The organism is Mycobacterium sp. NGS34, from assembly GCF_059812845.1.
Map to the genome: position 1 here is coordinate 726,393 of NZ_JCALDM010000002.1, position 56,011 is coordinate 782,403.

Genomic DNA, 56,011 nt, shown 5'->3' on the forward strand with positions numbered 1-56,011 from the left:
CTACGGTGCGCTGGCCATCCGCGACCCGGACGGCACCCTGCTCAGGTTCATCCACGAGGGCATGGACCCCGACACCGTCGAACGCATCGGGCCGCTGCCGGTGGGAAAGGGCCTGCTGAGCCTGTCGCTGCTCGACACGCCGGCCCTGCGCGTGGACGACATGAGCACCCACCCGGCCGCCGCCGGGTTCCCCGCGCACCACCCGCCGATGCGGGCCTTCCTCGCGGTGCCCATCACCATCCGCGGGAATGTCTTCGGCAACATCTACCTGACCCACGTCGACCCGGCGCGGGTGTTCTCCGAGTCCGACGAGGTGGCCGCCCGCGCGCTCGCGTTCGCTGCCGCGGCCAGCATCGACAACGCCCAACTCTTCGAGCGCGAGCGGCTGTCGGTCAAATGGATGGAGGCGAGCCGCGAGATCACGACCGCGCTGCTGTCCACCACCGAGCCGCACCGCCGCCCGCTGCAGTTGATCGCCGAGAGCGCGCGCAGGCTTACCGACGCCGAACAGGCGATCGTGCTCGTCCCGGCCGACGCGGACCTGTCGTATGACGAGACCGACACGCTGGTGGTGTCCGCCGCGGTGGGGCTGCACGCCGACGACGTGATGGGCCGCCAGGTCCCGGTGGACGGTTCCTCCAGCGGCGAGGTCTTCCGAACCGGCCAACCGATGATCACCGAGTCGTTGCGCTACCCGATCCAGGCCTTCACCGATGTCGGGCAGCGTCCCGCGATCCTGATGCCGCTGCGCACCGACGACGAAGTCGCCGGCGTGATCGCGATCGCCCGTGGCGCGGAGGCGGCACCGTTCGACGAGAGCTACCTCGACCTGGTCAGCGACTTCGCCACCCACGCCGCGATCGCCCTGGTCCTGGCGGCGGCGCGGGACGACTCGCGCCAGCTGACCATCGTCGCCGAGCGCGAGCGCATCGCCCACGACCTGCACGACCATGTCATCCAGCGGCTGTTCGCCACCGGCATGGACCTGCAGGGCACGCTCGCACGGGCCCGTTCCCCGGAGGTGGCCGAGCGGCTGAACCGCACCCTCGACGATCTGCAGACCATCATCGAGGAGATCCGAACGACGATCTTCCAGCTCAAGTCGCCGTTGGGAAAGGGCGCCGACTTCCGGCACCGGATCCAACAGGTGGTTGCCGACCTCACCGAAAATCGGGAGATCGTCACCACGATGCGCCTGCACGGGCCCATGACCGCGGTCGGCGGCGAACTCGCGGAGCACGCCGAGGCGGTCGCCACGGAGGCGGTCAGCAACGCCCTTCGCCACTCGGGGGCGTCTCGGCTCACGGTCGAGGTCGACGTCGCCGACATGTTCATCCTCGACGTCAGCGACAACGGCTGCGGCATCCCCGCCGACAACGTGCGCAGCAGCGGGCTGGCCAATATGAAATATCGCGCTGAACAACTCGGCGGCACCTGCGAGGTCACCAATCCGCCGGAGGGCGGCGCGCGCGTCCACTGGATCGCCCCGCTGACCGACGGCTAACGTGGTGGGGTCTAACGGCCCTGCCGAGCGGCGCCAGATCCGAATAGCGTCATGGGTCATGAGCGATCGGGCGGTGGAAGCCGCGGGTACGGTCCAACTGCTCGACGGACGCGTCGTGTCGTTGCGGCCGCTTGTTGCCGGCGACGCGGAGGCCGTCCTGGATCTGCATCAACACCTCAGCGATCACGACCGCTACTACCGCTTCTTCACGCTCCAGCCGGTCCAGCTCGACGAGGTCGTCGACGAGCTGACCAAACCCGCCCCGGGCCGGTACGCGCTCGGGGCGTTCGACGCGGGCCGGCTGATTGGGGTGGCCAACTACACCGTCGTGCGCGAGCACCCGAAGGCAGCCGAGTTCGCGATTGTGGTCGCGCACGAAGATCATTCGCTCGGCGTGGGAACGGCCCTGCTTAAACACCTGGCCCGGATCGCGCGGGCCCGGCGAATCGGGCACTTCGTCGCCGACGTGCTGAGCGAGAACCACCTGATGCTGATGGTCGTGTTCGACCTCGGCTGGCGGTGCGAGCCGGCGGAGTACGGATCCGTCCGGCACCTCGAGATCGAGCTGCCCGACTTCGACGACGAGGATGCGAAATGTCCGGCGTGACACACAAATTCGGGGTCTTGGTCTCCGTCGACGGCTCGCCGGCATCCGACGCCGCCGTCGCCTGGGGGGCGCGTGAGGCCATCATGCGCAAGCTGCCGCTCACGTTGATGCACGCGGTGGCGCCGGTGGTGGTCGGCTGGCCGGTGGGCCAGCTGTACGACGAGATGCCGGAGTGGCAGCGAGACGACGCGCGGCACGTCATCGAGCAGGCCCGCAAGACGCTGAGCGCGGCCCTGGCGGGCGCACCGCCACCCGAAACACGCATCGAGACGGTCTATTCCGGCGTTGTGCCGGCGTTGATCGAGGCGTCCAAGGACGCGTGGATGATCGTCGCCGGCAGCCAGGGCCTGGGCGCGATGGGGCGCCTGCTGTTGGGCTCGGTCACGACGGGACTGCTGCACTACGCCCACTGTCCGGTCGCGGTGATCCACTCCGACGCCGCGGTCGACGCCGACGCGCCGGTGCTGCTGGGCATCGACGGATCGCCCGCGTCGGAAGCGGCGACCGCCCTGGCCTTCGATGAGGCCTCGCGCCGCGGCGTCGGGCTGCGCGCGCTGCACGTCTGGAGCGACGTCGCGGTATTTCCGGTGCTGGGAATGGACTGGCACGAACGCGAGCGCGAGGGCCGGGAGATCCTCGCCGAACGCCTGGCCGGCTGGCAGGAACGGTATCCGGATGTCCATGTCGAGCGATTGCTCTTCTGCGACAAGCCATCCCACTGGCTGCTCGAGGAGTCCGAACGGGCCCAGCTGGTGGTGGTCGGCGGCCGCGGCCGCGGCGGGTTCCCCGGGATGCTGCTCGGGTCGGTGGGCTCGGCCGTGGCGCAATCGGCGAAGGTTCCCGTGATTGTTGTCCGTGAGGAGAATCGATGATCGAACAGCTGCAGGACATGCCGGAAGGGGTGACCGGCATCCGCGTGTCGGGCCGGCTGCGTGGTAACGAGCTGCGCCACTTCAAGCCCGAGATGGAAAAGATGCTGCAAAACGGCGAGATCCGGATCGTGGAGGTCATCGCGCCCGACTACGAGGGCTTCGGGCCCGGCGGGTTCGCCGAGGACCTCAAGCTCGGGTTCGGCATGCTTTTCACGCACTACTCGGACTTCAAGCGGATAGCCGTGGTGTCCGACAAGGACTGGGTCGGCCACGTCATGCACGCGGTGGCGTGGATGATGCCCGGCGAGCTCGCCGTGTTCGGGCTCGACGAGCTTGACCGCGCCAAGGAATGGGCCGCCGGATCTTCGTAGATCCCTTGTGCCACTTTAGTTTCAGTGGTCACAATTCGGGGTTTCTTGTCGGTGGGTGTTCCTAGTCTTGGGGTATGGGTTCGGGCAGTCGTGAGGAGATCGTCGAGGTATTCGACGATCTCAAGGGGAACCTGAAACGGCTGCGCGATTTGTCGTTTGACGTGTTGACCACTCCGGAAGGACTGTGGGCCCTCGAACAGTTGGAAACCGCGGCGCGCGGGCTGCGCGCCCCGCAGCACACGCTGATCAATCAGGTCGGCGCGCAGGCCAGCGCCGAAGAACTGGGCGGGACGCTGCGTGGTGCGCTGGCCGATCGGCTGCGCATCACCAAAGCCGAGGCGGGCCGGCGCATCGCGGACGCCGAAGACCTCGGCGAGCGCCGGGCGCTGACCGGCGAGGCGTTGGCCCCGCAGCTGGCCGCGACCGCGACCGCCCAACGCGAGGGGTTGATCGGCGACGGGCACGTGCGTGTGATGCGTAGCTTTTTCGCCCACCTGCCTGCCGATATCGACCTTGGCACCCGGGAGGCCGCCGAGGCCGACCTGGCCGACAAGGCCCGCCACTACCGCCCCGACGAGCTCGCCACATACGCCCAGCGGATCATGGACTGGCTCAACCCCGACGGCGAATTCAGCGACCAACAACGAGCGCGCAGGCGCGGACTGACCCTCGGCGCCCAGCAATTCGACGGCATGTCGCGGATCAGCGGGCTGGTGACTCCCGAATTGCGGGCGGCCATCGAGGCGATGTTGGCCAAGTTGGCCGCTCCAGGGGCGTGCAACCCCGAGGACGACACCCCCGTCGTCGATGAGACACCCGACGAAGACGCGGTGCGCCGCGACACCCGAACCGGCGCCCAGCGCAACCACGACGCCATGCTGGCCGCCATGCGCGGGCTGTTCGCGTCGGGAAAGCTAGGCACGCACAACGGATTACCGGTATCGATCATCGCGACCACCACCCTGCAGGATTTGGAGGCGGCCACCGGCAAGGCCCTGACCGCCGGCGGCACCCTGGTGCCGATGTCCGATGTCATCCGCTGGGCCGGCCACGCCCACCATTACCTCGCCATCTTCGACCGGGCCAAGCCGCTGGCGCTCTACCACACCAAACGCCTGGCCTCACCCGCCCAGCGGATCATGCTCTATGCCCGCGATCGCGGCTGCACCAAACCAGGCTGCGACGCCCCGGCCTATCACAGCCAGGTCCACCACGTCACCGGCTGGAAAACCACCCGCCGCACCGACATCGACGACCTCACCCTGGCCTGCGGACCCGACAACCGCCTCGCCGAACACGGCTGGACCACCCGCACCAACACCCGCGGCGAAACAGAATGGATTCCCCCGCCCCACCTCGACCGCGGCCAACCCCGCACCAACAACTTCCACCACCCCGAACGATTCCTGCGCGACACCGACGACGACAAACCCGTTTGACGTCAGGACGGTCAGTCACGCACCACCAGCACCGAGCATCCTTCAAGGCCGGATTGCCCCGGCGGCCCGACCATCTGCGCCACCTTGTCGGCGTCCTCGCCGCCCACCACCGCCAGCTGGACGGATTCCTGCGTGTGGGCGAGGAATTCGGCGGGTCCGCGCCTCGCGGCGGCCGGCATGACGTGCACTTCGGGATAGCGGGACACCCATTGGCCAAGCCGCTGCTCGAGCTGACGGTAGGGGATCTCGCCCAGGCCCCACCGCCACACCCCGAGCGCCAGGATCGGTGCTTTGCGCAGGCGCGCCTCGTGGAAGCCGAGCTCGAGCACCGCGTCGTTGGCCGGCGAATCGTCGACGACGACGGCGACCCATCCGGCGGCCGATTCCTGGCCGTCGGCCCGAACGATCGCGACGGGGCATTGGGCCTTACGGGCGACGGCATCGACGGTCGAGCCCAGCAGCTTGCGGGCGACGCGCCCGATTCCCACGGAACCCGCGCAAACCATTGCAGCGCTTCGCGATTCGTCGATCAGGACGCCCTCCGGCGACCCGCGCACGATGTCGCATTCGACCGTGACCGGCTTGCCCATGGCCTGCAGCGCCGCATCGGCGTCGCGCAGCGACCCTTGCGCGTACTGGACCTCCATGCTTGGCGAATCGCCGGATCGATCGGGCACGGCTTGGACCAGCCGTAGCGCGATGTTGCGGCCGATCGCCTCCGTCAGCGCCCATTTCGCGGCGTTGATGGCCGCCTCTGAGCCGTCGATGCCTACCACGATCTTCGCCGGCGCTTGCGTCTGGTCCATGATTCCTCCCGATCTGGCGGCGGGGCCGCCATCCGCCGAGGTTATTGCGCGACCTGCCGTTTCGGCAGGGTCGTTCGACCCACATTGCGGGGCATTAGGGCTTCACGCGACCTCGATGCTCTGCCCGGGCAGGAGATGCTGCACGCGGCCGCGGCATTCGACCATGATCGGTCCGGCGTTGCCGGCCTCGGAGGTCAGATCCCCGGTCCGTCCGGTGATCCGTAGGTGCAGCCGGTGGCCGCGGTACACGAACGGGAACTCGATGGCGCCGAGCGCCTCGGGCCAGTGCGGGCCGAGCACCAGACGGTCGTCGCGCGTTTCCAGCCCGGTGAAACACCGCTGCACCAGATCGAAGCTGCCGGCCATGGCGGCCAAATGGATCCCCTCCGCGGTGGTGCCGCCCTGGATGTCGGCGACGTCGGACCCCAGCACCTGGACGAAGTACCGCATGGCGTGGTGGCGATTGGCGCGGGTGAGCACCCAGGCGTGCACGATCGCGCTGAGCGTCGAGCCGTCCGAGGTACGCGACAGGTAGTACTCGATGGTCTTCGGGATCTGCTCGGGCTCGAAGCGGTAGCCGAGCCGGCCGAACAGGGCCAGCAGCTCCTCCGACGACAACAGGTAAAACAGCATCAGCGCGTCGGCCTGCTTGGACGCCTTGTAGTTGTTCACGCTGTCGTCCTCGGCTTCGAGGATGCGGTCCAGCCGCTGGATGTTCCCGTATCGCTTCCGGTAGCTGTCCCAATCCAGTTCGGCCAGTTCGGAATAGCCCTCGAACTGGCTGATCACGTCGTCGTGGAAGGGGACGAACATGCGCCGTGTCACGTGATCCCACCGGTCGAGCTCCTCGGCCGTCAGGTCGACCTTCCCGACCAGATCGAGCCGGTCGCGCAGCGGCAGCAGGTCCAGCGCGTCCATCGCGCGCATGATCACCCAGACCGCCATCACGTTGGTGTACGCGTTGTTGTCGACCCCGTCGTATTCCTTGCCCGGATAACCCGAATGGAACTCGTCGGGGCCGATGATTCCCCGGATGGTGTAGCGGTCCCGCGTGTCGTCGAAGGTCGCCAGGCCCACCCAGAAGCGCGCGATCTCGACCAGCATCTCGGCGCCGTAGTCGATGAGGAATTGGCGGTCACCGGTCACCTGGTAGTGCTGCCAGGCGTTGTAGGCGACGGCCAGGCCGACGTGGTGCGCGCGGGCGCTGGCGTCCGGATTCCAGTGGCCGGATTCCGGATTCAGGTGCACCTCCTGGCTCACCTCACGGCCGTCGCTGCCCGATTGCCACGGGTACATCGCGCCCAGATAGCCGGCCCGCCGCGCGGCGCGGCGCGCCTCGGGGAGGCGCCGGTAGCGGTACAGCAGCAGCGACCGTGACACGTTTGGCAGGCGCAGGCTCAGGACGGGGGAGACGAACAGCGAGTCCCAGAAGACGTGGCCGCGGTAGGCCTCGCCGTGCAGCCCGCGCGCCGGCACTCCGGCGTCCAGTTCGGCGGTGTGCGGCGAAAGGGTCTGCAGCAGGTGCACCAAATGCAGCCGCAGCACCCGCAATGCGGGCGTGCTGTCCGAGAGGCCGACGTCGCATTGCTCCCACAGCCGCGCCCACGCCCGGCTGTGCTGTTGGTGAAGGTCGGCGTAGCGGCCGGCGGCGCCGAGGTATTGCTGTGCGGCGCTGGCCGGTTCGGATATGGCGGTGTCCCGGCCGGTGAAGATCGTCGCCACCTTCTCGCACGTGACCGACTGCCCCTCGGTGAGCTCGACCCGCACGTCGTGACCGCCGCGGTCGCCGTCGGCGACGAAGGCGTAGTGGGCGTCGGCGCGGCCGTCCCCGACCTCTTCGTGCCACACGGTCGTGCGGGCAGCGACCGCGATCGCGATGCGCGACTGCGACGTTTCGGTACGCAACAGCACCGAATCGGGCGCCATCTCGTCGATCGCCGTCGCGGTGAGGTGCGCGCCCGACAGCGACCGATAGCGCTCGACCATCGTGTTTTGCACGCCCCCGTCCAGCAGCGACCTGAATTCAGCCGCGCCGGACCAGTTCTCGGCGTGCAGCGTGGTGCGCATGGCCAGCAGGTGGGGCTGGTGCATGGACGCGAACCGCTGCTGGGTCAGCGAGGTGATCCGGCCCGCGCCGTCGCGGAATCGCAGGCTGCGGCTCAGTGTCGCGTTACGCAGGTCGAATGTCTGCCGGTAGGAAAGTATTTCGGCTTCATCGACATGGAACCACGGACCGCCGTCGATCCGGAACGTCAGCGAGAGCCAGTTGGGCAGGTTGACCAGGCTCTCGTTCTCGATTATCCGGCCCGCGACCCGGTCGGCCAGCGTGTTGTACACCCCGGTGGCATAGGTGCCCGGGTAATGGGCCTCGGCGTCGGCCGCCTCCGGCGCGCAACCCCGGGTGGCCACGTAGCCGTTGCCGACGGTGCACAGCGCCTCGCGCAGCCGCTCGTACTTCGGGTCGTAGCCCTCGTAGACGAGTTCCCACGCGTCGCCCGGCGTCGCCGCCGTCTGTTCCAGGTCCAGGGCCAGCCGGCGGACGAATTCGACCACCGCGGTGGGGTTTTCGAGGCTGAACGGCGCGGCGGACGGGCGGTCGCCGTCCTCGTCGTGGCGCACCACGATTCCCACGCCGTCGAATTGGACGGCGTCGAAGGCGTCCTCGTCGGTAATGTCGTCGCCGATGTAGATCGGCAACACGGTGCCCGGGTCGGCGTCGCTGCCCAGGATGCGCTGCAGTAGCCAACCGAGCGTCGTGCCCTTGTCGCCGTCCATGCTCGGGCGCAGCTGGATGACCTTGCGGCCGGGGGTGATCCGGAGGCCCTCGGTGCGGGCGAGCTCACGGACAGCCGCGATCGCCCGGTCGGCGTCGCGGGGGTCGGCAGTGCGGTAGTGAACGGCCACCGCAAAGCGCTTGTGCTCCACCGTTATTGCGGAGACATCCCGCAGCGTCTCCGCCAATCGGCCGGCGGCCCGCGCCACGGTGTCGGCGACCTCGGCGGCGGCGTTCTCCAGCGCGGTGCCGTCCGGCGCGAACACCTCATAGCCGTGCCCGCCCGCATACCACACGCCGTCGACCTTGACCCGGTCGCGGACGTCGGCGACGTCGCGGCCGCTGATCACCACAACGGGACACTGCGCGGCCAGCGCGCGCAACGCCGCGTCGGCGCCCCCGACGGGCTTCGCCGATTCCGGGTGATCGACGATGTCGGACAGCGTGCCGTCGAAGTCGAGGAAGACCACCGGCCGCCGGTTCGCCACCAGCTCCGTGACCTGGCCGTAGGCCCGCAGCGCGTCGGCGATCCGCGACATGGCCGTGCCGCCGCGGCGCACCGTGATCCCGGCCAGGTCGGCGACCACGGCGTCGGCGCCACACGACAACAGCGCGGCGGCGTGCCCGTTGCGCTGGACCCCGATCACGAGGCCGAAGCCCCCGTCTCCGGCGGCCTTGACCCCGGCCTCGTCGCGGTCGATCACCGCGCACCGGACGGGGCGCACCCCGAGGCGCCCGGCGGTTTCAGTCGGCGACGACCCGTCGACAGCGAGGGCGACGAGGTCGCCGATCCCCGCCGCGCGCAGCGCTCCGAAGCAATCACGGCCGGCCGAGTAGACGGCCGCCGTGACGCCGGCGTCCCGCAGCCGCCGCAGCAGGGGGACGGCCGAATCGCGCGCCTCGACGACACCGGGCGCCGGCTCGGTGATCACGCTGTCCAGCCCGAGGATCACTGCATCGTGGTAGCGCCGGTCGACGGTGGCAGCCCATTCGGTCACGCCTGTGACGATGCCACTTCGCGGCCCCGGTCAACGGGGCCTGATGACCATGGGTTTGGGGACTAAAGCCTCATGCTCGACCTCCATTCGGCCAATAGCGTTTTCACTCAAGTAGGAGGAATGGGAGGAATGATGTCCACATCCACGAACCGCCACGGCATCGTCGTCGGAGTCGACGGGTCGGGCGCCTCCAACGCCGCCGTCTGCTGGGCGGCCCGCGACGCGGCGATGCGGAACGTGCCGCTGAAGCTCGTCCACATGTACAGCGCCTACGTGCCGACGTTTCCCCAGATACCGCTGCCGGCCGGCGTCACGGTGTGGCAGGAGGAGGACGGACAGCAGGTCCTCGAGCAGGCGGTCAAGATCGCCGAGGACGCCGTCAAGGGCGACCAGCAGCTCGCGATATCCAGTGAACTGAAGTGCTCGCCGCCGGTGCCGACGCTGATCGACCTGTCCGAAGGGGCCGAGATGATCGTCGTCGGCAGTAACGGGCGCGGGGCTTTGGGCCGGGCGTTGCTGGGTTCGGTAAGTTCCGGCGTCGTCCGGCACGCGAAGTGCCCGGTCGCCGTCGTCCGGGACGAAGATCTGTTGATGCCGCACCCGCAGCAGGCGCCCGTGCTGTTGGGCATCGACGGCTCGCCCGCCTCCGAGCTCGCGACGGCCATCGCGTTCGACGAGGCATCCCGCCGGGGGGTCGACCTGAACGCGCTGTACGCGTGGAGCGACGTTCAGGTGCTCGAGCTGCCCGGATTCGATTGGGAGGTGGTGAAGGCGGAAGCCGAGCGCAGCCTCGCCGAACGGCTCGCCGGATGGCAGGAACGCTATCCGGACGTCACCGTGCACCGGCTTCTGGTGTGCGATCAGCCGGCCCGCCAGTTGATCGAGAAATCCGAGGCGGCGCAACTGGTCGTCGTCGGCAGTCACGGCCGTGGCGGCATCGCCCGGACGCTGCTGGGTTCGGTCAGCAACGCCGTGGTGCACTCGGTCCGGATGCCGGTGATCGTGGCGCGGCCGAACGCTTGACACAATAATTCGGTGCCCTCCGCGCCCGACGTGCCTTACGTGCCCTATGTCGCTGTGCACGAAACCCACACGGGCGTGGTGGTGCTCGCCGGCGACCGGGCGTTCAAGGCCAAGAAGCCGCTGCTGACCGACTTTCTCGACTTTCGCACCCCGGAGCGGCGCGAGCACGCGTGCCGCCGCGAGGTCGAGCTGAACCGCCGCCTGTCACCCGACAGCTATCTCGGGGTCGCCCACCTGTCCGACCCGGGCGGCGGCCCGGCCGAACCGATCGTCGTGATGCGCCGCTACCGCGACGAGGACCGGCTGGCGTCCATCGTCGGCCGCGACGCGGACGGCTCGGTGCGCTCGCTGCTGGACACCATCGCGGCCGTGCTGGCCCGCTTTCACGAGCGCGCCGAGCGCGGCCCGGCGATCGACGCGCAGGGCGAGGCCGGCGCGATCGAGAAACGCTGGAGCGACAACCTGGTGGAACTCGACCGCTACGCGGGCACCCTGCCCACCGAGACGCTGTCGCGAATCCGAAGGCTCGTCACCGAATTCATCGCCGGCCGCGGACCGCTGTTCCGGCGCCGCATCGAGGACGGGCTCGTCGTAGACGGCCACGGCGATCTGCTCGCCGACGACATCTTCTGCGGCCAGGACGAACCGGCGCTGCTGGATTGCCTGGAGTTCGACGACAACCTTCGCTACGTCGACTGCGTCGACGACGCCGCGTTCCTCGCCATGGACCTCGAGTTCCTCGGCCGCAAGGACCTCGGCGAGCACTTCCTGCGAAGCTACGCGGCGCACTCGGCGCGGACGGCGCCGCCGGCGCTCGCACACTTCTACGTGGCCTATCGCGCCGGAGTTCGGGCGAAGACCGACTGCGTGCGGCTGTCGCAGGGCAAGCCGCAGGCCGCCGCCGACGCCGCCCGGCACCTCGCGATCGCCGACGAACACCTGCGCGACGGTGCCGTGCGCCTGGCCCTGGTCGGCGGAAACCCCGGCACCGGCAAGTCCACCGTCGCGCGCGCGCTCGCCGAACGGACTGGGGCCCAGGTCATCTCGACCGACGACGTCCGCCGGGAACTGCGGGACTCCGGCGCGATCGCCGGCGACGCCGGCGTCCTGGATCAGGGACTGTACAGCCCGGACAACGTCGCGGCGGTGTACGAGGCCGCGCTGCGGCGGGCGCGTCCGCTGCTGGGCGACGGGCAGTCGGTGATCCTCGACGGCACCTGGCGGGATCCCGCGACGCGCGCGCGGGCCCGTGACCTCGCCTCCGAAACGCATTCGGCGACGGTCGAACTCATGTGCGCGTCGACCGCCGACACGGCGGCCGGCCGAATCACCACCCGGCGGCCGGGCAATTCGGAGGTGACCCCCGAGATCGCCGCGGCGATGGCCGCCGAACGCGCCGGCTGGGACACGGCCCACCGGATCGACACCTCGGGGGCGGTCGAGGACTCGGCGCGCGCAGCCCTCGACGCCTGGTGCCGGGCGATTTAGGCCCCGCTCCCAGGTGTCGAACGCCCCGGTCGTAGGGGACCAACGGCCCTGTCAGCACGGCGAACCAGCTCCTTATGGTCAGTTCGAGACACGTGAGTGGAGTGGTTGAGATGCTGTTGAAAGCGCCGGAATCCGAAGTCATCCGCGACGCCGTGATGCTGGCGAGCCGGGCCCCGTCGCTGCACAACAGCCAGCCGTGGCGGTGGGTGGTTGAGGGCGCGCGGTTGCAGCTGTGGGCCGACCCCCGCCGGCTGATGTACGCCACCGACCGCTCCGGCCGCGAACTGACGCTGAGCTGCGGCGCGGTCCTCGATCATCTTCGGGTCGCCATGGAAGCCGCCGGCTGGGACAGCTCCACCGAGCGCCTCCCGGATCCCGTCGAGCCGGACCACCTGGCCACCCTCGAGTTCCGGCCCGCCGACACCGTGACGGAGGCGCAGCGGCTGCGCGCCGCCGCGATCCATAACCGGCGCACCGACCGGCTGCCGTTCGCCGCTCCCGCCGGCTGGCCGGTGGTGGAGGCGCAGCTGCGCCTCGCGGTCCATCCACACGACGTGCTGCTCGATGTGGTCGCCGACAATGACCGGCCGACCCTGGCGGAGGCGTCCGCGGTAACCGAGCAGCTGCGGCGTAACGACTCGGCCTACCTGTCCGAATTACGCTGGTGGACTTCACCGTTTGAGTCGGATGCCACCCACGTGCCGGAAAGCTCGCTGGTGTCGAGTGCGGAGGCCGCCCAGGTCGACGTGGCCCGGACCTTCCCGCCGGCGGGCGGCGGCCACCGAGGGGCCGCCCTCGATCGCGACCACTCGAAGATCGTCGTGCTGTCAACCCACCACGAGGACGACCGGCTGGACGTCCTGCGCTGCGGCGAGGCGCTGTCGGCGGTGCTGCTCGAGTGCACGGTGGCCGGGCTGGTCACCTGCACGCTGACCCACATGACCGAAATGGCGATGAGCCGCCACATCATCGCGCAGATCACCGGGACCGCCGGGCAGCCGCAGCTGCTGATCCGGGTCGGCAAGTCCGCGACGAACGGCCACCACGTCGAGCCCACCGCCCGGCGGCTGGTGACGGAGGTCCTGAAGTTTCGCCGATGAAGTTTCGCCGATGAAGTTTCGCCGATGAAGGAGGTGGCGCCGATGGCTCGGCACTGGCTCGTGATGGAGACCGCCGGGGAGGGCGTCCCGGCCCCGTTCGTCGCCCGGCTGGCCGGCGCCGGCCGGCAGCTGCCCGAAACCCGGCTCACCACGGACGAATTGATGGCGACCACGCGTCACCACACGCACATCGACCTGGAGCGGCTCACCGGGATCCGCGAGCGCCGCGTGTCGGTGGGCGACGAGGACTCCTACAGCCTCGCCACCTCGGCGGCGCTGAACTGCCTGGCCACCGCGCAACAGGACCCCGCCGCGCTTGACGTGGTGATCAGCTGCAGCATCACGAAATTCCGCGGCGGGCTCACCCAATGGCTTGAGCCGACGATGAGCAGCGCGGTGGCCCGCGCGATCGGTGCGCCGCAGGCGATGACCTTCGACGTGTCCAACGCGTGCGCCGGGATGCTCACCGGGGTCACGATTTTGAACAACTGGATCCGGCAGGGCATCGTCGAACGCGGGCTCGTCGTCAGCGGCGAATACATCTCGCAGCTGAGCCACAACGCCGCCCGCCACATCCGCAACATCATGAGCAAGGAACTCGCCTGCCTGACCCTCGGTGACGCCGGCGCGGCGCTGCTGCTCGAGCGGGCCCCCGCGGGATCCGCCGGGATCGGCCTGGCCGGGTTCACCACCGTCGCCGACTACAGCCGGCTCTGCCTGGCCTATCCCGAGGGCCACGACCCGGGCGCGCGGATGTTCACCAACTCTCGCGCCATTCAGAAGGCCGCGATCTCCAACACCCCGCTGTTGTTGAGCGAAGTGCTTGACGCGGTGGGCCTTTCGATCCACGACATCGACCACGTCATCACCCACCAGACCTCGGCGCGGGCGATCCGCAAGGGCATGGCGCGCATGTCGGAGACGTTCGGCGACAGCCCGCGCCACGACGCGGTGATCACCGTCGACCGCTACGGCAACACGGCGTCGACGACCCACACGGTGGCCCTGGTCGAGGAGCTCGAGGCCGGGAACATCCGGCCCGGGGAACGGGTCGCCCTGCTCGCGCTGGCCTCCGGCCTGGAGATCGGCGTTGTCCTGTTGACCCTGGATGAGGATTTGGTGAAGCGCTATGGGCACGGTGATTGATCGAGTCGACGTCGCGCACCCGCGGTTGCGGGGCCGGCACAGCGCGCTGCATCTTGCGGTAACCGCCGCCAAGGACTGCCTGCACCGGGCCGGGTGTGACCCCGACGACCTGGATCTGGTTGTCAACGCCGGGATTTACCGCGACCGCAACCTGGGGGAGCCGGCGCTGGCCGCGCTCATTCAGGACGACATCGGGGCCAACCCGGAGGATCCGCACGCCGGCGCGCATGGCACCTTTTCGTTCGACATCGCCAACGGGGCGTGCGGGGTCTTGACCGGGCTGCAGATCGTCGACGGGTTCTTGCGGTCACGCAGCATCAACCGCGCGCTCGTCGTGGCCAGCGACGCCGATCCGGGCCACGGGATGAGCGAGCACTTCGCGTTCTCGGCCGCCGGCGCGGCCCTGCTGTGCGGCTGGACCGACGACGACTCCGGCCTGAGCCGGGTGTCCTGGGTGAACACCGACGACACCGAGGCGTTCTCGGCGACGGTCGGATTCGCCGACGCGCGAAACGTGTTGCGATTCAATCGCTCGGCCGACATGGACGAGCGGTTCGCCGCGGCGGCCGCCGAGGCCGCGCGCGCGTGCCTGCAGGCGCAATCCGTGAGCCTGGAAGACGTCGACGTGATCGTCGCCGCCCCGGCCCGGCCCGAGTACCGGGCGGCGCTGAGCCGCCTGCTCGGGGTGCCGGTCGAAAAGGTCTGCGTCGCAGCCGATCACCGCATGCACACGGCCGCCCTGGCGGCGGCGTTCCAGCCGGCGGCCGAGAACTTCCCGACGGGCGCCCGCGTGCTGTTCGTCGCGGCCGGCGCGGGCATCACCGCAGGTGCGGCCCTGTATCGCAAGCCGTAGCCGCCGAGATCCGAGCTAGCGTGACGCTCGAGTTCGAGCGCCACGCCAGCGTGACGCTCGGCCCAGCGACCGGCCCCGTTACTGCAGCGGCACCGCCTGGCGCTCCAGCTCGAGGATCTGCCGGGTGGTCTTCACCACCACGTCGGGGTTCAGGCTGATCGAGTCGATGCCGGCGCGGACCAGGAACTCGGCCATGTCCGGGTAGTCCGAGGGCGCCTGGCCACACAGCCCCGAGTGAATCCCGTTGCGGCGGCAGCCCTCCACGGCGAGGCGGATCATCTCCTTGACGCCCTCGTCGCGCTCGTCGTAGTCGAAGGCCACGATCTCGCTGTCGCGGTCGACGCCGAGGGTGAGCTGGGTCAGGTCGTTCGAGCCGATGGAGAAGCCGTCGAAGCGTTTGGCGAACTGATCGAGCAGGATCACGTTGTTCGGGATCTCGCACATCGCGTACACCTCGAGCCCGTTCTGGCCGCGCTGCAGGCCGAGCTCGGCCATGGTCGCCAGGACCAGGTCCGCCTCGGTCACCCGGCGCACGAACGGCAGCATGATGACGACGTTGGTCAGGCCCATCTCCTCGCGGACCCGTTTCATCGCACGGCATTCCAGCGCGAAGCCCTCGGCGTAGGCCGGGTGCGCGTAGCGCGAGGCGCCGCGGAACCCGATCATCGGATTGCTCTCAACCGGCTCGAACGCGCTGCCCCCGATCAAACTGGCGTATTCGTTCGTCTTGAAGTCCGACATCCGGACCACGACGGGCTTCGGCCAGAAGGCGGCGGCGATCGTGCCGATTCCCTCGGAGAGGCGCTCGACGAAGAAGGCGCCGCCGTCGGGGTAGCCGCGGGTGAGCCGTTCGATGGTGCGCAGAGCCTCGGCGTCGCCGACCTTTTCCGGGTGCAGCAGGGCCATCGGGTGGACCTTGATGTATTCGCTGACGATGAACTCCATCCGGGCGAGTCCCACACCGTCATTCGGCAAGAACGACGTCTTGAACGCGAGGTCGGGATTGCCGAGGTTGACCATGATCTGGGTCCGCGGCCGGGCCAGGCCGGCCACTTCGGTGCGATCCACGTGGAAGCCCAACTCGCCGCGGTACACGCGCCCGCTGTCGCCCTCGACGCAGGAGACGGTGACGGACTCGCCGTTCGGGACGCTGGTGGTGGCGTCGCCCGCGCCGACCACGGCCGGGATGCCCAGTTCGCGCGCGATGATCGCCGCGTGGCAGGTGCGCCCGCCGCGGTTGGTGACGATCGCGGCGGCGATCTTCATCACCGGCTCCCAGTCCGGCGTGGTGGTGTCGGCGACCAGCACCTGGCCGGGCTGGAAGTCCGAGAGGTGCTCCAGATGGTCTATCCGCTTCGCCACGCCGGACGCAATCTTCTCGCCGACCGACCGGCCCTCGGTGAGTATCTCGCCGCGACCCTCGAGCACGTACGTCTCCACCGTGCTCGGGCTGCGTTGGGAGGCAACCGTTTCGGGGCGCGCCTGGACGATGTACAGCCGGCCGTCCAGACCGTCCTTGGCCCACTCGATGTCCATCGGTCGCCCGTAGTGCTGCTCGATGGTGCACGCGTAGCCGGCCAGCTCGAGGACGTCGTCGTCGGTGATGCAGAACCGGGCGCGGTCGGCCTTTGGCGTGGGGATGTTTCGGACCGTGTTCTTGGTACCGCCCTCGACGAAGACCATCTTCACCGCCTTGTCGCCGACCAGGCGGCGCAGGACGGCGCGGTGGCCGGCCTGATACGTCGGCTTGTGGACGTAGAACTCGTCGGGGTCGACGGCGCCCTGAACCACGTTCTCGCCAAGGCCATAGGCACCGGTAATGAAAACGACGTCGTTGAAGCCGGATTCGGTGTCGATGGTGAACATCACCCCCGACGACGCAAGGTCGGAGCGCACCATCTTCATGACGCCGATCGACAGCGAGACCTTGAAATGGTCGAAGCCCTGATCGACGCGGTAGTGGATGGCCCGGTCGGTGAACAGGCTGGCGAAGCAGCGGCGGCACGCGTCGAGCAGGCTCTCCGGGCCCTTGATGTTGAGGAAGGTCTCCTGCTGGCCGGCGAAGCTGGCCGTCGGCAGGTCCTCGGCGGTCGCCGAGCTGCGGACCGCGAGGCTGACCTCCTCGCCGTACTCCTCCTGCAGCATGCGGTAGGCGGACACGATCTCGGCGGCCAGGTCGTCGGGAAGCCCCGCGCCGTAGACGATCTCGCGGGCGCGTTTGCCCCTCCGCGCCAGCGCGGCGACGTCGTCCGGGTCGAGGTCGTCGAGTTCGGCGTGCAGCGCGTCCCAGGCGCCGGCGCTGTCCAGGATGTGCCGGTACGCCTGGGCCGTGGTGGCGAACCCGTGCGGGACGCGGATGCCCTGCCCGGACAGCTTTTGGTACATCTCGCCGAGCGAGGCGTTCTTGCCGCCGACCACCGGCACGTCGTCGATGCCAATTTCCTCGAAGAAACGAATGTAGTTGAACCCGCTCATGGGCCTCACCATATGGCCCGACGGTGCCGCCGCGCTGCCGTCATTAGGCCCCGAAAGTTGGGGACTTCTGACTCTGACCGCGGGGCCGTCCCGGGGCGGAAAGTGGCGAGATGGAGCAATTGACCGCCCTCGATGCCACCTTCCTCGAAGTCGAGGACTCCGACCCGCACGTGAGCCTGGCGGTCGGCGGCGTATCGATCATGGAGGGTCCCGCTCCCGCCTACGACGAGTTCGTCGCCGCCTTCGCCAAACGCGCGCCGACCATCCCGCGGTGCACGCAGATCCTGCGGACGCACCCGCTGGATCTCGGCGCACCCGAATGGGTGGACGACCCGCACTTCGACATCGCACGGCACGTGCACCGGCTCGCGCTGCCGCACCCGGGCGGCGACGCCGAGCTGTTCGAGACGATCGCGGCCGTGATGGAGCGTCGGCTCGACCGCGAGCGCCCGCTGTGGGAGTGCTACATCATCGAGGGGCTGAGCGACGACCGGTGGGCCGTGCTGACCAAGATCCACCACTGCATCGCCGACGGCATCGCGACGACGCAGATGTTGGCCAGGTTCAGCGACGACCGCGACGAACACGGCGAGCCCGACACGTTCGCCACCCAGATCCGCGCCGCCAAGGAGCCCGCGACGCCCGGGCTGGGCCTGCCCAAGTTCAGCCTCAACCCGCTGAGCTGGGTGAGTGGGATCGTGCGAAGCACGCTCGCCGCGGCGGCGACGGCCGAACAGGTCGCGGTGGGCGCCGCCGAACTGACGGCCAGCCTGTTCAGCCCCACCCCGGAATCCTCGCTGAACGGTCCGGTCACGGCGATGCGCCGGTTCAGCGTGGCCCGGGTGCGCCTGGCCGATCTGCAGGAGGTCGCGTCGGCGTTCGGCGTGACCCTCAACGACGTGGCGCTGGCGGCCATCACCGACAGCTACCGCGCGATGCTGATCGATCGCGGCGAACAGCCGGCGCGCAACTCGTTGCGCACGCTCGTCCCGGTCTCGGTCCGCCCGACCAACAACTTCGACGTGACAGACAACCAGGTCTCGGCGATGCTGCCGCTGTTGCCGGTCGACGAGGGCGACCCGATCGAGCAGCTGCGGCTGGTGCACGGCCGGCTCACCCGGGCGAAGGCCAGCGGCCAGCGCGAGGGCGGCAGTGCGCTGATCTCGGCGGCCAAGAACGTGCCGTTCGCGTTCTCCGCGTGGGCGATTCGCCTGTTGGCGCGGCTTCCCCAGCGGGCGGTGGTCGCCCTGGCGACGAACGTTCCCGGTCCACGCAAGCAACAGAAACTGATGGGCCGGCGCGTGCTGGAGATCTTTCCGATCCCGCCGATCGCCCTGCAATTGCGCACCGGCATCGCCATGCTCAGCTACGCCGACACGTTCATCTTCGGGATCACCGCCGACTACGACACCGCACCCGACATCGAGGCGCTCGCCGCCGGGATCGAGAAGGGCGTCGCCCAGCTGGTGGCCGCCGCCCGCGATTCCGTCAGCTCTTGACCGGCCGATCGTCGGAGCGGCTGATGCGCTGGTGCGCGGTCAGCAGCAGGTGGTCGAATTCCTGCGAGTTGAGCGGCAGGCCGGCGCCGAGGAAGTCTTCGGCGATCTGCTCGGCCAGCAGGCGCAGCTTGACGTTCGCTTCCTGGGATAACCATTTGAGCAGGTTGAACGCGGCCTCGTCGCTGATCCGGTAGGCGAGCATCAGCATGCCCTTGGCTTGTTCGATGCTGGCGCGGTTCTCCTTGATCTCCGCCAGCCGCGCGGTGACCAGGTCCTCCTGCGCGCGTTCCCGCGACGGCGAGACGTCGACGTAGAACCCGTACGTTCCGATCACGTCACCGTGATCGTCGAAGAGCTGATCGCCGACGACGACGATGTGGCGCACGGTGCCGGCGGTGTCGATGATGCGGTGACGGGTGCTGAACGCCTGGCGGGTGTTCAGGATCTGGTCGATCGTGGCCGCGACCTGTCCGCGGTCGTCGGGGTGCTTGTGCGCGAGCACCAGCTCGGTGGTCGGCGTGACGCTGCCCGGCTCGTAGCCGTGCATCCGCTGCACCTGGTCGGACCACTCCCAGCGCTGGTCGGCGAAGAGGAACCGGAACCAGCCGACGCCCTGCGGAACGCCGCCCGCCAGCGTCTCTTCGATGTCGGGCGTTTGCCCGTTCACATGCCATTCCATCGTGGGACCTCGCCGCACCGGGCATCGGTGGGGCGGCGAGCGCCGCCCCACCCGTCGGTCGTCAGGCGTCGATCACCTCCCTCTTGGCGTCGTCGTTGATGGCCTTGTGCCCGTTGCCGCGCGCGACGGAGATCTTGCGCGGCTTGGCCTTCTCGGCCACCGGGATGCGCAGGCGCAGGACGCCCTCGGAGTAGGACGCGTCGATCCTGTCGGTGTCCAGGTTTTCGCCGAGCACGAGCTGGCGGCTGAACACCCCGCGCGGCCGTTCGGTGGCCAGCATCTCCCGGTTGGGATCGACGCCGGGGCGCTCGGCGCGCACTGTCACGACATTGCGCTCGATGTCGATGTCGAGCGTGTCGGCGTCGATGCCCGGCAGGTCGAACTCGACGACGAACTGCTCTCCCTCGCGCCAGGCGTCCATCGGCATCACCGCCGGGCGGGCGGCCGTGCCCAGCACCTGTTGGGCGAATCGGTCGAGGTCACGGAAGGGGTCGGAACGCATCAGCATGGCGGTCACCTTTCACTCCAATCTGCGGCTGTGAAGCGGCTGTTACCTATGTCCAATTACATAGATTTCTTATAGCACTGTCGACATATGATGTGCAAGTGTGATAAACAGATTTCTTGAATGAACCACTGGGGAGATGTCCGATGACCGAGAGCACTGGCGACACCGGCGCGCCGGCGTCGGATCGCGGCGTGTACGGAATCTCGGTGGCCGCCGAACTTTCCGGAATCCCGGTACAGTCGCTGCGCCTTTACGAGCGGCACGGGCTCTTGAGTCCCGCTCGCAGCGATGGGGGGACGCGGCGCTACAGCGCCGACGATCTGGCCCGGCTGCAGCGCATCAGCGCCCTGGTCGACGCCGGGGTCAACCTCGCCGGCATCGCGCGCATCCTGAGCCTGGAGGACCACAATGCCGAGCTCTCGGCGGTCAACACCGATCTGCGCTCAACCAATCGCACTTTGCGGAACGCCGCCAAGGGCACGAGTCCGGTAAAGAACTCAATCCAACGCGAAAGCCGTTGACCACCAAGGATGTTATCGAGCCGCTCGGCGACCGGCGCGGGGCGCCTTCCGGGGGAGTTCGTTTCCCCTGTTTGTACTTCGTTGTTTGGCCCGTAGGCTTCGTTTTATGGGTCGACGCGTTGGATCCGTCACCGCGGCGCTCCCGGCCGGAAAGCCCTTGAGGGGGTGACGAGATGCCGGTCGACAGGAACACGGTCGTCGCCCAGCTGACGGACCTGATGACAAGCCTTGACCGCCAGGGCACGGAGACGGCGGCCGGGCTGCGCGAACTCATCGAGAGCGGCGTCCGGCACGTGCCGGGCTGCCAGTACGCGGGGATAACCCTCGCCGAACGGGGCAACACCGTCACCAGCGTGGTCGCCACCCACCGCTACGCCGCGGTTCTGGACACCATCCAGGACCGGCGTCAGGAGGGGCCATGCCTGGCCGCGGCGTGGCGGCACCACATGATGTACGTCGACGACCTGAACGTCGACCAACGCTGGCCGAATTATCAACGCGACGCGCTCGAGGCGACCCCGATCCGCTCGATCGCGTCGTACGAGCTGTTCGACGACGACAAAAGCATGGCCGCGCTCAACTTCTATGCCGACCATCCCCACGCGTTCGGCGACGAATCACTGGAAATCGGAGGCATTTTCGCCACCCACGTGGCCCTGGCGTGGTCGATGATGCGCCGGCAAGACCAGTTCCGCAGCGCGCTGGCGTCCCGGGACACCATCGGTCAGGCCAAGGGCGTCATCATGGAGCGCTTCAACCTCGATGCCGTCGAGGCGTTCGAACTGCTCACCCGGCTGTCCCAGCAGTCCAACACCAAGCTGATCGACATCGCCAAAGCGCTGATCGACAGCGAACATCCGCTCAAGCCACGCCACCGCGGCCCCCACCCGTAGCCGCGCGCCTGCGACGGTCGGTGGCGTTTCGGCGGGCGCGGTGCGGGTATGTGCCATGCACATGAAAGCCGTCACCTGGCAGGGCAAGCGCGACGTTCGCGTGGAGTCGGTGCCCGATCCCAAGATCGAGCAGCCGACCGACGCCATCGTCGAAGTCACCTCGACCAACATCTGCGGGTCGGACCTGCACCTCTACGAAATCCTCGGAGCGTTCATGAATCCGGGCGACATCCTCGGGCACGAGCCGATGGGGGTCGTCCGCGAGGTCGGTGGCCAGACGGGCGACCTGCGCGTCGGCGACCGCGTCGTCGTCCCGTTCCAGATCTCTTGCGGCCGTTGCCACATGTGCGACATGCGGCTCTACACCCAGTGCGAGACCACCCAGGTGCGCGACCAGGGGATGGGCGCGGCGCTGTTCGGCTATTCGGAGCTCTACGGCGAAATCCCCGGCGGGCAGGCCGAACTGCTGCGCGTCCCGCAGGCGCAGTTCACGCACATCAAAGTCCCTGTGGGACCGCCGGATTCGCGCTTCGTCTACCTGTCGGACGTGTTGCCGACCGCCTGGCAGGCGGTGGCCTACGCCGACATCCCGGACGGTGGCTCGGTGGCGGTGCTCGGCCTGGGCCCCATCGGGGACATGGCCGCGCGCATCGCCGATCATCTCGGCTACCGGGTCATCGCCGTCGACCTGGTGCCCGAACGCCTGGCCCGGGCCGCGGGGCGGGGCATCCACACGATCGACCTGAGCCGGCTCGATTCGTCCCTCGGCGACGCGATCCGCGACCTGACGGACGGCCGGGGCACCGACTCGGTGATCGACGCCGTGGGCATGGAGTCGCACGGATCCCCCGCCGCCCGGCTGGCCCAGCAGGCCAGCGGGATGCTGCCCGACGTGCTGGCCAAGCGGGTCATGCAGACCGCCGGCGTGGACCGGCTCAATGCGCTGTACTCCGCGATCGACATCGTGCGGCGCGGCGGAACCATCTCGCTGATCGGGGTCTACGGGGGGATGGCCGACCCCCTGCCGATGCTGACCCTCTTCGACAAGCAGGTGACCCTGCGGATGGGGCAGGCCAACGTGAAGAGGTGGGTCGACGACATCATGCCGCTGCTGAGCGATGACGACCCGCTGGGTGTCGACACGTTCGCCACCCACGTGTTGCCGCTCGACGAGGCCCCGCACGCCTACGAGATCTTCCAGAAGAAGCAGGACGGGGCCGTCAAGGTCATGCTGAAGCCCTAAGCACCTTGTAAGACAGGCGATTTCGAACGAGTGTTTGACCTCGGCGTGGGCGGGGTATCAAGTGCGCCATGACCGGCCCTGGACTCCACGCGCCCACCCCCACCGGAGAAGTCTGGCCGGGCAAGGCCTACCCGCTCGGCGCGACGTACGACGGCGCGGGCACCAACTTCGCGGTGTTCAGCGAGGTGGCCGAGCGCGTCGAGCTGTGCCTGTTCGACGCCGACGGCACCGAGAGCCGGATCGCCCTGCCCGAGGTCGACGGGTTCGTCTGGCACGCCTACATCCCCAGCATCGAACCCGGCCAGCGCTACGGCTACCGCGTGCACGGGCCGTACGAGCCGGAGCACGGCCTGCGGTGCAACCCGAACAAGCTGCTGGTGGATCCGTATTCGAAGGCCATCGACGGCAGCTTCGAATGGAACCAGTCCCTGTTCGGTTACAACTTCGGCGACCCGGACAGCCGCAACGACGAGGACTCGGCCCCGAGCATGCCGAAGTCGGTGGTCATCAGCCCCTACTTCGACTGGGGCAACGACCGGCCACCGGACCACCAGTACGCCGACACCGTCATCTACGAGGCGCACGTCAAGGGCCTCACGCAGACCCATCCCGACATCCCCGAGCAGATCCGCGGAACCTACGCGGCCGTGGCGCACCCCGTGATCATCGAGCACCTCAAAAGCATCGGCGTGACCGCGATCGAGTTGATGCCGGTGCATCACTTCGCCAACGACTCGACCCTCGTCGACAAGGGCCTGTCAAATTACTGGGGCTACAACACAATCGGGTTCCTCGCGCCCGACTTCAAGTACTCCAGCGCCACGTCCCCCGGCGGCCAGGTGCAGGAGTTCAAGGCGATGGTGCGCGCACTGCACGAGGCCGACATCGAGGTCATCCTCGACGTGGTCTACAACCACACGGCCGAGGGCAACCACCTTGGCCCGACGCTGTGCATGCGCGGGATCGACAACGCCGCGTACTACCGGCTGGTCGACGACGACAAGCAGTACTACATGGACTACACCGGCACGGGCAACAGCCTCAATGCCGGGCACCCGCACGCGCTGCAGCTGATCATGGACTCGCTGCGGTACTGGGTGACCGAGATGCACGTCGACGGCTTCCGCTTCGACCTGGCCTCGACGCTGGCCCGCGAGTTCTACGACGTCGATCGGCTGGCCACGTTTTTCGAACTCGTGCAACAGGATCCGACGGTCAGCCAGGTCAAGCTGATCGCCGAACCGTGGGACGTCGGCCCCGGCGGTTACCAGGTGGGCAACTTCCCGCCGCAGTGGACCGAGTGGAACGGCAAGTACCGCGACACGGTCCGGGACTTCTGGCGCGGCGAGCCCGCGACGCTCGACGAGTTCGCCTACCGGCTCTCCGGATCGGCCGACCTCTACGAACACACCTCGCGACGGCCGGTGGCCTCGATCAACTTCGTCACCGCCCACGACGGGTTCACGCTGCGTGACCTGGTCTCCTACAACGAGAAGCACAACGAGGCCAACGGCGAGGACAACAACGACGGCGAGAGCCACAACCGGTCCTGGAACTGCGGCGCCGAGGGGCCGACCGACGATGCGGACGTCAACACACTGCGCGCCCGTCAGCAGCGCAACTTCCTCACCACCCTGCTGCTGTCCCAGGGCGTGCCGATGATCTGCCACGGCGACGAGCTCGGCCGCACCCAGGACGGCAACAACAACGGCTACTGCCAGGACAACGAGCTCACCTGGATCGATTGGGCCCACGCCGACGCGGGCCTGCTGGAGTTCACCCGCATGGTCTCGGCGCTGCGGGCCCAGCACCCGGTGTTCCGCCGGCGCCGGTTCTTCTCCGGCAAGCCGCTGGGCCGGCGCGGCCCGGAGGGGCTGCCCGACATCGCCTGGTTCACCCCCGAGGGCACGGAGATGACCGACGAGGACTGGGGCGCGGGATTCTCCAAGTCCCTCGCGGTGTTCCTCAACGGCCACGGCATCCCCGACAGCGACGCGCGGGGGCAGCGGGTGCTCGACGACTCGTTCCTGTTGTGCTTCAACGCCCACTACGAGCCGATCGAATTCACCCTTCCGCCAAAGGAATTCGGCGCCTCCTGGACCCTGGTGGTGTTCACCGGGCCCGAGGAGGAGACGCCCGCCGAGGAGGTGCCCGGCGGGGGCACGCTCACGGTGGACGCGCACACCGCCGTGGTGCTTCGGGCCCCCGACGGGGCCTGACCAGCCCGGACGACCCCTGGGTCACGCACCGGTGACCTTCGCCCCGGGATTTATTACCTTTTCCCCCAGACATGGGTTAGCTGCCCGCTCACAATCTCGGTTGTGCCGCTGCGAAGGAAAAGGCAGCCGACGGACAGGCCGGAACCCGACGCATGCCTGAATGATGTGGCCTGGTGCCGACGGCTTGCCCTGCTGGTCGGGTTCACCCTCGCCGCCGCGACGTGGGTGGGGTGGGCGACCGGTGTCGACCGGCTGACCCGGCTCGATCCGAGCTGGCCGCAGATGATGCCGTGGACCGCGTTGTGGCTGGCGGCGCTGAGTGCGGCGATCCTGGCACAGTCGGGCCACCCGTCGCGGGGTCGCGTCTGGGCTGGCCGCGGGTTCGCCCTGGTGGTCGGTGCCCTCGCCGCCATCATCCTTGCGGAGTACGCGGCGGGTGGGTCGTCGTCGGCTCTGGACCAGGTGTGGTTCGGCGACGCCGTGCGCGCGTCGCAACAGACCTGGCCAGGTCGCCCGAGCCCGCAGACGGCGACATCGGCCCTGCTCCTGTCGCCCGCTGCGGCGCTGATCCGAGCGGATCGGTGGACCCGCGTGATCCGGCCCGCCTGTATGGCGGCGGGTGCGGCCGTCCCGCTGGTCACGGTCGGGCGTACCTGTTCGGCGCTTTGGCGCTGGTGGGCTACACGCCTTCGACCGGCCAGGCGTTCATGACGGCGTTGGCGCTGCTGCTGCTCGCCGCCGCGACGTCGCTGGCCCGCCCCGACCGATTTCCGGTCGCCTGGCTGCTCGCCCGGCCCGACCGGACGTCGCTGCTCAGGTTGGCGGGTATCCTCGCCGGTTTCCCGGTCGTCGTCGCACTGTCGCGGCCGGTCTTCCTGGGGCTCGGGCTAGGCGAGCACGCGGAGTGGACCTTTTCGGTACTGCTGGGGACCCTCGTCGTCGGTGCGGTGACGTTCTACCTGAGCCAGCGCGAGCAGAAGCTGCTTATAGAGAAGGAACTGGTCAGCAAGGAACGCGCCGACGCCGAGAGGCGCTATCGCATCCTCGCCGAGAACGCGGTGGACATCATCGTGCACCTGCGCGGGCGCGAGGTCGCGTGGATCTCGCCGTCCGTGGAGGCCGCGCTGGGCCGGCCACCGCAAGCCTGGACCGGCTCGGACTTCGACCGCCACGTCCATCCGCGGGACCAGGAGGCGGTCATCACCGCCCTGCGGCGGGTCGCGGCCGGCGAATCGGTCGTGCAACGGTTCCGGGTCCGCTCCCACGACGGCAATTACCACTGGGTCGAGGCGCACGGAAAGCCGTACGTCGACGCCGAGGGCAACACCGACGGCCTAATCGCCGCGGTGCGCATCGTCGACGATCAGGTCGAGGCGGAACAGCGGCTCGAACGGTTGGCGCGGATCGACACCCTCACCGGTCTGGTGAACCGGGCGGAGGCCATGGACCGGCTCGCCTCCGCGCTGAAACAGATTCGACCTTCCGGAACGCACGTCGGGGTGTTGTTCTGCGACGTGGACCATTTCAAAGACATCAACGACACCTGGGGACACGGCATCGGCGACTTCGTGCTCGCAACCCTGGCAGAACGGATTCGAGCGAGCGTTCGCCGCGGGGATACCGTCGGCCGCACGGGCGGGGACGAGATCCTCGTCCTGCTGCCCGGCGTCGGCAGCGTCGACGAGCTCGCCCAGATCGCGGAGAAGATTCGCTGTCGTGCCGCCGAACCCATCCACGTATCCGGCAAGACCTTCTCCGCGACCCTGAGCATCGGCGCCACGCTTGCCCTTCCCGGGGACTCCGAGGACACGATCACGGCCCGCGCGGACGCGGCCATGTACCGGGCCAAATTGGGGCACCGGAACACCGTCGTAAGCAACTAATCAGCCGAGCTCTCGCCATGCGACGGGCGATATCCGGTAGGTTTTGGCCGACGGCAGCTCGTTACAGGAGAGGGCAAATATGTCAAGGACAGTGGTGGTGGGCGCCTCGAGCGGACTCGGGCGCTGCATCGGCGTCGGCCTGGCGCAGCGCGGCGATCAGGTGGCGCTGCTCGCCCGGCGCCGCGAACGCATCGAGGCCGCGGCGAAGGAGGCGGGGCCGGATGCGATCGCCATCGAATGCGACGTCACCGACGAGGGGTCCTGCCGGTCGGCGATCGCCGGTGTGGCCGACGCGTTCGGCGGCATCGACAACCTCGTCTACACCCCGGCCATCGGCCCGCTCGCGCGCCTGGTGGAAACCGACGCCGACACCTGGCGGCGCGTCTTCGACACCAACGTGATCGGAGCGGCGCTGGTCACCGCGGCCGCGGTGCCGCACCTGACCGAGTCGGCGGGCAAGGTGGTCTACCTCGCCTCCGACGCCGGTACCTTCGGGCCACCCTGGCCGGGCCTCGGGGCCTACGGCGTCAGCAAGGCGGCCCTGGAGCGGCTCGTCGAGGCATGGCGGGCCGAACATCCCGACATCGGCTTCACCAACCTGATCGTGGGGGAGTGCGGGGGCGGCGAGGGCGACGCGGCTACCGGGATGACCACCGGCTGGGACATGGACCTCGCGATGAAGGCCGCCCCGCTGTGGGCGGCGCGCGGCTGCATGCCCGGCAAGCTGATGCCGGTCGAGGACCTGATCGACGTGGTCCACACGATCCTGCGCACCAATGCGTCGACGTCGATGCCGCTGGTAGTGGCGCGCGGCGCCCCCGCCAGCCCCCCGGCGTTCGCGGAGACGGCGCAGTCCTAAACCCCCCCCCAGCAGTCCTAAACCCCCAGCTGTTCGCGCACCTTGTCGACCAGGAATCGCCCGTTCGACACCGGCCGGAACGCGCGCGCCGCGTCGGTGAGGGCGTCGCGGGACTCCGGGGGCAGCTCGATGTCGGCGGCGGCGACGTTGAACTCGAGCTGCTCGAGGCTGGACGCGCCGGGGATGGCCACCACGCCCGGCAGGCTGATCAGCCAGGCCAGGGCCACCTGCGCGGGCTTGGCGCCGACCTGCGCCGCGACGTCGCGCAGCGTCTGCAGCAGCGGCTCGATGCGGCGCAGGTTTTCGGTGCCGAAGTAGCGGTTCACCGCGCGGATGCCGCCGGGACGGTTGTCCACGCCGTACTTGCCGCCCAGCAGCCCCTGCTCGAGCGGGCTCCAGGCGATCACGATGCGGTTCTCGCGCTCGGCGAAGGGGACCAGGTCCTCCAGCGCGCCGGCGTGGGCGAGCGAGAAATGCACCTGGTTGCTGATCACCGGCCGCCCGAGCGCGGCGTCGGCCTTGCGCCACCGCGCCAGCGAGTAGTTGGAGACGCCGGCCGCGCCGATCTTGCCGTCGTCGAGCAGGTCACGCATGCCCGGCATGATCACCGAGTCGGGGACCACCGGGTTGGGCTGGTGGATTTGGTAGAGCGGGATGCGCTCGAGGCCCAGCCGCTTCGCGCTCTCGCGCTCGCGCTGCTTGATGACGGCGGGGAAGGGGGCCACCGGGAAGATCTTGCTGGCCACCGCGACCTCGGCGCGCTCGTCGCCGAGCGCCTCGCCGAGGATCCGCTCGCTCTTGCCCAGCCCGTACACCTCGGCGGTATCGAAGAGCGTGACCCCCAGCGCGCGGGCGCGCTGCACGATGTCGCGGGCGGCGCCGGAGGCGTAGCCCTCGCCGTAGCCCCACTCGCGGGAACCGAACTGCCAGGTGCCCAGGCCGATTCGGCTGACCCGTCCGACCCCGTCGACGTCGAGATATTTCATGGGCCCACCCTACTGGGGCGCCGCTGCTACCCCGGAATCTTGTTCAGCGCCGCGTTGGCGACGCTCACCGCGGATTGCCGCGCCCGCGCGCCGTCGGTGGTGCCGCTGCAGGAGACGTACAGGTCGACGACGACGTTGGCCTTGGCCGCGACGGCGCGCGTGGAGCGCACCTGGAGGCCCTTGGGGGTCAGGTCCATCGTGGTGACGCCGTTGCCGGCGTCGGCGGGCGTACTGAGCGAGAACGGGATCGCCCCCGCCTCGGGAATCGTCACGCTTACCGTCGTGCCGCCGCATCGGTGCCACCCGTCGAGCAGCTTCGCCAGCTGCGCCTGCGCGGCCGGCGCGTCGCGAAACGCCGCGACGGCCTCGATGACCTGAACCGACTTGAGCAGGCTGCGGGTGTCGGAGAACTCCGCCGCGCGGTAGCCGGTGATGGCGCCGACGTCGTAGGCGTCGGGGGTCCCGGGCGCGATGCTGCCCCAGCATTCCGGGCGGTCGATGGTTCCCTCCCGGTCGGACCGGGCGGGATGGTCCCACGTCTGGCCGGCCTCGAGGTTCTGGTCGTCGGTGATCGTCTTGAGGTCGCCGAGGCCGGGCAGGACGGTGGCGACGGCGTCCGACGCGACCGTGGGGCCCGGCGGCGCCGCCACGGTGGTGGCCGGCGGCGCCGGGCGATTCGGGGTGGACGTGAACGCGGCCACGGCGGCCCACGCGACCAGGGCGAGGACCGCTAGGCCGATGAAGGCGTAGGACAGCGCCACCGCGGCCAGCGCGCGGCCTCGGCCGAGCTCACCGGTGCGGCGGATCTGCGCCAGCGCCAGGTGTCCCAGCATGGCGCCGACGGGTGGGGACGCGAAGGCGAACACCAGCGACTGGGTGGCCATCGCGTTGGTCGGCGGGCGGTACGGCTCGGCGGGCGGCGGCGGCAAGACCGGTGGTTGCACCGGCGGGCCGGCGGGGGGCAGGCGACCGAGTGGGTCGTAACTGAGCGGGCCGTACCCGTACGGATCCTGAGGATTCATGCCAGTGGCCTCCTTAGCCCGGCATCCTGACCCGAATGTAGCCGAGCGGCAGGGCGCCGTCGAAGCGGCAATTCCTCCCCACGTTTGAGAAACCCCTGCCCGGGTAAGTGCGCACCGTGGGTTTCCTCGTCGAGACGGGGCCCGAAAGCTGGCACCGCAGCCGGCTGTTTCGACTCCTCAGCCTCGGCGCTACATCGCCGTCAACCTGCCCCGGCTGGTGACGGTTTTGGGCGCGGTCCTGCTCGTCGGCGTCGCCGCAACGCACGGCTATGCGCTTTCCGCCTAGGCCGCAATCCCAATGTGGTACAAGCGATTTGGTATGTCGGCAGCCTGCTTTCGGTCGTCGTCATCGGCGTTAACATCGTCACCCGGGTGGCTGACCTGCCCGCCCTGACGGCGCTGACCGGGCGGTGGAATTTCGCGCCGGCGTCGTTCGTGTTCGCGGGCGCCTTCGTCGCACTGCACGGGTGGGCACGGACCGGAATCGGCTTGTCCGGGAAGGACTTTCTCAGGGAAGGATTCGGGGATAGAGCCGCGTCGCCTTCGCCGGCGGGGCGTCGGTGAAGTTCGGTTGAGCCAGCCGGAATCGATCGATCAGGTGGGCCAGCGCGTGTAACTCGTTGCGCAGCGCGTCAAACGTGCGCTCGCCGGTTTCGTCGAGCCGTCCCAGTGAGCGGTAGTGCGCCAGCCGTCGCAGCCGCCCCGCCAGCACCGTGCCCCACCTGATGCTGAAGTCGTAGCGTTGGCCTTCGCTGATCGGCGCCTCGTCGTCCTGCTTTGCAAGGTCCTTGAGCGCCCTGATTTGTCCGGTGATCAATTCGACGTCGTTGTCGATGTCGACTGGCGCGCGAGAGGGGCTTCGTGTTGCGCTCATTGGTTTCTCCTCACGATCAGCCCCGTTTCGACAAGAAGTACCCCGACCTGCGCAATTCACACGCCGTTTGGTGGCCGTATCGCTCGGGTAGCCGCGAGGGAGCGCGCAACAGCCCGCGCGCTGACGTGTATTCAGATGGGAGGGACATCATGGCTCAGACCGCCATCAAGTCGCGCTCCGACGTAGTCGACTTTCTGGTCAGTCAGCACGAGCGGATCAAGTCGATGTTCGCCGAAACGCTGGCGGCCTCGGGGAAAGACCGGGAGAAGGCGTTCGTCGAACTGCGGCGGATGCTCGCGGTGCACGAGACCGCCGAAGAGGAGATCGTTCACCCGCGCGCCAAGCGGAAGATCGCCGACGGCGCCGCGGTGGTGGACAAGCGACTCGAGGAGGAGCACGAGGCCAAGACGGTCCTGCAGAAGCTCGAGAAGCTCGACGTCGACAGCGAGGAGTTCACCCGGCACCTGACGGAGCTCCGCGACGCGGTGATCGACCACGCCGAGCACGAGGAGAAGGACGAGTTCGCCAAGCTGGGCGAGGAATTGAGCGACGAGGAGCTGGCCAGGATGGGCCGCGCCGCCAAGCTCGCCGAGGCGATCGCGCCCACCCGGCCGCACGCCGGCGTTGAGTCGCAGGTGGCCAACCTGACCGCGGGCCCGTTCGCGGCGATGTTGGACCGGGCGCGCGACGCCATCATGGGCAAGGGCTGATCCCGGCCCCAATCATGGCCGCGCCCAAGACCAGCGCCGCGCGCTACCTGCCGCAGGACCGCGGGCTGGATTCGCTGAAAACCGCGGCCGAGCGCTGCCACGGTTGCCCGCTGTTCGCCGACGCCACCCAGACGGTGTTCGGCCACGGGCACCGGGGCGCGCCCATCATGCTGGTCGGCGAGCAACCGGGGGACCAGGAGGACCGCGCCGGGCTGCCCTTCGTCGGGCCCGCGGGGCGGTTGCTCGCCCGCGCGCTCGACGATGCGCAGATCGATCCGACGCTGACGTACCAGACCAACGCCGTCAAGCATTTCAAGTTCACCCGCAAGGGCGGCAAGCGCCGGACACCAGAAACCGAGCCGCACCGAGGTCGTCGCGTGCCGCCCGTGGCTGATCGCCGAGATCGAGGCGGTGGCACCGCGCGTGATCGTCTGCCTGGGTGCGACGGCCGCGCAATCGCTTCTCGGAGCGGACTTTCGAGTATCCGCCCAGCGCGGCGAGACCATCCGGCTGCCGGCCGCGGTCGACGTCGAGCTAGACCCGGAGCCGATCGTCGTGGCGACCGTGCACCCGTCGGCGGTGCTGCGCGACCGCAGCGATTCCCACGACGAGACCTACGCGCTATTCGTCGACGACCTGCGCAGCGCGCGGTCGGGACTGGGCTAGGGCCGTTTGCCTAAGGCGCCCGCGAGGACCTGCGCGACGTGCACCGGGCGCCGGTCGGACGCGGGCGCGCGAATCTGGGTACGGCAACTGAACCCGTCGGCCAGCACCAGCGCGTCGGTGTCGGCGTCGCGCAGCGCCGGCAACAGCTTGTCCTCCGCGCACGCCACCGACACGTCGTAATGGCCCTTCTCGAAGCCGAAATTGCCGGCCTGGGGGTAGTTGGACGCGTCGGTCGAGTACGCCGCGCGCGACCCCGGATCGAACCGGACTTCGCCGTCGACCTCGGCACGCAGATCGGCGGCCAGCGCTTCGAACAACTTGGGCGTTCGGGTCCCGCTCATCGCTTTGCCGCCTCTCAATTCTTCTTGTGCGGCAAGAACTCCTGGGCCTTCGTTTTCAGGCCCCCTTTGACGAAGCCGACGCGGTCCTCGTCGCCGGATAGCACCGCGGCGGTGGCCGCCTTGAACTGATCCCAGGTGGCGTGCGGCGGAATCGGAGGCATGTCGGGGTCGGTGTAGACGTCCAACACGGTGGGACGATCCGCGGACAACGCGTTGCGCCAGGCGTCGGCGAGCTCGTCGCCGTCCTTGATGGCCATCGCGTTCAGGCCCAGGCTGGCCGCGAACCCGGCGAAGTCGACGTCAGGAAGGTTCTGGGATTCCGCGAATTTCGGCGCGCCGGCCATCGCCCGCATCTCCCAGGTGACCTGGTTCAGGTCGTTGTTGTGCAGGATCGCGACGATCAGGCGCGGGTCGTCCCACTCCTGCCAGTACCGCTTGATCGTGATGAGTTCGGCCATGCCGTTCATCTGCATGGCGCCGTCACCGCTGAACACGATGACCGGCCGTTGCGGGTGGGCGAACTTCGCGCCGATGCCATACGGGACACCGGGTCCCATGGTCGCCAGGGTGCCCGACAGCGAGCCGCGAATGTTGCCGCGGAATCGGAGGTTTCGCGCGTACCAGTTGGCCGCGGAACCGGAATCGGCCGTCACGATCGCGTCGTCGGGAAGCTGCGGGGACAGCTCGGAGAACAACCGCATGGGGTTGATCGGATCCGCGCTGACCTTCGCCTCCATGTCCATGGTTTCCCACCAGCGCGACACGTTGGCCTCGATGGTGTCGCGCCAGCCGCGGTCCTCCTTGCGGCGCAGGTGCGGAATCAGGGCCCGCAGCGCGGCCTTCGCGTCCGACACCAGGTTGACCTCGTAGGGATAGCGCATGCCGATGAACCGGCCGTCGATGTCGATCTGCACCGCGCGGCACTGCCCGAACTCCGGCAGGAACTGGGTGTACGGGAAACTCGACCCCACGGTCAGCAGGGTGTCGCAGTCGCGCATCAGCTCATAGCTGGGCCGGGTGCCCAGCAGGCCGATCGACCCGGTGACCCAGGGCAATTCGTCGCTCAACACGTCCTTGCCCAGCAGCGCCTTGGCCGCCCCGGCGCCGAGCAGATCGGCGACCTCGGCCAGCTCCTCGCGGGCCCCGCTGGCGCCGTTGCCGACGAGCATCGCGACCCGCTTCCCGGCGTTGAGCACTTCCGCCGCGCGCCGGATCGCCGCGTCGTCGGGAGAGACCGCCGGCCACTCGATGCCCAGGCTGGAGGGCACCATCTTGAAGGCATGGGTGGGCGGCGAGTACGGCAGCTCCTGCACGTCGGACGGGATGATCAGCGCCGTCGGGGCCCGCTGCGCCATGGCCACCCGGATCGCGCGGTCCAGCACGTTGGGCAATTGCTCTGGGACGGTGACCATTTGGACGTAGTCGCTGGCGACGTCCTTGAACAGACTGAGCAGGTCGACCTCCTGCTGATAGGACCCGCCCATCGCGCTGCGGTTCGTCTGACCGACGATGGCCACCACCGGAACGTGGTCGAGTTTGGCGTCGTACAGGCCGTTGAGCAGATGGATGGCGCCGGGGCCCGAGGTGGCCATGCACACCCCGACGCGGTCGGTGAACTTGGCGTACCCCACCGCCTCGAAGGCGCTCATCTCCTCGTGCCGCGACTGGATGAACATCGGCCGGTTGTCGGCGCGGCCGAATGCGGCCAGGATCCCGTTGATGCCGTCGCCGGGATAGCCGAACACGTGCTCGACGCCCCACGTCCGCAGCCGCTCCAGTAGATAGTCCGAGACCTCTTGCTTCGACATCGAATGCCCTCCTCGACAGATTGGGTGTCGTTGGGCGCGCGAATCTCTGCCCGCGTCGGCTTATCCGCCGCGCCGAACGGGACCGGATCGCCATGGGTTCGACTTTCCGGGCGGCTTTCCGAGCAGCGCTTTCGCGCGGTGCTTCGGCGCACAAAGTCCCGCATACCCGAATTCGCGAGCCTTATGCGTCGCCGGTTCACGCACTCCTGGGCAGCGGGGAGGCTCCGGATGCGCTGTGGCCCTTGGCGACTCGGCGAATGAGCAGGCGGGTCGCCTTCTCCAGTGTTTCTTGCTTGGCCTCGGGTCGGCGGAGGCGTTCGGCGCGATGCAGCGCCGTTTCGATCGTCAGGCCCTGCTCGTAACCGCTGACGACGCGCGGGTCCACGTAGGATCCGCGAGCCACCGCCGGGGTGTTGCCGAGCTCCTCGGCGACCTCCTTCATGACGGCGGACTCGACGCGCTTGACCACCCGCTGCGACACCGGCGGGTCGGCGTCCGCGAACGCGGCCGCCGCCAGTACCGTGCCATGCCAGGTGCGCAGGTCCTTGACCGTGTACTCGTCGCCCACCATCTCCTTGAAGCGGGCATTGAGGTCGTCGGACCGGACGTCGACCCATCCGGATCCGTTACGGCACACCAGCAGTCGGTCGGTGCGCTGCGGGCGCCGGGTCAGGGCGCGCACCGCGCGAACGATTTCGGCGTCCGCTATTTCCACCGTGCGCCGCACCCCGCTCTTGGCCGGAAAGTCGAATTCCACCGCGTCGCGGCGCACGGTCACGTGGCTGCACAGCAGGGTGGCCAGTCCGTAGGACTCGTGCTCCTCGGCGTACTGCTCACCGCCGGCGCGAAAGTAGCCGCGGTCGAGCAGGCGCAGCGCGACCGCCAGCACGCGCTCGCGCGTCAAGCCGCGGCGCGCCAGGTCTTTCGCGATGCGCGCGCGCCACATCGGCAACTGCACCGACAGCTCCAGCACGCGGTCGAACTTCTCCTCGGCGCGCTCCTGCTGCCAGGCGGTGTGATAGAGGTACTGCCGGCGCCCGGCCGCGTCCGTGCCGACGGCCTGGATGTGGCCCTTCGGATCGGGGGAAATCCACACCTTCTTCCAGGCGGGCGGGATGACCAGGCCCTTGATGCGCGCAACGGTGTCCGGATCGGACAGCAGGTTGCCGGCGGGGTCGTAGTAGGCGAAGCCCTTGCCCCGGCGCTTGCGGGCGATCCCCGGCTTGCCCAGATCGCTGCGACGCAGCCGCATCGTTGCCTCCAGTCGCATTGGCCGACTCCACAATTACCCGCTCAGTACCCGCCGGCCGGACACGCGAAACGACCCGCCACGGCGCTGTGGCGGGTCGTCTTCGGGCGGGATCAGCCGGCCATGAACTCCTGGTAGGCCGACTCCAGGACCGGCGGCAGGGCCGTGACGTTGCACTGCCGTTCCGTGTCGCCGATCGGTGCCAGGATGCCGCGCAGGTCGTAGTACTGCTGCGGGTGCGCGGTGAAATAGCCGCGCAGGTTCGACGCGGCCTCCGGCCGCGGCTGCCCGTAGGCGGCCGTGACCACCTGGTTGGCGTCCGGGTGAGCGGCCAGGTACTGCTGCGCCGCGCCCTGCACCGACGACACGGTGGCGTTCACACCGGCGGGGCTGCAGTCGGGTGCCGCGGCCGCCGACGGGGCGCCGATGACGCCCACGGTCAATCCCCCGAGCAGGAAGCCCGCGCTGATGCCGGCAACTTTCCGGCGCGCGACGATACTGCTGTTTTTCATGATCAGTGTTGTCCTTCGAAATTGATCAATTGATTTCGTTCACAGAGGCTCCCGATCCTCGAAAACCAAAGTAGCCGAAGCCAAAAGTGCTGGCGTTCGCCGGAAACGATTCACCGCGCACCACGCCCGGCTCGTTTGCCCCACGAGCCCCATTTTCGCTGTGCGAGCAAATAAATACGACTGCCAATGTTGAGAATTCTTAGAGAACGGGCCCGGTTCTTAAGCAATCGTGACGCCGATCGTGACGCAACCGTGACCTGGGATGGGGCGAGTGTTCGTTTCCCGGCCAGGCCTAACGGCTGGTGCGGGAAAGGTCCCGCGGTCGCAGCCTCGCCGGCGGAGCGCTGCCGTTCCCGTCCGACTCGCCGTCGGAGCCGGCGTCCGAAACCTCGCCGTCGGAGCCGGCGCCCGAAACGGTGTGCAGCCAGGTGTCGACGTCGGGGCCGAGGACGATGGCGCCGTCGGACGCCAGCAGCGCCCCGGTGCCGAGCGCGCCGAGCGCCGGCCGCACCGCGCGCACGCGACGGTTGTCGCCCCGCTGGGCGAGCAGTTTCGACGTGAGCTCCGGCAGGCGAACGGCCTGCGGGCCGGTGATCGTGCGCGGCCGATGCGTCTGCCCCAGCGCCGCCTCGACCAGCACGTCGGCGACGGTGTCGGCGGCGATGGGCTGGATCAGCCAGTCCTGGACCGCCACCTCGCCGTCGCGGGCACTCACCGCGGCGGGGTTGGTGGCGAACTCGTACCACTGCGTGGACTTCACCAGCGCCACCGGAACCGGGCCGTCCAGCACGATCTCCTTGGCCGCCCGTTTCGCCTCGAAGTACGGAAAGCCGTCGAACGACGGGTCCTCGATTCCGGCGATCGTCAGCACCACCAGTCGCCGCACGTCGCGCGCCGCGCAGGCGCCGACGACGTTGCGGGTCGCGGTGGCCACCGTTTGGGTCACGTTCGACCGCCCGTCGGCGGGCATCGGGTTGGAGACGTCGATCACGACGTCGACCCCGGCGAGCGCCTGGAACAACCCTCGTCCCGAGATCACGTCGACGCCGTGCGCGCGGCAGATCTCGACGACCTCGACGTCGCGGGCCTTCAGCCTGGCGACGACGCGGGACCCGGCCGTGCCGGTCGCCCCTATCACTGCAACGGTGCTCAGCGATTTCACCCCCTTGAGCAGTCGGGAGCTGGAACTACCCGGAAATATCGCTTTCAAACGCGTTGGTTCGCACGGCGAATCGCCCCGCCCGCGATCGGCCGGCCGTGTTTGGCCCCGCCCCGGGCGGGAAGCCGGTAGTTGCGAACCAAGACGTAACCACGAGAGGGAGGTCGAGCCATGGGCGATCACAAGAGCGGACCACAAGAGGCCGTGCGGGGCACCGTTGAAGGCGTCAAGGGCAAGGTGAAGGAGGTCGGCGGGGCCGTCACCGGCCGCGACGACCTGGTCGAAGAGGGCCGGGCGCAGCAGGACAAGGCGGACGCCCAGCGCGACGCGGGCAAGAAGGAAGCCGAAGCCGAATCGGCGCGCGCCGGCGCGAAGGCCGCCGAGGAGCGCCAGAAGGAAAACCAGTAGGCCATTTCCATTGGGGCCCGGTCCGACAGTCGGACCGGGCCCCGTGTTGTTTCAAACCGGCACGCCGGGTTATTCCTGGCAGATGGTCTTGCGCGACACGGTGTCGAGCGTCATCGCGTTCCTGCGCGCCGGTTACCCGGGCGGCGCGCCGCGCTTCGGCTACGCGCCGGTGCTGGCGCTGCTCCCGCGGCGAATGTGCGACGACGAGGTCACCACGATCGCGACCACCCTCACGAGGCGCGAGCGCCAGTCGATCGCTGACGCCGACGTCGGGGTGGCGATCCTCCGGGTCACCGACGAGCTGCCCTCACCCGACGACATCGATCGGGTCCACCGCCGGCTCGACACGATGGGATTGGCCGGCGGGTAAGCCGCGCGACTCACGCGCGTTCGAGGTCGACCACCAGCGGCCGGTGATCGGAGATCGGCATCACGTCGGACCGCGCGGCGCCGGCGCGCAGGCCGGGGTCGTCGGTCAGGATGTGGTCGAGCTGTCGATTGGGGGTGTGCGCGGGAAAGGTTGCGGCCACCGCCAGGGGCCGCATGCCGGACCACCGGCGCACCGCCCGCGGCGTCATGTTCAGGTCACCGGTGAGCAGCCGCGGGCCCGGGAAGCCGTGCAGGTCATTGACCAGCCGGCGCAGCTGGCGGCGATTCCAGCCGGGCACGAACGACAGATGCGTGTTGGCCACCGTGAGCCCGCCCCACGGCGTGCGCAGCTGCGCGATCACCGCCGCGCGCGGCTCCTCGTCGACGACCATCACCCGATTCGGTCCGGGCAGATACATGGGAAACCGCACGGGAATTCGCGGCAATCGCACCACCTGCCAATTGGCCACCGGGAACCGGGACAGCAGCGCGATCCCGTAGGCCGCCGTGCCGGGTTGTTCCTTGCCCGTGGCGGCCATCCAGGTCGCGCCGGGCGTGCCCGATATCGCGGCCACGAACCGATGTTCCACGGCGCCCATGGCTTCCGCCGCCACCGCCGTGAGGTCGGCGCGGTCGGAACGCGGCTGATCGCAATCGACCTCCTGCAGCCCGAGGATGTCGGGATTCAGGTGGCGCACGCAGTCCCGTAGCCGCGTGGGATCCACCCCGTTTCCGACGGTGCGGCCGTGCAGGATGTTGAAGGTCGCTACGCGCATACCTTTTCGATACCCACTCCGGGGCGTGCACTCACGCGCCGGGCACCCCTTCGCGCGCCGCCACCGAGCGGCCGTCTCCGGTGTCGAAAACCTCGATGACGACATCGCGGTCCCCGTAACGGGCGACGGACGTCAGCCCGGGCGTTTCCGCGATCACGGCGTGGGCCGCGTCGCCGGTGAGCGGATAGTCGGCGACGGGGTGGCGCCAGTGTGCGGCAACGACTTTCGCGCCCCGTTGCAGCCGTGGGCATTCCCGGGCCAAGACCGTGGCCAGCGCGTCGCCCTCCAAGTAGTACGCGACCTCGCTAAGCACCAGCAGGTCGAAGGGCCCGGGCGGCCACGCCGCGTCCAGGGAAGACAGGTATAGGGTCACCCGATCCCGGCAGCCGGCCCGCCGCAGCCGCGCGTCCGCGCTTCGCAGCGGCGCGTCGGCGATGTCCGTCGCGGTCACGTGATCGCAGCGCCCGGCCAGCTGCACGGTCAGCGTCCCGATCGAGCAGCCCGGTTCGAAAGCGTGCCGATACCGCCGGTCGGGCAGCAGCGCCAGGGTGATGGCGTACTTGCGCCGCTCGTACCACCGCGTCGAGAGCCGCCACGGATCCTCGGCGCCGGCATACATCCGGTCGAAGTAGGCATCCGGCAGCCGGGTGGTCACCGGAATACCACTTCTCCCACCGCCAGCAGCCGCTGCAGCACGAACGGCGGCACCACGGGCGCGGCGCCGGCGGCGTCCGGCTCCAGCTGGCTGCGAAAGCAATGGGCGGCAAGGCGTTTGCGGGCGAGCGCCCGACCCGGCACGCGGACCGACTGGGCGCGGTACCAGGGCACCGCCGGATCGGCCGGGCTAGCCCAATGCCACATCCATACCGGATATTCCAGCAATGTGGCGCCGGTGCGCCCGCACGCCTTCGCCGCCGCACGCCCCACGGCTTCGTGATCGGGATGCCCGTCACCCCGCCAGGTGGCGGCGCACCACGTGCCCGGCGCGGCGGCGTCGAGCACGCCCGCGAGCAGCTCGGCGACCGTGTCCTCGTGGTCGGCCAACTGCCCGTCGGGCAGGCCCAGCGACATGGGCTCCGTGATCCCCAAAATGCTTGCCGCCCTGCTCAATTCATATCTGCGCGTGATCTCCCAACGCGTCCGCTCCCGCGGCGTCGCACCGGGCTTGGCGGCGCCGCCGTCGCTCACCGAGATCACCTGGACGTCGACGCCCGAGGCGACCAGTTGTGCGGTCGCCGCGCCGAGTCCGAGCGTCTCGTCGTCGGGGTGGGCCGCGACGACGACCAGCCCCGGGCACGCGCTCAGGTCCAGCGCGGGCAGCGGTTGGTCGGCGAGGGCGGCCAGCCACATCGGTGCCGGGGTGCCGCCGCGGGTCAGCGGCTTGGCGGCGAACTTGGCGCAATTGCTTACCGGGAGGGTTTTCATGCCTGCCGCCCCGCGAGTCGCCCGAGCTCGGCCAGGTCCCGCTCGGCGTGGCTCTGTCGTATGTAGATCGTCAGGTCGGCGACTCGCTGAGCGTGCCGGCCGTCCTGGCACAGCGGGCCCGGCCCGAGCGCGCGGCCGGTGCGCGTGATGGCTTCGTCGGCAGCGTGCTCCACGACCGTTCGCACGCGGCGGGCCAGCAGCTGAGCGGTATCGGACCGGTCGAATGGATCCGAGTCGATCTGCGCCGCCGCCGCGGCGAGGACGGCATCGCCCGCAGCAAGCGCGGCGTCCACGGCGCCGAGGTGCGCCAGCGAGTACGCGTCGGCCGATTTGCTTGTGGCGCAGCGGTACAGCGGCTCGGCGACCCTGCGCGCTCCGCCCAGCCAGCAGGCGGCGACGCCGATCGCGCCGTGCCAGAAGCCCGGCCGCGTCAGGTAGTCGTCGGGGTCGCCCACGGCGACGGCGTGCGCGTTGGTGAACTGCACCGCCCTGGTGTCGCTGCCGGCCATCCCGACGTTCCACCACGTGGTCGGCAACGCTTTGACGGCGGGCTCGGTGACCGGTACCGCGAACAGGCCGCGCCTCGTGTCGTCGAGCCGGGCGGTCACCAGCGCGTGGGTGCAGAACCCGGCGCCCGAGCACCACACCTTGGTGCCGTTGAGAATGATTGCGCCGCCGTTGATCTTGGTGGCGATCAACGCGGAGTCGGACGACTCGGCCGCCCATACGCCCCACAGCTGATCGGAATCGGGGGGTTTGCCGCCCAGCTCGTGCAGTATCGCGACGGCGTCGACGTGGGCCTCGGCGATCCGGGCCGCCACGATGTCGTCCTCCGCGAGCCGCGCCAGGCGTTGCCAGCGCTCGGCGGTGCGTCCCGAGGCGGGCAACGGCAATTCGAGCCGTCCCGAGTCCAGCCAGTGCTTCACCAAACCCGCCGTCACGCGCAATCACCCGCCGCCGATCTCTCCAATTGCCCGAGGTAGTCAGCGAACCCGTGCGGGGCCCGGGCCTGGGTCCGCGCCGACGTGATGACGGACAATTGGGTATCGCGGTGAACGGTGTAACCGGCGGCCTCGAAACGCCGCACCAGGTCGACATCCTCGCCGGACGCCAGCGCGCGGAAGCCGCCGACCCGCCAGTACGCCCGGGCGGAAAAGCCCATGTTGGCGCCGTGAACGTGGTCGTGCCCGTTCTCAGTCAGCAAGCCGGCCTGGTAGGCGCGCTCGAAGTTGTCGGCCACCCCGGCGGAGCGGACGCGCCAGTCGGCGACCCGCACCACGCCCAGAACCATGTCCGCACGGCGCTCGAGCTGATGCACGAGCCAGCCGGGGTCGACCCGACTGTCGGCGTCGGTGGTGGCATACCAGCATTCGTCGCCGTCGGCGAACAACGACCGCGCATAACCGAACCCGACCGCCCGCGCCGCGCCCACGTTGCCCGCGTCGACGCGAATGAAGTGCACGTCCGGCCCGTATTGTCCGGCCAACTTCGAGCTGTCGTCACCGCTGGCGTCCAGGACCACAACTATCGCGACCGGCATCGGCGCGCAGAGCGCCGCGGTCAGCACCGCGCGCAGACAATCCGGCAGCTTCGCCCCCTCGTTGTGGGCGGGTATCACGACGGCCGCCCGGCCATAGGCATGGTGGGCACGGGATACGGGGGCTGACATAACTCAAGATTTGCCCCGTCTGACCGCCACTTAAACGGATGACAAACGACGTCACGCAGTTTCGGCCGGTTGTCCTCCCTGGCGGCGGGGTATCACCTATGCACGATGACACCCACGCAGACGCCCGCGGATGTGTCCTGCAGCCAGCTGCGGGAGGCGTTGCGCGGCGCGGCATCGGCACTCAAGGAAAACGGGCCGCGTTTCGCGTTGGCCGGCACCTATGCGCTATGGGCCTTTGGGGCGCCCGAACCGAGCCACGACGTGGATCTGGTCGTGGCCGAGACCGACGTGGCGAGCGCCGAGGCCACGCTCGCCGGCGCCGGATTCACCGTCGAGCACCCACCTGAGGACTGGCTGTTCAAGGCGCGCACCGGAGATACCGTCGTCGACGTCCTGCACCGCATCAACGGCGAGCGGGTGGAGCCGGCCACGCTGGACTGCGCCGAAGAGCGCGACGTGTTGGCCATCGCGATGCCGGTGCTGCCGCCGACCATGGTCGTCATCCAGAAGCTACGTTCCCTGAACGAACATCACTGCGACTTCGCCAAGCTGCTGCCGCCGGTGCGGGCGGTCCGCGAACGACTGGACTGGGAGCGCATCAGGGACCGGACCGCCGACAACGATTACGCGGCAGCGTTTTTGGTGCTGGCCGACCGGCTCGGCCTGACCGGCTGACGGCGTCGGTCAGTGGTTGCGCAGCTTGGCGACCAGCTTGTCCTTGGTCAGGCTCGAATACCCCGACATGCCAAGCTCTTTGGCCCGCTTCCTCAACTGCGGAACCGTCCAGTCCGCGTAAGATCCGGACTTGCCGCCCTTGCGGCTGACCGACGACTTACCCCGGCTCGCGGCCGCATTCGAGATCCGCGCGGCCTTTTCCTTGGAATCACCCTGTTTGCGCAGTTCCTGGTACATCTTCTCGTTCTTGATCGACGACCGTGGCATCGCTCATCCCTCCTAATCTCGGTTATGCCTATCTCGGTTATGCGGGCACCGGGTCGGTCTGGCGCTCCCAGCAGCGGTGGCGGGCCAGCGCCTCGGCGAATTCCTCGGCGAATTGGTCGGGGAAGTCGTCGGCGGCCGCCTTGGTTGTCACCACCGCACGGTCGCTGACCACGTCGGTGTCCGCGTCGCTGTCGGCGGCGAGGCGTGCGCCGATGTTCGCGGCGCGCAGCAGGCGGATGCCGGCGCCGTACGCGCCGATCGGTTTGAGGTGCTTGTAGGCCTCGACCACGAAGTGCACCGCGTAACCGTCTTCGGACAGCGTCGCCACCGAATCCGGCCCGCACGCCACCACCACCGCGTCGTAGAGGACCGACGCCATCGTCGTGAACGCCCGGTCGACGGGGAGCTCCCCACCGGACCCGCCGCGCAGGGTGCCGCCGGCGACGGGGGCCAGGACCTCGACCATCGCGCCGCGCTGGGCCATCAGCTCCTTGAAGCGTTGCGTTCCAACGACATCCACGCCGTCGGCCGCCAGCACGGCGATCTTGCGCGACTCGATGGAGTCGCTGATCCCGATTTGGGACAGCGCCGGCGACGAGGCCACCTCGCCGTCGACCGCCTCGTCGGGTGGCGCCGGCAGCCCCAGCTTCGCCGCCACCCGGGTGGCCAGCCCGTGGTCGACGCGACCGAGTTGGGCGACCACCGCCGAACGGATGTCGGGCACTTCCACCTTGCCCAGTTCGAACGCGAACGCGGCGACGATGTGTTCGGCCTCGACCGCCGACATGCTCTTCCAGAACATCCGCGCCTGGCTGTAGTGATTCTCGAAGGACTTGGCGCGCTTGCGCATCGCGACGCCGTCGATGCGCTGGGTGTAGTGGCGGAACACGTCGTCATTCGCCAGCGCCGGGCATCCGCTGCCGAGGGTGTTCTTGTAGTAGCTGGACCGCCCCTGCGGGATGGCGTGCTGGGAGTAGCCGTCCTGCTGGTTGTTACGGACGTCGGCCACCGGCCGGTTCACCGGCAGCTGCGCGAAGTTAGGCCCGCCCAGGCGAATCAGCTGGGTGTCGAGGTAGGAGAAGTTGCGGAACTGCAGCAGCGGGTCGTTGGTGAAGTCGATCCCCGGCACCACGTTGGCGGTGTGGAAAGCGACCTGCTCGGTCTCGGCGAAGAAGTTGTCCGGGTTGCGGTTCAGCACCATCTTGCCCACGGGCCGGACCGGAACCTGTTCCTCGGGAATCAGTTTCGTGGCGTCGAGGAGGTCGAAATCGAAGTTGAACTCGTCGGCCTCGGCGATGAGCTGCACCCCGAGTTCCCACTCGGGGTACTGGCCCGACTCGATGGCCTCCCACAGATCGCGGCGGTTGTAGTCGGGGTCCTTGCCCGCGATCTTCTGGCATTCGTCCCAGATCAGGGAGTGCACACCGAGGCGGGGCTTCCAGTGGAACTTCACGAAAGTGCCCTCGCCGCCGGCGTTTACCAGCCGGAAGGTATGCACCCCGAATCCCTGCATCATGCGGTAGCTGCGCGGCAGCGCGCGATCCGACATCAGCCACATGATGGTGTGCAGCGTCTCGGGCTGCAGCGAGACGAAGTCCCACAGCGTGTCGTGCGCGGAGGCCGCCTGCGGAATCTCGTTGTGCGGCTCGGGTTTCACCGCGTGCACGAAGTCGGGGAACTTGATGCCGTCCTGGATGAAGAAGACCGGAAAGTTGTTGCCCACCAAGTCGTAATTGCCCTGCTCGGTGTAGAACTTGGTGGCGAAGCCGCGCACGTCGCGCACGGTGTCGGCCGAGCCGCGCGACCCCGCCACCGTGGAGAACCGCACGAACACCGGGGTCTGGGCACCCGGCGTGGTCAGGAATTTCGCCGCGGTGTATTCGGCCAGCCAATCGTCATACGGTTCGAAGAACCCGTACGCGCCGGCGCCGCGCGCGTGAACGACGCGCTCCGGAATTCGCTCGTGGTCGAAGTGGGTGATCTTTTCTCGGGCGTGAAAGTCCTCCAGCAGCGTGGGTCCCCGCTCGCCGGCGGTCAGGGAGTCGTCAGTGTGGTCGACTCGGACGCCCTGCTGGGTGGTCAGGTAGCCGGTGTCGCGGCGGACTCGCGACGGATCGAGTGCGCGCTGCTTCGGATCTGATGTGTGGTCGGTTCCCATGCGGTTCGGTTACCACGACTCATCGGTCGTAAACCGGGGCAACCAAGCACCTACCCTGCGAAGGCGCGGTTACCTAGCCTTGATGGGGGTAGTCGAGGGTGGTGATCGACACGATAAGTGAGAACGGCGAATTGCGCGGAGTGGTCCTGCTCTCCCGCCTGGCCGCCGGGCTCTCGCCGCGTGCTCGACTAGGGGGTGGCACAGGTGGTTGACCCGCGGTTGGCTGTCCGCATCGAAGCAGCACCCCAGCACGACGTGTCGATCCTCGTGATGGACGGGGTGCTGGACAGCTCCACGTATCGGACCGTCCGCGACACGGTGATCAAGGCCGCGCTGGACGAGCCGCGCGCGGTGATCGTGGACGTCAACCGGCTGTCGGCGCCGTCGGCGTCGGCCTGGACGGTATTCACCAGCGCCCGTTGGCACGTGAGCGTGTGGCCGGACGTGCCCATTCTGCTGGTGTGCGCGGAGCCGCAGGTTCGCCGTGCGATGGCCTCCAGCGGCGTGACCCGATACGTGCGGGTGCTCCCCACCCGGCCGTTGGTGCTTCACGCCGCGCGGGACCAGCCCTTGGCCAGCCGGCGGCGGGCGCGCAGCCAGCTGCCGTCCGGTGCGGAAAGCGTCGGCATGGCCCGTGCCATGGTCACCGACTGGCTCACCCTGTGGGACGAACGCGAGCTGATACCGGTTGCGGCGACGGTGGCGACAGTCTTTGTCGAGAACGTGCTCGATCACACGCAGAGCGCCCCGGTGTTGATAGTCGAGAGCCAGCGGGACACCATCACGGTCGCGGTGGAGGATCGCAGCGACCGCCTGCCGGGGCGCCACGAAGATTCCGACCGGGGCGCGGAAATCGCGTCCGGGTTGGCCATAGTTTCTGCGCTCTGTCGGGCGTGGGGGGCGACGCCGACCTCATCGGGCAAGACGGTATGGGCGCTGGTCGGTCGCGGAAACCTGCTCTGAGGGCCGCGAGAGCCCCGGAGGTCCACGATGCGAAATACCGCGGCTTGCGGCGAAGGGCGCGAAATCCGGCGTTTCGCCGGACGTAAGCGGGGTAGCTATTGAATTAGGCGCGGCGCGCAGACGGAGGGTGGCCGTGGTGAAGGTTGCAATCGTCACCGGTGACGACATCGTCGGCGACGACGCTGCGCAACTTTGTGCCGCGCTCGCGGCCAGGGGGCATCAGGCGACGGCCTACGTCAGGGGCCAGCGCGGGATCCGCGTCGGTCCGGCCGCGGCGGCGCCCGCGCCGGCGGTTCTGCCTTATATCGGCGACTGGGCGCGCGCACTCGAGCGCCTGTGGTCAGTGGACCAACCGGAAGTCGTGCACGCGTTCGGCTGGCTGGGTGGGTTGGCCGCCCAGCTGGCCGCGCGACGGCTGCGGATACCGATCGTGCAGAGCTTCCAGGGTTTGGCCGTGATGTCGCGTTGCGGCGGTGTCGCCGGCGCGCAGCACGGGCGCGAGCGCGAACGCATCGAGCCGCTGTTGGCGCGTGGCGCCTCCTGGGTGACGGGCGACTGCACCGCCGACGCCGACGTGCTGGCCCGGCTACGACACGGGCGGGCTCGAGTATCCATCTTGTGCAGTGGCGTCGATGTCGAGCGATACAGCCCGGTGGGCCCCGCGGCCGCCCGCGATGCCCGTCACCGCATTCTCTGCCTCGCACCGAATCCTTTGCCGGACAACGGGTTCGACGTTGTTATTCGGGCGCTTCCCAAGGTCGCCGGCGCGGAGCTCGTCATCGCCGAGACCGCCGCCAGCGAGCCCGAGCACGACCAGGCGCGGGCCCAGCTGCAACGTTTCGCCGCCGAATCGGGCGTCGCCGACCGGGTCCGCCTCGCGGGCACGGTCGGCGACGATGAACTGCCGGCGCTGCTGCGATCCGCCGACGTGGTCGCGTGCACACCCCGGCTGCCACCGCGGGCGACGCCGGTGCTGCAGGCCATGGCCAGCGGGGTGGCCGTCGTCGCGCTGCCGGTGGGTGTCCTGACCGACGCGGTGGTGGACGGCGTCACGGGGCTGGTGGTGTCGCGACGCAGCCCCGCCGCCGTGGCGGCGGCGTTGAGAAGCCTTCTGGCACAGAGCTTTCAGTGTGACAGCATGGGCGCGGCGGGAAGAAGCCGCGCGGTCTCCCGCTTCTCCTGGGAGCGGATAGGGCTCGACGCGCTGAACATCTATCGACAGCTCGTCTCGCACACTTCGGCCCCCGTCGCACTCACGGCGGAAGGAGTGGCGGTGGGACGATCGGCCGACCTGCCATGACGGCCGTCGCCGACGACGTGGCGCCTGGCGCCGTCGGTGTAGCGGGCGAACCCGACGAGATCCAGATCGACCTGCGGCCCGCCGTCGCGCGCGACCCGGCGCCGATCCAGAGCGCGGCGGCGGTCCGGTACGAGCAGTTCCGCACCGTCCAGCCCGACGCTATGCGTCGGTTCTTCGCCGGCGCGTACACGCCGGGCTGGCGCGTCAGCGGCCTCACGAGCCGCTCGGCAGTCACCCATCGGCGCTGTGCGGCAGAGTCAATGGCGATCGACGAGGTGCTGATCCACGGCCCGGCGGTCTTCGAAATCCCGCCGGCCGAAACCCGGGCCGAGAGCGTAGTCGTGATCCAGCCCCGGGCCGGGGCGTTGACCGTGACGGGTGGGCCGTTCCTGAACGTCGACTGCCCCGTCCTGGTCGCCCATGGCATGTCGTGTGCGCTGCAGGTGAACGGCGCGCGGTTCGACGTGGTGACCATCGCGCCCGGGGCGTTGCGCAAGGTCATCGTCGACTGGGAGTCGCCGCTGTCGCAGCACGTCCGGTTCCTCAACTGGCGCCCCCGGTCGCGGGGCGCCGTGCGCGCGTGGCACCGGGCGCTCGATTACGTCACCGCCACGTTGGCCGCGCCCGACACCGCCCAGCAGCCGATGATCGTGGCCCCGCTGGCCCCGCTGCTGGCCGGCGCCCTGCTCGAGTGCTACCCGTCCAACGTGACCGAACAGGACCTCGAGGGTGACCCGTGGCTGCCGGAAACGCTGAAGGAGGCGTTGGCCTTCATCCACCAGCACGCCGCCGGCGACGTGAGCATTAACGACATCGCCGGGGCCGTGCACCTGACACCCAGGGCAGTCCAATACCTGTTCCGGCGTCATCTCGACACCACTCCCACCGAGTACATGCGTCGCGTCCGGCTGCATCGCGCGCACCAGGAGCTGCTTGCCGCCGAGCGTGCCGGCACCACGGTCACCGAGATCGCCCAGCGTTGGGGCTTCGCGCACACCGGCCGGTTCGCGGTGCTGTATCGGCAGACCTACGGCCAGAGCCCCCACGCCACGCTCCAACAGGTGACGTAGCGGTTTTCACCCGCTCAGCCGGTGCATCACCTGGCCCGCGGCGTATCGGCCACTGACCAAGGCGCCGGTGACGGTGGCCGGATTGTTGACGCCGACGGCCTCGCCCGCCAGGTAGAGCCGGTCGCCGATCGGCTCGGCCAGCCGGCGCCGGTCGGCCAGGCCGGAACCGGGTGCGTGGAACGAATACGAGCCGAGCGCGTAGGGATCCACCGTCCAGTTCGACGTCCGCACGTCGACCGCGGCGCCCTCGCCGCCGAACAGCTGGCGCGCGATGGGCAGCGCGCTGGCGAGCAGGTCGCCCGGTGCGGCCGACTCCGCCCACCGGCCACGCTCACCGGCGTTGAACGCCAACACGATTGGGCCCGCGACGCTGGGCAGCGTGAACCATTGGGACCAGAGTTGTGACCACCCGCCCCGCTCGCCGCCGATGTACTGGTAGAAGGCGTTCTCCACGTCCCACGTGCGCCGGGCGAAGCGAAAGTAGCTCTTGGACAGCACGCCGAATCCCAGCGCCTGCACGGCCTTTCGATGCTCGTCCGGAAGCGGCGGGTCGAAGCCGATCGCGCCGGACTTGAGAACCCCCAGGGGAACGGTGACGATCGCGGCGGGACCCTCGAACGAGCGGTCGCCGGCCCGCACCACGACGGAGTTGTCGCGGCGCGCGATCGCGGTGACGGGCGTCTTGAGTTGGATCGGCAGACCCTCGGCGAGCAGCCGGGGCAGGGCGTCGTAGCCGTTGGTGATCACGTCCTGGTCGCCGTCGGCGTACTCGCCGCGGTCAAAGGTCTTGGCGGACAGTTGATCCACGCCGGCGGCGTACTCGTTCTCGATCTCGGAGGTGAGGTAGAAGGCCAATTGGGCGCGCTCGGAATCGGCGAGTTCGGCGCGGGTGGCCGCGGCGTCGACGGCGGCGCCGAGGCTCCCGTCGTCGACGCGGCCGCGCGCCCGTTTGACGAAGGTGCGCCAGGTGTGGGGGTCGTAGGCCAGCGGCGGGAGCCGCGGATCGACGGCCAGCTTCGCCCACCCGTAGTAGTCGGTCGTGGCGAGCTGCGCGCGTGCCCGTTGCGCCAGCTCCGTCAGCGGATTGTCGGTCGTGCCATGGATCCAGGACGCGCCCATCTCGAGCGGCGCGCCCCAGCCCCGGTCGGTGTACACCCGCCCGCCGATGCGGTCGCGGGCCTCGATGACGCGCACCGGCCATCCCGCGTCGGCCAGGCTGCGGGCGGCGGACAGGCCGGCCATGCCGGCGCCCACGACGAGCACTGCCTTGTTGTCTGGCGGGGGCGGTGGGCCCGATGCGCAGCCGGCGGAAAGCCCGCCGCCGACCAGGCCGGTGGTGGCCGCGAAGAACTCCCGACGGGACATCGGGTACACGGCTGTCAGCGTCTCACAAGTTGTTGCACGATCGTGCCCGAAATCGCCGCGTGTAATGGGCCGTTTTCACCAGTTCGTCGTTGAGGCGGGGCTACACTTCGCCTACGTCCGGAACTGGCGACGGGGCCGTGTTCGAAGGGGGAACGGCGATGAGTGCCGAGCTGCCACCAAGCCGCACCCTGACCGTGCGAGCGGCCGACGGGACTCCGCTGCACGCCGAGGTCTTCGGCCCACCCTACGGCTATCCGATCGTGTTCACGCACGGGATCACGTGTGCGATCCGCGCCTGGGCCCACCAGATCTCGGACCTGGCCACCGACTACCGGGTCATCGCGTTCGATCATCGCGGCCACGGGCGTAGCGGCGTGCCCCGGCGCGGCGGCTACAGCCTCGAACACCTTGCGGCAGACCTGGATTCGGTGCTCGAGGCGACGTTGGCGCCGCACGAGCGCGCGGTGCTGGCCGGGCATTCGATGGGCGGCATCGCCATCGCCGCGTGGTCGGCGCACTACCGCGACAAGGTCCGCCGGCGCGCCGACGCCGTCGCGCTGATCAACACCACCACCGGGGACCTGGTGCGAGAGGTGAAGCTGCTGTCGGTGCCGCGCGAATTTTCGGCGGCGCGGGTCCTGGCGGCCCGGGGTCTGATCACCGCGTTCGGCGGGTTTCCCGTGCCGGCCGCGGCGCGTATCCCGAGCCGCTACGTGGTCGCGATGCTGGCGGTCGGCAGGGACGCCGACCCGGGCGCGGCGCGGGTCGTCTACGAGCTGTTCGCGCAGACCTCGCCCGCCGGGCGCGGCGGCTGCGCCAAGATGCTCGTCGACGCGCTGGGGTCGCGGCATCTCGAATTGGACGGGCTGACGGTGCCGACCCTGGTGATCGGCAGCGAGCGCGACCGCCTCACACCGATCGGCCAGTCCCGCAAGATCGCGCACACCGCGCCCAACGTCGTCGGCCTGGTCGAGCTGCCCGGCGGCCACTGCTCGATGCTGGAGCAGCCGCGCGAGGTGAACCGCCACCTGCGGGCCCTGGTGGAATCGGTGGCACACACGCGGATGCAGCGGATCAGCTCATAGCGGATCAGCTCAGCAGGGCGGCGATCTCGGCGGCCGCCCGCTGCCCGGACCGCACGGCACCGTCGAGAAACCCGGTCCACTCGTCGGCCGTCTCGGTCCCGGCCCAGTGGATCGGCCCGACCGGCTCGCGCAGCAGCGGCCCGAACCGTGTCCACGAGCCCGGCGGTACCGCCGCGGTGGGGCCGCCGGGAGCGAAATCCTCTGCGCCCCAACGCTGGTCGACGTAGTCGAGGGGCTTGAGCGCGTCGTCGCCGAACAACGAGGCGAAGCAGCGCAACGTGTGTTCGCGGCGCTGCTCGGTGGGCAGCGAGTCGAAGGCGCGGGCGTCGACGAAGCCCATCAGGATGCCCGGGCCGTCGGGGTGCGGGCTGACGTCGAAGGTGATGAAGACCGGGCCCGTGTCGGACAGCGCCTGCCCGGAAAACCCGTCGGCCCGCCAGAACGGCGTCTCGTAGGCCGCGTACGCCTTGCTGAGCCGGCCCTGCGGCCAGTGCCGGGCGAGTTGCTCGTATTCGGCGGGCAGCGGGGGAGCGAACTCGATCGACGCGCGGTGGGCCGGTGGGATCGCGACGATGACGAACCCGGCCTCGGCCGAGCCGGCGTCGGTCGTGACGGTGACCCCCGCGCCGTGCCGCTCGATGCGGCGGACCGGCGCGCCCAGCACGACGCGCGCGCCGAGTTCGGCCGCGGCGGCCTCGGCGATCTGCTGGGTGCCGCCCGGGAAACGGTCCTGCTGAGCACCGTTTTCGACGTCGAGCAGCGGATCCAGGCCGCCGGCCGCGTGCACGTAGCGGGCGGCGTGCAGCATCGACACCTCGTCCGGTTCGCACCCCCACGTCACCCGGGCCACGATCGCCATCAGGTCGTGCGACGACGCGGACGCCCGCACCGAGCGCAACCACCCGCCCAGCGACATGCCATCCAGCTCGCGCGCCCGGCGGGCGTCCCAGGGCGCCGCCACCGGGACGGTGCGGGCGATCCGCTCGAACTGCCAACGCAGCCGGCCGATGTCGAGCAGCCCGGTCAGCGACACCCGGGGAATCGTGCCGCGGTAGGGGCGCGCCCAGCCGCGCCAGTGGATCACGTTCTTGCCGTCGTGGTGGGTGGGCGTGGTCGGCACCTCGAGCTCGGCCGCCAGCGCCAGGACCGCGGTTTGGGTCGGGCCGACGAAGGTGCCGCCGAGGTCGGCGGGCAGCCCGGCGACGCTGCCGGTAAAGGAGCGGCCGCCCACCCGGTCACGGCCCTCGAAGACCAGGACGTCATGGCCCTGGCGCGTCAGCTCGCGCGCGGCGGCCAGCCCGGCAAATCCGGCACCGACCACGACGACGTCGACGACCGGCGGCGGCTTTGTCACGTCGTCTAGTCAACAGCATTTTGACGGTTTCGTAGGATAAATTTCCATTGCCGGTCTAAGTACGCGCTCAAGGTGGGCAGATGAAGGTCTTCACGGCGTTGTACGGGCCGGTGGACGCCGCCGGGCGCGCGCGGGCGCTGCGCGACGCGGGGGCCAGCGGGGTCGCCACCTTCGAGGGTCAGCACGACGTGTTCGCCCCGCTGACGCTGGCCGCCACCGTCGGCGGCCTGGACCTGATGACCAATGTGGCCATCGCGTTTCCGCGCAATCCCATCCACCTGGCGCATCAGGCCAACGATCACCAGTTGCTGAGCGGGGGGCGGTTCTTCCTCGGCCTGGGCACCCAGATTCGCCCGCAGATCGAGAAGCGATTCGGCGCGCAGTTCGAGCATCCGGTGGACCGCATGACCGAGTTGATCGCGGCCCTGCGCGCGATCTTCGAGGCCTGGAACACCGGCGGCCGCTTGGACTTTCGCGGCGACTACTACCGGCACACCCTGATGACGCCGACGTTCAGCCCCGGCCCGAATCCTTACGGTCCGCCGCCGATCTATGTCGGCGCGCTGGGGCCGCGGCTGACCCGCGCCACCGCCGAGCACGCCGACGGCCTGCTGGTGATGCCGTTCGGCTCCAAGCGTTTTCTGCACGAGCACACGATGCCCGCGGTGCGCGACGGCCTGCGCGCGGCCGGCCGGCGGCCCGAGGAGTTCGCCGTCATTCCCGAGATCATCGTCTCTTCGGGCTCGGATCACGCGAGCACCCGGCGCCTGCTGGGCTTCTACGGGTCGACCCCGGCGTACCGGCCGGTGCTGGCCGCGCACGGCTGGGGGGACCTGCAGCCCGAACTCAACGCGATGTCCAAGCAGGGCCGCTGGGAGGAGATGGGCGGGCTCATCGACGACGAGATACTGCACACCATCGCCGCCTGCGGGACGCCGAAGGAGATCGCCGCCCACATCCGTGATCGCGTGGACGGCGTCTCCGACACGGTGTGCCTATATCAGCCGTCACCGATCGGGCTGGAGACGCTGTCGGAGATCGTGGACGAATTGCGCGAGTTGCGCTGACGCTTACGGCGCGACCGTCAGCCAGTCGGAGAAGCCCGACGGGTCGTGGCGGCCCAGCGCGCCGTGCTCGTAGAGCCCCCAGCCCTCCACCGGATCGCCGTCACCGTCGCGGCACACCGCGCGGCCGACGTGGTCGATTACGCCGAAGCCGGACCGCCCGATGATGGCTGGGTCGGTCATGTCGTAAGTCAGTCGCTCGACGAACTTTTCGCCCTTCCACATGCCGTGCAGCCAGTCCGAGTCGCCCCCATAGCCGCCGCCGACGTGGATGGGAACGGGCAACTTGGACTCGACGTCGAAGTGGACCGGGGTGCCGTCCGGCGCGGTCGCGTCGATTGTCGCGCCGGTCGGGATGCGGGTGCCGGAGCGGTAGTGGATCTTGACCCGTGGCCAGCCGAGCTGTTCGACGCGGCCGTCGCGCCACACCCGCGTGCAGTCGTTGAGCGAGCGGAAGCCGTTGGGCTCCTCCTGGATGATCAGCACGATCGCGAACTCGTCGAAGGCCATCGGCACGTAGAGCCACCACATGCCCTCGAACGGCGGGTCGGCGGGCCGGCCCGCGGGCTCGGGCTCGCCGATCGGCCGGATGCCCCAGGACCGGTCGCGGCTGCCGAGCCAAGTCGCGGGGTCGACGGGGATCTCCTCGCCGTCGATGGCGATGCGTCCGCTCCAGCTGCCCAGCTGGGCGAATCGCTGGGCGTCCAGCGTCACCCGGTTGCCCGACCGCATCAGGTGCGGCTGCTCCTGGACGACGTCGAACAGGCCCTCCCACGTGAGATCGGCTGCGATGCCCTCGGTTTCGTCGAGGACGATGCGTAGTTTGCGCAGCGGGTCGATGACCTCGACCCGGTAGCTCATCACGTTCTGGTTGAGCCGGTCCTGGTCGATGGCGTCCGACACGTGCACCGCGGTCTGGGTGTCTCCCCGTCGGACGAGGAAGTAAGCATCCTTCACGCCGAGGTTCGGGTAGTAGCCGATGCCGGTGATCACGAAGATGTCGCCGGTGCGGTCGTGGGCGTTGAAGTACGAGCGATCGTAGAAGTTGCGGTCCGAGGAACCGGCCCACGCTATCGGTTGGGGAACCTGGTGTACCGGAAACTCGTCGAGCGGTCCGAGCATTAGTTGTCCTCTCCGATCAAACGCCGCATCAAACCGGCGTGGTAGAACAGCGATTCCACATCGTCGGGTTTCTCGGTCTCACCGAAGTGCACCCGGCGCGCGCCGGTGCGCATGAACACGCAGGCCCACATCACGCCGGAGTAGACGTAAAACCAACGCAGGTCGCCTAATTCGGCGCCGGTGAGTCGCTGGTAGGTGGCGCGGACGTCCTCCTCGCGCATCACATCGGGCAATCCCGGCAGCCCCGCAAGGCCGGTGAGCTCCTGAAACACCATGTGTGCGTAGATCATCCACGCGACATCGAGCTCGCGTGGCCCGAGCGCCACCATCTCCCAGTCCAACACCGCCACCGGCGCGAAGTCGCGGTAGAGCACGTTGCCCACCCGGGCGTCGCCCCACAGCAGCACCGGCGCGCGCGCGGCCGCTTCGTCGGGCCAATTGTCTTGCAGCCATGTCAAAGTGCGCTCGATCAGCGGCGAGCGGCCGATATCGGGCACCGCGAAGTCATACCAGGACTTCACCCAGTTGAAGTTCTTGCGCAGTGCGGTGTCGCCGGTCTGGCCTTCGGCCAGGAACCCGAACGTCTTCTCCGCGTCTGGAATGGCGTGCAGCTTGGCGAGTACCTCGACGGTGGCGTCCTGCAGTTGGCGCTGTTGTTCGACCGGAGCGTCGGCGAACCAGTTGCCGCCGAAGGTGTAGGGCATGACGTCGGGCGGCACCACGCCGTCGACGTAGTCCATCACGAAGAACGGGGTGCCCAGCACCTCGCCGGTGGTCTCGATCCAGCGCACCCGCGGGACGGGCACGTCGGTGAGTTCGCCGACCTTTCGGATGACCTCGAATTGGTGGTCGAGCCGGTAGGTGGGGAACACCTGCACGTCCTCGACGGTCGGCGCCACCCGGGCGACGAGCTTCTGTTCGATCGGCTGCCCGTCTTGCCGCCAGCGAGCGGTCAGGATGATGGTTTCCGACGACATGCCGGTCGAGTCCACGCCGCTCTCGACGATTACCTCGGGTACCACCCCGCCGGGCAGCACCGTCGACAACCACTTCGACATCACCGCCGGCACGGTGCTGACGTCGCGGCTGGAGCGCTGAAGTCGCTCGACGTTGTCCGGCATTGGTTCGTTGGCCACACGCGCCCCCTTCTCGAGGCAATTACGATACGGTAGGTAGCGTTATGAAAGCAGACCCACCCACCCTTGACAAGGCCGCCGGTGCCGGCCGGCCCCGGGATCCGCGTATCGACTCGGCCATCCTGTCGGCGACCGCGGAACTGCTTGTGGAGATCGGCTATTCGAACCTGAGTCTGGCCGCGGTGGCCGAGCGCGCCGGGACCACCAAGTCGGCGCTCTATCGCCGGTGGTCGAGCAAGGCGGAACTGGTGCACGAGGCGGCGTTCCCGACGGCGCCCACCGCCCTGCAGGCCCCGGCCGGCGACATCGCCGCCGACGTCCGGATGATGATCGAGGCCACCCGGGACGTGTTCACCACGCCGGTGGTCCGGGCGGCGCTGCCCGGCCTGGTGGCCGACATGACCGCCGATCCCGCCCTGAACGCGCGGGTGATGTCGCGCTTCGCCGGCGTGTTCACGGCGGTGCGGGTGCGGCTGCGCGAGGCCATCGACCGGGGCGAGGCGCACCCCGACGTGGACCCCGACCGGTTGATCGAGTTGATGGGGGGAGCGACCATGCTGCGGATGTTGCTACGCCCGGAGGAGAAGCTGGACGACACCTGGGTGGAGCAGACGACCGCCATCGTCGTGAAGGGGGTGACGGGATGACGGGGCGACTGGCGGGTCGGGCCGCGATCGTCACCGGCGGCAGCCGCGGCCTGGGCCGGGCGATCGCGCTGG

At 69.3% G+C, this 56,011-nt stretch carries 52 protein-coding genes and 2 pseudogenes (2 of these 54 only partly in view); 30 read left to right on the forward strand and 24 right to left on the reverse strand.

The features are described 5' to 3' along the window. The 5 genes from AC5Y7V_RS08450 to AC5Y7V_RS08470 all read left to right on the forward strand — a co-directional run. Positions 1 to 1,504 carry the 3' portion of a GAF domain-containing sensor histidine kinase gene (locus AC5Y7V_RS08450; protein WP_499879662.1) on the forward strand. It extends 149 nt beyond the left edge of the window, so 1,504 of the gene's 1,653 nt are visible here — the last part of the coding sequence; its start codon lies beyond the left edge, outside the window; it ends in the stop codon at positions 1,502 to 1,504. Between the two features lie 58 nt (positions 1,505 to 1,562). Then, a complete protein-coding gene (locus tag AC5Y7V_RS08455; protein WP_499879547.1) occupies positions 1,563 to 2,111 on the forward strand; it encodes a GNAT family N-acetyltransferase in 549 nt (182 codons plus the stop codon). Further along, positions 2,099 to 2,983 carry a universal stress protein gene (locus tag AC5Y7V_RS08460; RefSeq protein ID WP_499879548.1) on the forward strand — a complete coding sequence of 295 codons (885 nt, stop codon included), beginning with the start codon at positions 2,099 to 2,101 and terminating at the stop codon, positions 2,981 to 2,983. The genes AC5Y7V_RS08455 and AC5Y7V_RS08460 overlap by 13 nt, the downstream gene beginning before the upstream one ends. Continuing rightward, positions 2,980 to 3,354, forward strand: a complete 375-nt coding sequence (locus tag AC5Y7V_RS08465) for a SpoIIAA family protein (RefSeq protein ID WP_499879549.1) — start codon at positions 2,980 to 2,982, stop codon at positions 3,352 to 3,354. Before AC5Y7V_RS08460 ends, AC5Y7V_RS08465 begins: the two co-directional genes overlap by 4 nt. A 74-nt stretch (positions 3,355 to 3,428) precedes the next feature. Continuing rightward, the gene (locus tag AC5Y7V_RS08470; RefSeq protein ID WP_499879550.1) at positions 3,429 to 4,793 is read left to right on the forward strand and encodes an HNH endonuclease signature motif containing protein; all 1,365 of its coding nucleotides are present in this window, start codon (positions 3,429 to 3,431) and stop codon (positions 4,791 to 4,793) included. A gap of 11 nt (positions 4,794 to 4,804) precedes the next feature. Here AC5Y7V_RS08470 and AC5Y7V_RS08475 read toward each other — a convergent pair whose 3' ends face one another. Together AC5Y7V_RS08475 and otsB are read right to left on the reverse strand one after the other, a co-directional pair. Next, positions 4,805 to 5,599: a universal stress protein gene (locus tag AC5Y7V_RS08475; protein ID WP_499879551.1), complete on the reverse strand. Its 795-nt coding sequence runs from the start codon at positions 5,597 to 5,599 to the stop codon at positions 4,805 to 4,807. Between the two features lie 102 nt (positions 5,600 to 5,701). Next, positions 5,702 to 9,325 carry a trehalose-phosphatase gene (gene otsB / locus AC5Y7V_RS08480; protein ID WP_499879663.1) on the reverse strand — a complete coding sequence of 1,208 codons (3,624 nt, stop codon included), beginning with the start codon at positions 9,323 to 9,325 and terminating at the stop codon, positions 5,702 to 5,704. A gap of 177 nt (positions 9,326 to 9,502) precedes the next feature. On the opposite strand from otsB, the gene AC5Y7V_RS08485 reads away from it, so the two are divergent. The 5 genes from AC5Y7V_RS08485 to AC5Y7V_RS08505 all read left to right on the forward strand — a co-directional run bounded on the left by AC5Y7V_RS08485 (position 9,503) and on the right by AC5Y7V_RS08505 (position 14,980). Next, positions 9,503 to 10,393: a universal stress protein gene (locus AC5Y7V_RS08485; RefSeq protein ID WP_499879552.1), complete on the forward strand. Its 891-nt coding sequence runs from the start codon at positions 9,503 to 9,505 to the stop codon at positions 10,391 to 10,393. Positions 10,394 to 10,405: 12 nt separating this feature from the next. Continuing rightward, positions 10,406 to 11,881, forward strand: coding sequence for a bifunctional aminoglycoside phosphotransferase/ATP-binding protein (locus tag AC5Y7V_RS08490; RefSeq protein WP_499879553.1), 1,476 nt, complete (start codon positions 10,406 to 10,408; stop codon positions 11,879 to 11,881). A 110-nt stretch (positions 11,882 to 11,991) separates the two neighbouring features. Next, the gene (locus AC5Y7V_RS08495) at positions 11,992 to 12,981 is read left to right on the forward strand and encodes an Acg family FMN-binding oxidoreductase (RefSeq protein WP_499879664.1); all 990 of its coding nucleotides are present in this window, start codon (positions 11,992 to 11,994) and stop codon (positions 12,979 to 12,981) included. 42 nt (positions 12,982 to 13,023) lie between these two features. Beyond that, positions 13,024 to 14,127, forward strand: a complete 1,104-nt coding sequence (locus tag AC5Y7V_RS08500) for a 3-oxoacyl-ACP synthase III family protein (protein ID WP_499879554.1) — start codon at positions 13,024 to 13,026, stop codon at positions 14,125 to 14,127. Beyond that, positions 14,111 to 14,980, forward strand: coding sequence for a 3-oxoacyl-[acyl-carrier-protein] synthase III C-terminal domain-containing protein (locus tag AC5Y7V_RS08505; RefSeq protein ID WP_499879555.1), 870 nt, complete (start codon positions 14,111 to 14,113; stop codon positions 14,978 to 14,980). The genes AC5Y7V_RS08500 and AC5Y7V_RS08505 overlap by 17 nt, the downstream gene beginning before the upstream one ends. A 78-nt stretch (positions 14,981 to 15,058) precedes the next feature. On the opposite strand, the gene ppsA is transcribed toward AC5Y7V_RS08505, so the two are convergent. Continuing rightward, positions 15,059 to 17,455, reverse strand: a complete 2,397-nt coding sequence (gene ppsA / locus AC5Y7V_RS08510) for a phosphoenolpyruvate synthase (protein ID WP_499879556.1) — start codon at positions 17,453 to 17,455, stop codon at positions 15,059 to 15,061. Between the two features lie 110 nt (positions 17,456 to 17,565). Here ppsA and AC5Y7V_RS08515 point away from each other — a divergent pair, with 110 nt between their 5' ends. Continuing rightward, positions 17,566 to 18,954: a WS/DGAT/MGAT family O-acyltransferase gene (locus AC5Y7V_RS08515; protein ID WP_499879557.1), complete on the forward strand. Its 1,389-nt coding sequence runs from the start codon at positions 17,566 to 17,568 to the stop codon at positions 18,952 to 18,954. Here the strand turns inward: AC5Y7V_RS08515 and AC5Y7V_RS08520 are convergent. Next, positions 18,944 to 19,633 (reverse strand): PAS and ANTAR domain-containing protein, encoded by a 690-nt coding sequence (locus tag AC5Y7V_RS08520; RefSeq protein WP_499879558.1) that lies wholly within the window; start codon positions 19,631 to 19,633, stop codon positions 18,944 to 18,946. The genes AC5Y7V_RS08515 and AC5Y7V_RS08520 overlap by 11 nt on opposite strands. 61 nt (positions 19,634 to 19,694) lie before the next feature. Next, entirely contained in the window at positions 19,695 to 20,141 is a 447-nt protein-coding gene (locus tag AC5Y7V_RS08525; protein ID WP_499879559.1) for an Hsp20/alpha crystallin family protein, read from the reverse strand. 143 nt (positions 20,142 to 20,284) lie between these two features. On the opposite strand from AC5Y7V_RS08525, the gene AC5Y7V_RS08530 reads away from it, so the two are divergent. From AC5Y7V_RS08530 to AC5Y7V_RS08560, 7 genes are all read left to right on the forward strand, one after another. Next, positions 20,285 to 20,662: a MerR family transcriptional regulator gene (locus AC5Y7V_RS08530; RefSeq protein WP_499879560.1), complete on the forward strand. Its 378-nt coding sequence runs from the start codon at positions 20,285 to 20,287 to the stop codon at positions 20,660 to 20,662. A gap of 173 nt (positions 20,663 to 20,835) precedes the next feature. Next, entirely contained in the window at positions 20,836 to 21,555 is a 720-nt protein-coding gene (locus tag AC5Y7V_RS08535; RefSeq protein WP_499879561.1) for a GAF and ANTAR domain-containing protein, read from the forward strand. A gap of 61 nt (positions 21,556 to 21,616) precedes the next feature. Beyond that, positions 21,617 to 22,798, forward strand: coding sequence for a zinc-dependent alcohol dehydrogenase (locus tag AC5Y7V_RS08540; protein ID WP_499879562.1), 1,182 nt, complete (start codon positions 21,617 to 21,619; stop codon positions 22,796 to 22,798). 68 nt (positions 22,799 to 22,866) lie between these two features. Beyond that, entirely contained in the window at positions 22,867 to 25,017 is a 2,151-nt protein-coding gene (gene glgX / locus AC5Y7V_RS08545; RefSeq protein WP_499879563.1) for a glycogen debranching protein GlgX, read from the forward strand. A gap of 165 nt (positions 25,018 to 25,182) precedes the next feature. Then, positions 25,183 to 25,728, forward strand: a complete 546-nt coding sequence (locus AC5Y7V_RS08550; protein ID WP_499879564.1) for a hypothetical protein — start codon at positions 25,183 to 25,185, stop codon at positions 25,726 to 25,728. Further along, on the forward strand, positions 25,692 to 26,900 hold the full coding sequence (locus AC5Y7V_RS08555) for a diguanylate cyclase domain-containing protein (RefSeq protein WP_499879565.1): 1,209 nt from the start codon (positions 25,692 to 25,694) through the stop codon (positions 26,898 to 26,900). Before AC5Y7V_RS08550 ends, AC5Y7V_RS08555 begins: the two co-directional genes overlap by 37 nt. Before the next feature lie 91 nt (positions 26,901 to 26,991). Beyond that, complete coding sequence (locus AC5Y7V_RS08560; protein WP_499879665.1) at positions 26,992 to 27,759, forward strand: SDR family oxidoreductase; 768 nt, start codon at positions 26,992 to 26,994, stop codon at positions 27,757 to 27,759. A gap of 17 nt (positions 27,760 to 27,776) precedes the next feature. On the opposite strand, the gene AC5Y7V_RS08565 is transcribed toward AC5Y7V_RS08560, so the two are convergent. The 3 genes from AC5Y7V_RS08565 to AC5Y7V_RS08575 form a co-directional block, all read right to left on the reverse strand. After that, positions 27,777 to 28,745, reverse strand: a complete 969-nt coding sequence (locus tag AC5Y7V_RS08565) for an aldo/keto reductase (RefSeq protein WP_499879566.1) — start codon at positions 28,743 to 28,745, stop codon at positions 27,777 to 27,779. Positions 28,746 to 28,771: 26 nt separating this feature from the next. Further along, positions 28,772 to 29,767, reverse strand: coding sequence for a sensor domain-containing protein (locus tag AC5Y7V_RS08570; protein ID WP_499879567.1), 996 nt, complete (start codon positions 29,765 to 29,767; stop codon positions 28,772 to 28,774). A gap of 508 nt (positions 29,768 to 30,275) precedes the next feature. Continuing rightward, the gene (locus AC5Y7V_RS08575) at positions 30,276 to 30,641 is read right to left on the reverse strand and encodes a hypothetical protein (RefSeq protein ID WP_499879568.1); all 366 of its coding nucleotides are present in this window, start codon (positions 30,639 to 30,641) and stop codon (positions 30,276 to 30,278) included. 149 nt (positions 30,642 to 30,790) lie between these two features. On the opposite strand from AC5Y7V_RS08575, the gene AC5Y7V_RS08580 reads away from it, so the two are divergent. Continuing rightward, positions 30,791 to 31,351, forward strand: coding sequence for a hemerythrin domain-containing protein (locus AC5Y7V_RS08580; RefSeq protein ID WP_499879569.1), 561 nt, complete (start codon positions 30,791 to 30,793; stop codon positions 31,349 to 31,351). A 167-nt stretch (positions 31,352 to 31,518) separates the two neighbouring features. Then, positions 31,519 to 32,017, forward strand: a pseudogene (locus AC5Y7V_RS08585) (uracil-DNA glycosylase family protein). Here AC5Y7V_RS08585 and AC5Y7V_RS08590 read toward each other — a convergent pair. The 5 genes and pseudogenes from AC5Y7V_RS08590 to AC5Y7V_RS08610 form a co-directional block, all read right to left on the reverse strand. Further along, positions 32,014 to 32,229, reverse strand: a pseudogene (locus AC5Y7V_RS08590) (hypothetical protein); the annotation flags it as partial. The pseudogenes AC5Y7V_RS08585 and AC5Y7V_RS08590 overlap by 4 nt on opposite strands. 143 nt (positions 32,230 to 32,372) lie before the next feature. Further along, positions 32,373 to 34,166 carry a thiamine pyrophosphate-requiring protein gene (locus AC5Y7V_RS08595; RefSeq protein WP_499879570.1) on the reverse strand — a complete coding sequence of 598 codons (1,794 nt, stop codon included), beginning with the start codon at positions 34,164 to 34,166 and terminating at the stop codon, positions 32,373 to 32,375. Positions 34,167 to 34,362: 196 nt separating this feature from the next. Continuing rightward, complete coding sequence (locus AC5Y7V_RS08600; RefSeq protein WP_499879666.1) at positions 34,363 to 35,418, reverse strand: DNA topoisomerase IB; 1,056 nt, start codon at positions 35,416 to 35,418, stop codon at positions 34,363 to 34,365. 110 nt (positions 35,419 to 35,528) lie between these two features. Next, positions 35,529 to 35,927 carry a heme-binding protein gene (locus AC5Y7V_RS08605; protein ID WP_499879571.1) on the reverse strand — a complete coding sequence of 133 codons (399 nt, stop codon included), beginning with the start codon at positions 35,925 to 35,927 and terminating at the stop codon, positions 35,529 to 35,531. Positions 35,928 to 36,219: 292 nt separating this feature from the next. Next, the gene (locus AC5Y7V_RS08610; protein WP_499879572.1) at positions 36,220 to 37,089 is read right to left on the reverse strand and encodes an SDR family oxidoreductase; all 870 of its coding nucleotides are present in this window, start codon (positions 37,087 to 37,089) and stop codon (positions 36,220 to 36,222) included. A 168-nt stretch (positions 37,090 to 37,257) separates the two neighbouring features. On the opposite strand from AC5Y7V_RS08610, the gene mbp1 reads away from it, so the two are divergent. Together mbp1 and AC5Y7V_RS08620 are read left to right on the forward strand one after the other, a co-directional pair. After that, entirely contained in the window at positions 37,258 to 37,494 is a 237-nt protein-coding gene (gene mbp1, locus AC5Y7V_RS08615) for a microaggregate-binding protein 1 (protein ID WP_499879573.1), read from the forward strand. A 43-nt stretch (positions 37,495 to 37,537) separates the two neighbouring features. Beyond that, the gene (locus AC5Y7V_RS08620; protein ID WP_499879574.1) at positions 37,538 to 37,864 is read left to right on the forward strand and encodes a DUF3349 domain-containing protein; all 327 of its coding nucleotides are present in this window, start codon (positions 37,538 to 37,540) and stop codon (positions 37,862 to 37,864) included. Between the two features lie 10 nt (positions 37,865 to 37,874). On the opposite strand, the gene AC5Y7V_RS08625 is transcribed toward AC5Y7V_RS08620, so the two are convergent. From AC5Y7V_RS08625 to AC5Y7V_RS08645, 5 genes are read right to left on the reverse strand one after another with little or no spacing between them, the layout of a single operon-like run. After that, positions 37,875 to 38,639 (reverse strand): endonuclease/exonuclease/phosphatase family protein, encoded by a 765-nt coding sequence (locus AC5Y7V_RS08625; RefSeq protein WP_499879575.1) that lies wholly within the window; start codon positions 38,637 to 38,639, stop codon positions 37,875 to 37,877. Between the two features lie 31 nt (positions 38,640 to 38,670). Beyond that, complete coding sequence (locus AC5Y7V_RS08630; protein ID WP_499879576.1) at positions 38,671 to 39,294, reverse strand: SAM-dependent methyltransferase; 624 nt, start codon at positions 39,292 to 39,294, stop codon at positions 38,671 to 38,673. Next, complete coding sequence (locus AC5Y7V_RS08635) at positions 39,291 to 40,064, reverse strand: PIG-L deacetylase family protein (protein WP_499879577.1); 774 nt, start codon at positions 40,062 to 40,064, stop codon at positions 39,291 to 39,293. The genes AC5Y7V_RS08630 and AC5Y7V_RS08635 overlap by 4 nt, the downstream gene beginning before the upstream one ends. Then, on the reverse strand, positions 40,061 to 41,005 hold the full coding sequence (locus AC5Y7V_RS08640) for an acyl-CoA dehydrogenase family protein (RefSeq protein WP_499879578.1): 945 nt from the start codon (positions 41,003 to 41,005) through the stop codon (positions 40,061 to 40,063). The genes AC5Y7V_RS08635 and AC5Y7V_RS08640 overlap by 4 nt, the downstream gene beginning before the upstream one ends. Then, positions 41,002 to 41,733 carry a glycosyltransferase family 2 protein gene (locus tag AC5Y7V_RS08645; protein ID WP_499879579.1) on the reverse strand — a complete coding sequence of 244 codons (732 nt, stop codon included), beginning with the start codon at positions 41,731 to 41,733 and terminating at the stop codon, positions 41,002 to 41,004. The genes AC5Y7V_RS08640 and AC5Y7V_RS08645 overlap by 4 nt, the downstream gene beginning before the upstream one ends. Before the next feature lie 105 nt (positions 41,734 to 41,838). Between AC5Y7V_RS08645 and AC5Y7V_RS08650 the strand changes: the two genes are divergently transcribed. Next, the gene (locus tag AC5Y7V_RS08650) at positions 41,839 to 42,408 is read left to right on the forward strand and encodes a nucleotidyltransferase (protein WP_499879580.1); all 570 of its coding nucleotides are present in this window, start codon (positions 41,839 to 41,841) and stop codon (positions 42,406 to 42,408) included. 9 nt (positions 42,409 to 42,417) lie between these two features. Here AC5Y7V_RS08650 and AC5Y7V_RS08655 read toward each other — a convergent pair whose 3' ends face one another. Both AC5Y7V_RS08655 and AC5Y7V_RS08660 read right to left on the reverse strand, forming a co-directional pair. Next, the gene (locus AC5Y7V_RS08655) at positions 42,418 to 42,675 is read right to left on the reverse strand and encodes a DUF7218 family protein (RefSeq protein ID WP_499879581.1); all 258 of its coding nucleotides are present in this window, start codon (positions 42,673 to 42,675) and stop codon (positions 42,418 to 42,420) included. A gap of 37 nt (positions 42,676 to 42,712) precedes the next feature. Then, positions 42,713 to 44,833: a catalase gene (locus AC5Y7V_RS08660; protein WP_499879582.1), complete on the reverse strand. Its 2,121-nt coding sequence runs from the start codon at positions 44,831 to 44,833 to the stop codon at positions 42,713 to 42,715. 204 nt (positions 44,834 to 45,037) lie between these two features. On the opposite strand from AC5Y7V_RS08660, the gene AC5Y7V_RS08665 reads away from it, so the two are divergent. The 3 genes from AC5Y7V_RS08665 to AC5Y7V_RS08675 all read left to right on the forward strand — a co-directional run bounded on the left by AC5Y7V_RS08665 (position 45,038) and on the right by AC5Y7V_RS08675 (position 48,166). Beyond that, on the forward strand, positions 45,038 to 45,796 hold the full coding sequence (locus AC5Y7V_RS08665; protein ID WP_499879583.1) for an STAS domain-containing protein: 759 nt from the start codon (positions 45,038 to 45,040) through the stop codon (positions 45,794 to 45,796). A gap of 136 nt (positions 45,797 to 45,932) precedes the next feature. Then, positions 45,933 to 47,096: a glycosyltransferase gene (locus AC5Y7V_RS08670; RefSeq protein ID WP_499879667.1), complete on the forward strand. Its 1,164-nt coding sequence runs from the start codon at positions 45,933 to 45,935 to the stop codon at positions 47,094 to 47,096. Beyond that, complete coding sequence (locus AC5Y7V_RS08675; protein ID WP_499879668.1) at positions 47,078 to 48,166, forward strand: helix-turn-helix transcriptional regulator; 1,089 nt, start codon at positions 47,078 to 47,080, stop codon at positions 48,164 to 48,166. Before AC5Y7V_RS08670 ends, AC5Y7V_RS08675 begins: the two co-directional genes overlap by 19 nt. A gap of 6 nt (positions 48,167 to 48,172) precedes the next feature. Here the strand turns inward: AC5Y7V_RS08675 and AC5Y7V_RS08680 are convergent, their stop codons facing one another. Continuing rightward, positions 48,173 to 49,531, reverse strand: coding sequence for a flavin monoamine oxidase family protein (locus AC5Y7V_RS08680; protein ID WP_499879584.1), 1,359 nt, complete (start codon positions 49,529 to 49,531; stop codon positions 48,173 to 48,175). Between the two features lie 158 nt (positions 49,532 to 49,689). Here AC5Y7V_RS08680 and AC5Y7V_RS08685 point away from each other — a divergent pair, with 158 nt between their 5' ends. Next, positions 49,690 to 50,616, forward strand: a complete 927-nt coding sequence (locus AC5Y7V_RS08685; protein WP_499879585.1) for an alpha/beta fold hydrolase — start codon at positions 49,690 to 49,692, stop codon at positions 50,614 to 50,616. A gap of 4 nt (positions 50,617 to 50,620) precedes the next feature. Here the strand turns inward: AC5Y7V_RS08685 and AC5Y7V_RS08690 are convergent, their stop codons facing one another. Then, positions 50,621 to 51,970, reverse strand: coding sequence for a flavin monoamine oxidase family protein (locus tag AC5Y7V_RS08690; RefSeq protein ID WP_499879586.1), 1,350 nt, complete (start codon positions 51,968 to 51,970; stop codon positions 50,621 to 50,623). An 80-nt stretch (positions 51,971 to 52,050) separates the two neighbouring features. On the opposite strand from AC5Y7V_RS08690, the gene AC5Y7V_RS08695 reads away from it, so the two are divergent. After that, positions 52,051 to 53,037 (forward strand): TIGR03617 family F420-dependent LLM class oxidoreductase, encoded by a 987-nt coding sequence (locus tag AC5Y7V_RS08695; RefSeq protein ID WP_499879587.1) that lies wholly within the window; start codon positions 52,051 to 52,053, stop codon positions 53,035 to 53,037. A 3-nt stretch (positions 53,038 to 53,040) separates the two neighbouring features. On the opposite strand, the gene AC5Y7V_RS08700 is transcribed toward AC5Y7V_RS08695, so the two are convergent. Both AC5Y7V_RS08700 and AC5Y7V_RS08705 read right to left on the reverse strand, forming a co-directional pair. Next, entirely contained in the window at positions 53,041 to 54,156 is a 1,116-nt protein-coding gene (locus AC5Y7V_RS08700; protein ID WP_499879588.1) for an Rv3169 family protein, read from the reverse strand. After that, on the reverse strand, positions 54,156 to 55,292 hold the full coding sequence (locus AC5Y7V_RS08705; RefSeq protein WP_499879589.1) for a phosphotransferase family protein: 1,137 nt from the start codon (positions 55,290 to 55,292) through the stop codon (positions 54,156 to 54,158). The genes AC5Y7V_RS08700 and AC5Y7V_RS08705 overlap by 1 nt, the downstream gene beginning before the upstream one ends. A gap of 44 nt (positions 55,293 to 55,336) precedes the next feature. Between AC5Y7V_RS08705 and AC5Y7V_RS08710 the strand changes: the two genes are divergently transcribed. Then, complete coding sequence (locus tag AC5Y7V_RS08710) at positions 55,337 to 55,939, forward strand: TetR/AcrR family transcriptional regulator (protein ID WP_499879590.1); 603 nt, start codon at positions 55,337 to 55,339, stop codon at positions 55,937 to 55,939. Continuing rightward, a protein-coding gene (locus AC5Y7V_RS08715) for an SDR family NAD(P)-dependent oxidoreductase (RefSeq protein WP_499879591.1) crosses the window boundary here: on the forward strand, positions 55,936 to 56,011 show its start. It continues 797 nt past the right edge of the window; the window shows 76 of its 873 coding nt (coding positions 1-76); the start codon lies at positions 55,936 to 55,938; its stop codon lies off the right edge, out of view. The genes AC5Y7V_RS08710 and AC5Y7V_RS08715 overlap by 4 nt, the downstream gene beginning before the upstream one ends.

Coding starts and splice junctions, on each gene's coding strand:
- AC5Y7V_RS08455 (WP_499879547.1), top strand. CDS start 1,563: ATGAGCGATCGGGCGGTGGAAGCCGCGGGTACGGTCCAACTGCTCGAC.
- AC5Y7V_RS08460 (WP_499879548.1), top strand. CDS start 2,099: ATGTCCGGCGTGACACACAAATTCGGGGTCTTGGTCTCCGTCGACGGC.
- AC5Y7V_RS08465 (WP_499879549.1), top strand. CDS start 2,980: ATGATCGAACAGCTGCAGGACATGCCGGAAGGGGTGACCGGCATCCGC.
- AC5Y7V_RS08470 (WP_499879550.1), top strand. CDS start 3,429: ATGGGTTCGGGCAGTCGTGAGGAGATCGTCGAGGTATTCGACGATCTC.
- AC5Y7V_RS08475 (WP_499879551.1), bottom strand. CDS start 5,599: ATGGACCAGACGCAAGCGCCGGCGAAGATCGTGGTAGGCATCGACGGC.
- AC5Y7V_RS08485 (WP_499879552.1), top strand. CDS start 9,503: ATGTCCACATCCACGAACCGCCACGGCATCGTCGTCGGAGTCGACGGG.
- AC5Y7V_RS08495 (WP_499879664.1), top strand. CDS start 11,992: ATGCTGTTGAAAGCGCCGGAATCCGAAGTCATCCGCGACGCCGTGATG.
- AC5Y7V_RS08500 (WP_499879554.1), top strand. CDS start 13,024: ATGGCTCGGCACTGGCTCGTGATGGAGACCGCCGGGGAGGGCGTCCCG.
- AC5Y7V_RS08505 (WP_499879555.1), top strand. CDS start 14,111: ATGGGCACGGTGATTGATCGAGTCGACGTCGCGCACCCGCGGTTGCGG.
- ppsA (WP_499879556.1), bottom strand. CDS start 17,455: ATGAGCGGGTTCAACTACATTCGTTTCTTCGAGGAAATTGGCATCGAC.
- AC5Y7V_RS08515 (WP_499879557.1), top strand. CDS start 17,566: ATGGAGCAATTGACCGCCCTCGATGCCACCTTCCTCGAAGTCGAGGAC.
- AC5Y7V_RS08520 (WP_499879558.1), bottom strand. CDS start 19,633: ATGGAATGGCATGTGAACGGGCAAACGCCCGACATCGAAGAGACGCTG.
- AC5Y7V_RS08525 (WP_499879559.1), bottom strand. CDS start 20,141: ATGCTGATGCGTTCCGACCCCTTCCGTGACCTCGACCGATTCGCCCAA.
- AC5Y7V_RS08530 (WP_499879560.1), top strand. CDS start 20,285: ATGACCGAGAGCACTGGCGACACCGGCGCGCCGGCGTCGGATCGCGGC.
- AC5Y7V_RS08535 (WP_499879561.1), top strand. CDS start 20,836: ATGCCGGTCGACAGGAACACGGTCGTCGCCCAGCTGACGGACCTGATG.
- AC5Y7V_RS08540 (WP_499879562.1), top strand. CDS start 21,617: ATGAAAGCCGTCACCTGGCAGGGCAAGCGCGACGTTCGCGTGGAGTCG.
- glgX (WP_499879563.1), top strand. CDS start 22,867: ATGACCGGCCCTGGACTCCACGCGCCCACCCCCACCGGAGAAGTCTGG.
- AC5Y7V_RS08565 (WP_499879566.1), bottom strand. CDS start 28,745: ATGAAATATCTCGACGTCGACGGGGTCGGACGGGTCAGCCGAATCGGC.
- AC5Y7V_RS08570 (WP_499879567.1), bottom strand. CDS start 29,767: ATGAATCCTCAGGATCCGTACGGGTACGGCCCGCTCAGTTACGACCCA.
- AC5Y7V_RS08575 (WP_499879568.1), bottom strand. CDS start 30,641: ATGAGCGCAACACGAAGCCCCTCTCGCGCGCCAGTCGACATCGACAAC.
- AC5Y7V_RS08580 (WP_499879569.1), top strand. CDS start 30,791: ATGGCTCAGACCGCCATCAAGTCGCGCTCCGACGTAGTCGACTTTCTG.
- AC5Y7V_RS08595 (WP_499879570.1), bottom strand. CDS start 34,166: ATGTCGAAGCAAGAGGTCTCGGACTATCTACTGGAGCGGCTGCGGACG.
- AC5Y7V_RS08600 (WP_499879666.1), bottom strand. CDS start 35,418: ATGCGGCTGCGTCGCAGCGATCTGGGCAAGCCGGGGATCGCCCGCAAG.
- AC5Y7V_RS08605 (WP_499879571.1), bottom strand. CDS start 35,927: ATGAAAAACAGCAGTATCGTCGCGCGCCGGAAAGTTGCCGGCATCAGC.
- mbp1 (WP_499879573.1), top strand. CDS start 37,258: ATGGGCGATCACAAGAGCGGACCACAAGAGGCCGTGCGGGGCACCGTT.
- AC5Y7V_RS08625 (WP_499879575.1), bottom strand. CDS start 38,639: ATGCGCGTAGCGACCTTCAACATCCTGCACGGCCGCACCGTCGGAAAC.
- AC5Y7V_RS08635 (WP_499879577.1), bottom strand. CDS start 40,064: ATGAAAACCCTCCCGGTAAGCAATTGCGCCAAGTTCGCCGCCAAGCCG.
- AC5Y7V_RS08645 (WP_499879579.1), bottom strand. CDS start 41,733: ATGTCAGCCCCCGTATCCCGTGCCCACCATGCCTATGGCCGGGCGGCC.
- AC5Y7V_RS08650 (WP_499879580.1), top strand. CDS start 41,839: ATGACACCCACGCAGACGCCCGCGGATGTGTCCTGCAGCCAGCTGCGG.
- AC5Y7V_RS08655 (WP_499879581.1), bottom strand. CDS start 42,675: ATGCCACGGTCGTCGATCAAGAACGAGAAGATGTACCAGGAACTGCGC.
- AC5Y7V_RS08660 (WP_499879582.1), bottom strand. CDS start 44,833: ATGGGAACCGACCACACATCAGATCCGAAGCAGCGCGCACTCGATCCG.
- AC5Y7V_RS08680 (WP_499879584.1), bottom strand. CDS start 49,531: ATGTCCCGTCGGGAGTTCTTCGCGGCCACCACCGGCCTGGTCGGCGGC.
- AC5Y7V_RS08685 (WP_499879585.1), top strand. CDS start 49,690: ATGAGTGCCGAGCTGCCACCAAGCCGCACCCTGACCGTGCGAGCGGCC.
- AC5Y7V_RS08695 (WP_499879587.1), top strand. CDS start 52,051: ATGAAGGTCTTCACGGCGTTGTACGGGCCGGTGGACGCCGCCGGGCGC.
- AC5Y7V_RS08700 (WP_499879588.1), bottom strand. CDS start 54,156: ATGCTCGGACCGCTCGACGAGTTTCCGGTACACCAGGTTCCCCAACCG.
- AC5Y7V_RS08710 (WP_499879590.1), top strand. CDS start 55,337: ATGAAAGCAGACCCACCCACCCTTGACAAGGCCGCCGGTGCCGGCCGG.